42 protein-coding genes, 1 tRNA gene and 1 pseudogene (1 of these 44 running past the window's edge) are annotated in these 57,671 nt (G+C 35.5%); 31 read left to right on the forward strand and 13 right to left on the reverse strand.

The genetic code is table 11. The features are described 5' to 3' along the window. Nucleotides 1-166: 166 nt before the first annotated feature. The 5 genes and pseudogenes from MYP_RS26945 to MYP_RS16350 form a co-directional block, all read left to right on the forward strand. Nucleotides 167-394, forward strand: a pseudogene (locus tag MYP_RS26945) (BatA domain-containing protein); the annotation flags it as partial. A gap of 279 nt (nt 395-673) precedes the next feature. Continuing rightward, nucleotides 674-2,203 (forward strand): hypothetical protein, encoded by a 1,530-nt coding sequence (locus tag MYP_RS16335; RefSeq protein ID WP_231570062.1) that lies wholly within the window; start codon nt 674-676, stop codon nt 2,201-2,203. 1 nt (nt 2,204) lies between these two features. Continuing rightward, on the forward strand, nt 2,205-3,467 hold the full coding sequence (locus MYP_RS16340) for a dihydroorotase (protein WP_045465642.1): 1,263 nt from the start codon (nt 2,205-2,207) through the stop codon (nt 3,465-3,467). A gap of 1 nt (nt 3,468) precedes the next feature. Further along, on the forward strand, nt 3,469-4,443 hold the full coding sequence (locus MYP_RS16345) for a glycosyltransferase family 2 protein (RefSeq protein ID WP_045465645.1): 975 nt from the start codon (nt 3,469-3,471) through the stop codon (nt 4,441-4,443). Then, nucleotides 4,440-5,411: a glycosyltransferase gene (locus MYP_RS16350; RefSeq protein WP_045465648.1), complete on the forward strand. Its 972-nt coding sequence runs from the start codon at nt 4,440-4,442 to the stop codon at nt 5,409-5,411. Before MYP_RS16345 ends, MYP_RS16350 begins: the two co-directional genes overlap by 4 nt. A gap of 2 nt (nt 5,412-5,413) precedes the next feature. Here the strand turns inward: MYP_RS16350 and MYP_RS16355 are convergent, their stop codons facing one another. Next, nucleotides 5,414-6,175, reverse strand: coding sequence for a class I SAM-dependent methyltransferase (locus MYP_RS16355; RefSeq protein WP_045465651.1), 762 nt, complete (start codon nt 6,173-6,175; stop codon nt 5,414-5,416). Nucleotides 6,176-6,298: 123 nt separating this feature from the next. On the opposite strand from MYP_RS16355, the gene MYP_RS16360 reads away from it, so the two are divergent. Together MYP_RS16360 and MYP_RS16365 are read left to right on the forward strand one after the other, a co-directional pair. Then, nucleotides 6,299-7,363 (forward strand): glycosyltransferase family 4 protein, encoded by a 1,065-nt coding sequence (locus MYP_RS16360; RefSeq protein WP_045465654.1) that lies wholly within the window; start codon nt 6,299-6,301, stop codon nt 7,361-7,363. Between the two features lie 2 nt (nt 7,364-7,365). Further along, complete coding sequence (locus tag MYP_RS16365; RefSeq protein WP_081990553.1) at nt 7,366-9,621, forward strand: amylo-alpha-1,6-glucosidase; 2,256 nt, start codon at nt 7,366-7,368, stop codon at nt 9,619-9,621. Here MYP_RS16365 and purB read toward each other — a convergent pair. Together purB and MYP_RS16375 are read right to left on the reverse strand one after the other, a co-directional pair. Next, nucleotides 9,605-10,960 carry an adenylosuccinate lyase gene (gene purB, locus MYP_RS16370; RefSeq protein WP_045465657.1) on the reverse strand — a complete coding sequence of 452 codons (1,356 nt, stop codon included), beginning with the start codon at nt 10,958-10,960 and terminating at the stop codon, nt 9,605-9,607. The genes MYP_RS16365 and purB overlap by 17 nt on opposite strands. Before the next feature lie 440 nt (nt 10,961-11,400). Continuing rightward, nucleotides 11,401-12,285: a cation diffusion facilitator family transporter gene (locus MYP_RS16375; protein WP_045465660.1), complete on the reverse strand. Its 885-nt coding sequence runs from the start codon at nt 12,283-12,285 to the stop codon at nt 11,401-11,403. Nucleotides 12,286-12,433: 148 nt separating this feature from the next. On the opposite strand from MYP_RS16375, the gene MYP_RS16380 reads away from it, so the two are divergent. The 3 genes from MYP_RS16380 (at nt 12,434) to MYP_RS16390 (ending at nt 14,446) form a co-directional block, all read left to right on the forward strand. Next, nucleotides 12,434-12,847: a response regulator gene (locus MYP_RS16380; protein WP_045465663.1), complete on the forward strand. Its 414-nt coding sequence runs from the start codon at nt 12,434-12,436 to the stop codon at nt 12,845-12,847. Between the two features lie 107 nt (nt 12,848-12,954). Then, complete coding sequence (locus MYP_RS16385) at nt 12,955-13,440, forward strand: hypothetical protein (RefSeq protein ID WP_045466183.1); 486 nt, start codon at nt 12,955-12,957, stop codon at nt 13,438-13,440. Nucleotides 13,441-13,525: 85 nt separating this feature from the next. Further along, complete coding sequence (locus MYP_RS16390) at nt 13,526-14,446, forward strand: YihY/virulence factor BrkB family protein (protein WP_045465666.1); 921 nt, start codon at nt 13,526-13,528, stop codon at nt 14,444-14,446. Here the strand turns inward: MYP_RS16390 and MYP_RS16395 are convergent. Further along, complete coding sequence (locus tag MYP_RS16395; RefSeq protein WP_052430281.1) at nt 14,443-15,213, reverse strand: phosphatase PAP2 family protein; 771 nt, start codon at nt 15,211-15,213, stop codon at nt 14,443-14,445. The genes MYP_RS16390 and MYP_RS16395 overlap by 4 nt on opposite strands. A gap of 120 nt (nt 15,214-15,333) precedes the next feature. Then, entirely contained in the window at nt 15,334-15,780 is a 447-nt protein-coding gene (locus tag MYP_RS16400; RefSeq protein WP_045465669.1) for a DUF2383 domain-containing protein, read from the reverse strand. Between the two features lie 162 nt (nt 15,781-15,942). Between MYP_RS16400 and MYP_RS16405 the strand changes: the two genes are divergently transcribed. From MYP_RS16405 to MYP_RS16420, 4 genes are all read left to right on the forward strand, one after another. After that, nucleotides 15,943-16,344 carry an Hsp20/alpha crystallin family protein gene (locus tag MYP_RS16405; RefSeq protein WP_045465671.1) on the forward strand — a complete coding sequence of 134 codons (402 nt, stop codon included), beginning with the start codon at nt 15,943-15,945 and terminating at the stop codon, nt 16,342-16,344. Between the two features lie 155 nt (nt 16,345-16,499). Beyond that, nucleotides 16,500-17,018: an O-acetyl-ADP-ribose deacetylase gene (locus MYP_RS16410; RefSeq protein WP_045465674.1), complete on the forward strand. Its 519-nt coding sequence runs from the start codon at nt 16,500-16,502 to the stop codon at nt 17,016-17,018. Continuing rightward, on the forward strand, nt 17,015-17,284 hold the full coding sequence (locus tag MYP_RS16415; RefSeq protein WP_045465677.1) for an acylphosphatase: 270 nt from the start codon (nt 17,015-17,017) through the stop codon (nt 17,282-17,284). Before MYP_RS16410 ends, MYP_RS16415 begins: the two co-directional genes overlap by 4 nt. A 24-nt stretch (nt 17,285-17,308) precedes the next feature. Beyond that, the gene (locus MYP_RS16420; protein ID WP_045465679.1) at nt 17,309-18,703 is read left to right on the forward strand and encodes a deoxyribodipyrimidine photo-lyase; all 1,395 of its coding nucleotides are present in this window, start codon (nt 17,309-17,311) and stop codon (nt 18,701-18,703) included. Nucleotides 18,704-18,706: 3 nt separating this feature from the next. Here the strand turns inward: MYP_RS16420 and MYP_RS16425 are convergent, their stop codons facing one another. Continuing rightward, nucleotides 18,707-19,237, reverse strand: coding sequence for a DUF4468 domain-containing protein (locus MYP_RS16425; protein WP_052430282.1), 531 nt, complete (start codon nt 19,235-19,237; stop codon nt 18,707-18,709). A 198-nt stretch (nt 19,238-19,435) separates the two neighbouring features. Between MYP_RS16425 and MYP_RS16430 the strand changes: the two genes are divergently transcribed. The 3 genes from MYP_RS16430 to MYP_RS16440 are packed head-to-tail and all read left to right on the forward strand — an operon-like array spanning nt 19,436 to nt 21,905. Beyond that, complete coding sequence (locus tag MYP_RS16430) at nt 19,436-20,233, forward strand: M48 family metallopeptidase (RefSeq protein WP_045465683.1); 798 nt, start codon at nt 19,436-19,438, stop codon at nt 20,231-20,233. A gap of 38 nt (nt 20,234-20,271) precedes the next feature. Further along, nucleotides 20,272-21,141 (forward strand): outer membrane beta-barrel protein, encoded by an 870-nt coding sequence (locus MYP_RS16435; protein ID WP_045465686.1) that lies wholly within the window; start codon nt 20,272-20,274, stop codon nt 21,139-21,141. A 20-nt stretch (nt 21,142-21,161) separates the two neighbouring features. Beyond that, nucleotides 21,162-21,905, forward strand: a complete 744-nt coding sequence (locus MYP_RS16440; protein WP_045465688.1) for an MBL fold metallo-hydrolase — start codon at nt 21,162-21,164, stop codon at nt 21,903-21,905. Between the two features lie 9 nt (nt 21,906-21,914). Here the strand turns inward: MYP_RS16440 and MYP_RS16445 are convergent, their stop codons facing one another. Together MYP_RS16445 and MYP_RS16450 are read right to left on the reverse strand one after the other, a co-directional pair. Further along, nucleotides 21,915-22,826 (reverse strand): cation diffusion facilitator family transporter, encoded by a 912-nt coding sequence (locus MYP_RS16445; protein ID WP_045465689.1) that lies wholly within the window; start codon nt 22,824-22,826, stop codon nt 21,915-21,917. 71 nt (nt 22,827-22,897) lie between these two features. Then, a complete protein-coding gene (locus tag MYP_RS16450) occupies nt 22,898-25,300 on the reverse strand; it encodes an efflux RND transporter permease subunit (RefSeq protein ID WP_045465691.1) in 2,403 nt (800 codons plus the stop codon). Nucleotides 25,301-25,796: 496 nt separating this feature from the next. On the opposite strand from MYP_RS16450, the gene MYP_RS16455 reads away from it, so the two are divergent. Then, entirely contained in the window at nt 25,797-26,084 is a 288-nt protein-coding gene (locus tag MYP_RS16455) for an HU family DNA-binding protein (RefSeq protein WP_045466192.1), read from the forward strand. Between the two features lie 118 nt (nt 26,085-26,202). Here MYP_RS16455 and MYP_RS16460 read toward each other — a convergent pair whose 3' ends face one another. Then, a complete protein-coding gene (locus MYP_RS16460) occupies nt 26,203-26,787 on the reverse strand; it encodes a hypothetical protein (protein WP_156140684.1) in 585 nt (194 codons plus the stop codon). Nucleotides 26,788-26,933: 146 nt separating this feature from the next. Here MYP_RS16460 and MYP_RS16465 point away from each other — a divergent pair, with 146 nt between their 5' ends. Next, nucleotides 26,934-28,376 (forward strand): hypothetical protein, encoded by a 1,443-nt coding sequence (locus MYP_RS16465; RefSeq protein ID WP_045465696.1) that lies wholly within the window; start codon nt 26,934-26,936, stop codon nt 28,374-28,376. Between the two features lie 127 nt (nt 28,377-28,503). Here MYP_RS16465 and MYP_RS16470 read toward each other — a convergent pair whose 3' ends face one another. Next, nucleotides 28,504-28,899, reverse strand: a complete 396-nt coding sequence (locus MYP_RS16470; protein ID WP_045465699.1) for an START-like domain-containing protein — start codon at nt 28,897-28,899, stop codon at nt 28,504-28,506. Between the two features lie 115 nt (nt 28,900-29,014). Here MYP_RS16470 and MYP_RS16475 point away from each other — a divergent pair. The 3 genes from MYP_RS16475 (at nt 29,015) to MYP_RS16485 (ending at nt 37,629) form a co-directional block, all read left to right on the forward strand. Continuing rightward, nucleotides 29,015-29,088, forward strand: a tRNA-Met gene (locus MYP_RS16475). A 1,147-nt stretch (nt 29,089-30,235) separates the two neighbouring features. Then, entirely contained in the window at nt 30,236-36,448 is a 6,213-nt protein-coding gene (locus MYP_RS16480) for a T9SS C-terminal target domain-containing protein (RefSeq protein ID WP_045465702.1), read from the forward strand. A gap of 221 nt (nt 36,449-36,669) precedes the next feature. Next, nucleotides 36,670-37,629, forward strand: a complete 960-nt coding sequence (locus MYP_RS16485) for a PorP/SprF family type IX secretion system membrane protein (protein WP_045465705.1) — start codon at nt 36,670-36,672, stop codon at nt 37,627-37,629. Between the two features lie 323 nt (nt 37,630-37,952). Here MYP_RS16485 and MYP_RS26950 read toward each other — a convergent pair whose 3' ends face one another. Further along, nucleotides 37,953-38,153, reverse strand: a complete 201-nt coding sequence (locus MYP_RS26950; RefSeq protein WP_081990567.1) for an integrase core domain-containing protein — start codon at nt 38,151-38,153, stop codon at nt 37,953-37,955. Between the two features lie 269 nt (nt 38,154-38,422). On the opposite strand from MYP_RS26950, the gene MYP_RS16490 reads away from it, so the two are divergent. Both MYP_RS16490 and MYP_RS16495 read left to right on the forward strand, forming a co-directional pair. Beyond that, nucleotides 38,423-42,394: a fibronectin type III domain-containing protein gene (locus MYP_RS16490; RefSeq protein WP_045465708.1), complete on the forward strand. Its 3,972-nt coding sequence runs from the start codon at nt 38,423-38,425 to the stop codon at nt 42,392-42,394. Further along, nucleotides 42,394-43,125: a hypothetical protein gene (locus MYP_RS16495; protein ID WP_045465711.1), complete on the forward strand. Its 732-nt coding sequence runs from the start codon at nt 42,394-42,396 to the stop codon at nt 43,123-43,125. The genes MYP_RS16490 and MYP_RS16495 overlap by 1 nt, the downstream gene beginning before the upstream one ends. A gap of 192 nt (nt 43,126-43,317) precedes the next feature. Here the strand turns inward: MYP_RS16495 and MYP_RS16500 are convergent, their stop codons facing one another. Beyond that, on the reverse strand, nt 43,318-44,541 hold the full coding sequence (locus MYP_RS16500; RefSeq protein WP_045465714.1) for an IS256 family transposase: 1,224 nt from the start codon (nt 44,539-44,541) through the stop codon (nt 43,318-43,320). Between the two features lie 228 nt (nt 44,542-44,769). On the opposite strand from MYP_RS16500, the gene MYP_RS25265 reads away from it, so the two are divergent. The 5 genes from MYP_RS25265 to MYP_RS16525 all read left to right on the forward strand — a co-directional run bounded on the left by MYP_RS25265 (nt 44,770) and on the right by MYP_RS16525 (nt 52,800). Further along, a complete protein-coding gene (locus MYP_RS25265) occupies nt 44,770-48,102 on the forward strand; it encodes an esterase-like activity of phytase family protein (protein ID WP_052430283.1) in 3,333 nt (1,110 codons plus the stop codon). 74 nt (nt 48,103-48,176) lie between these two features. After that, the gene (locus MYP_RS16510) at nt 48,177-50,105 is read left to right on the forward strand and encodes a cytochrome-c peroxidase (protein WP_045465717.1); all 1,929 of its coding nucleotides are present in this window, start codon (nt 48,177-48,179) and stop codon (nt 50,103-50,105) included. A gap of 11 nt (nt 50,106-50,116) precedes the next feature. Next, nucleotides 50,117-50,479: a c-type cytochrome gene (locus MYP_RS16515; protein WP_045465720.1), complete on the forward strand. Its 363-nt coding sequence runs from the start codon at nt 50,117-50,119 to the stop codon at nt 50,477-50,479. Nucleotides 50,480-50,710: 231 nt separating this feature from the next. Then, nucleotides 50,711-52,591: a penicillin-binding protein 2 gene (gene mrdA, locus MYP_RS16520; RefSeq protein WP_081990568.1), complete on the forward strand. Its 1,881-nt coding sequence runs from the start codon at nt 50,711-50,713 to the stop codon at nt 52,589-52,591. Between the two features lie 11 nt (nt 52,592-52,602). Continuing rightward, nucleotides 52,603-52,800, forward strand: coding sequence for a hypothetical protein (locus MYP_RS16525; RefSeq protein WP_045465723.1), 198 nt, complete (start codon nt 52,603-52,605; stop codon nt 52,798-52,800). Between the two features lie 56 nt (nt 52,801-52,856). On the opposite strand, the gene MYP_RS16530 is transcribed toward MYP_RS16525, so the two are convergent. Beyond that, a complete protein-coding gene (locus tag MYP_RS16530) occupies nt 52,857-54,839 on the reverse strand; it encodes a T9SS type A sorting domain-containing protein (RefSeq protein WP_081990556.1) in 1,983 nt (660 codons plus the stop codon). Between the two features lie 155 nt (nt 54,840-54,994). Here MYP_RS16530 and MYP_RS16535 point away from each other — a divergent pair, with 155 nt between their 5' ends. Both MYP_RS16535 and MYP_RS16540 read left to right on the forward strand, forming a co-directional pair. Then, nucleotides 54,995-55,363 (forward strand): SH3 domain-containing protein, encoded by a 369-nt coding sequence (locus MYP_RS16535; RefSeq protein ID WP_045465729.1) that lies wholly within the window; start codon nt 54,995-54,997, stop codon nt 55,361-55,363. 212 nt (nt 55,364-55,575) lie between these two features. Then, nucleotides 55,576-57,671, forward strand: the 5' portion of a protein-coding gene (locus tag MYP_RS16540; RefSeq protein ID WP_052430284.1) for a glycoside hydrolase family 9 protein. It continues 421 nt past the right edge of the window; 2,096 of the gene's 2,517 nt are visible here — the first part of the coding sequence; its start codon is at nt 55,576-55,578; its stop codon lies off the right edge, out of view.

The following is a 57,671-nucleotide window of genomic DNA, read 5'->3' on the forward strand; positions in this document are numbered from 1 at the left end:
ATTTGTTTTGATTGGAAATATTTTAATCAATACCTCTGATTATTATATTTATTTTTTTAGTGTTATCGTTTTAGATTTAATTCATATTTGAACCTATTCATTTAGTCAAATTGAAAATTTAATTTTTATATTACAGCCTTGAAACCCGATTTCTTGTTTTGAATAAATGAATTTTCTATATCCTTCTTTTTTGTTTGCATTATCGGCAATATTAATCCCGATAATTATACACCTGTTTAATTTTCAACGCCCAGTTAAGGTATTATTTACCAATGTTTCTTTTCTGGAAGTAGTTAAAGAGTCAACATCTACGCGGTTTAAATTAAAGCAAATACTTATATTGTTAAGTAGGATATTATTTATCCTTTTTCTTGTATTAGCTTTTGCCCAACCTATAATTCAGGGAAGTGGCATTGGGATTAAGTCTAAAAATAATGTTGGCGTATACCTTGATAATTCTTATAGCATGGAAAATGAGTTAGTAGATGGTAAAGCTTTGGAAGTGGTAACAAAATCATTATCCTCTTTAGTGGAGATTAATCCTGCATCTACAAATTATGTTCTTCTGACAAATAATTTTGAAGGAAAAGACCTATTTAAAAGAACTAGGGATCGGTTCAGTGAAAGGTTGTCTGAGTTAAAGTTTTCTAATCAATATAGGACAGCAGAGGAGGTGAATAATAGGTTTAAAAATTTAGGTGATATAGATAGTAAATCAATTAATCATTACTATTGGTTTTCTGATTTCCAAAAATCAACCATGGGGCCACTGGAAAATTTAGAATTAGATTCTTTATCTGAATATTATTGGATTCCAGTACAAAATAAAGATGTATCTAATGTTTTCATTGATTCAGTTTGGTTGGGTACACCTTATGTGAAAGTTAATCAGAATAATGAAATTAACGTAAAGCTTAAATATGAAGGAAGGGAAGGAAATAAAGAGGTTAATTTGAAACTTAGTATTGATGGGATTCAGGTTAGCTCAGCGGTAGCTGAGGTGAATAATGGCGTTGCGAAAGTTGTAAAAATACCTTTTAATATCAATGGTAACTCAGAGAAAAAATGTATTCTTTCTATTGATGATAGTCCTATTTCTTTTGACAATCAATATTATTTTACAATCAATCCAAGTCCTAAGGTTAAAGTTTTATTAGTGGATGATGGGAATAATTCCTATTTGAAAAATTTATTTAGTAATGAGGATATTTTTGTAGTTACATCAACTTCATCTGGTAGTCTTGATTATTCCACCATTCCTGTTTCTAACTTAATAGTAATTAATGCTGTAAAAAATATTCCAGCTTCTCTTTCTGAATCCATTGCTGAATTTGTTAAGAAAGGTGGTGAGCTTATATATGTACCTGCCAGTACTACGGATATAAATAACTTAAATGATTTATTTAAAAAAATGAATATTTCTCAAGTTGAGGCTTATTCCTCAGATACTTTAGGGGATAAGGGTTTATATACTTTAGTGCCCCCTGACTTTAATAATCCATTCTTTAAAAATATATTTGAGAAAAAGGATCAGAATATTTCTATGCCCTATGCTTTTCCTATTTTGTATTCTAAAAATCAATCAAATAGTTTATTGAAATTTAAGAATGGAAGGTCTTTCTTGTCAGAATTTACTTCAGGTAAAGGCAAATTATTTTTATTCTCAGCACCTTTTAGTTCTGGCTATACAAATTTTCCGAGACATGCACTTTTCGTTCCTGTTTTATACAAAGTCGGATTTGATAGTTTTTCATCATATGAAAAGTTAGGATATAGTTTTCAGGACAAAAATTTTACTATTGAATTAACAGATCCACGTAGCGAAAATATTTTTACTCTGGAGGGTAATGGAATAAAATTCATTCCAGATCAAAGAGTTTCGGGCAAACAACTAATGATAGAAATACCAGAAAGAGAGATGGGGCCTGGATTTTATTCTCTTATAAATAAGCAAGGACAAACAGAGAGGATTGTTGCTTTAAATTTTGGCAAGAAAGAATCAATTATGGATTTTTATACATTAGATGAATTAAAGAAATTTCAGGGGACACATCCGAATGTTAAAATTCTACCTTTAGAGAACACGGATTCTTTCCTCAAAGATTTTAAAAATGAAGATCAGGGAAGGCCTCTTTGGAAATATTGTTTAATTTTGTGTCTGTTGTTTTTACTTACGGAAATTTTATTGATTCGCTTCTTTTAAAATGAAAATTCTCTTAAAATCTGCTGAAATAATAGATAAAAATTCACCTTATCATTTTCAGAAAAAGAATATAGTTATTGTCGATGGTATAATTGAGAAGATTGGAGATTTTGAAGAGACTGCAGATATTGTACTTGAAAGCCCTAATTTAAAAGTTTCACCTGGATGGTTTGATTTGAGAGCCTCTATAAAAGATCCGGGAAGCGAACATAAAGAAGATATTCATTCGGCTACTAGAGCTGCAGCATCCGGTGGATTCACAGGTATTGTTTGTATGCCAAATACCAAGCCAGTTTTACAAACAAAAGATTTAGTTGAGTATATTTCTAATAGATCTGCTAATAAAATTACCTCAGTTTATCCTGTTGCAGCTGTTACAGTGGACAATAAGGGTGAAGAAATCACCGAGATGATTGATTTGCATAAAGCAGGAGCAATTGCTTTTTCTGATGGAAATAAACCAATCTGGCATTCGGATGTGTTACTGAAAACACTTCAATATCTTCAGGCATTTGATGGACTTTTGCTTGTTCATGCAGAGGATAAATACGTTTCTATGTATGGTCAGATGAACGAAGGTTTAACCAGTACACTTCTGGGGTTGAAAGGTCTTCCCAAGTTGGCTGAAGAAATAATTGTTGAAAGAGATCTTAGAATATTAAGGTATACAGGAGGGAAAATTCATTTTTCTCATGTTAGTAGTCCACGTTCTTTCGAACTTATTAAAGAAGCTAAAGCTGAAGGTCTGAATGTAACTTCTGATATTACTGCATACAATCTTGCCCTTGATGATACATTACTCACTTCCTTTGATACAAATTTAAAGGTAAACCCTCCCTTAAGATCCAGGGAAGATGTTGATGCGTTCTGGAATTATTTAAAAGATGGAGTTATTGATGCTATTGTATCAGACCATAACCCTCAGGATGAAGAAAGCAAGAATCTGGAATTTGACCTGGCTGAATTTGGAATGATTGGATTAGAATCGGTGTTTTCCATTGTAAATACAATTAAAAGAGATATTTCTCTTGAAACTCTTCTTGATAAAATATCCTATGCGCCCCGCAAAATTCTGGGCTTATCTCAGCCTGTTATAAAGGAAGGGGCACTTGCTGAAATCACCATTTTTGATTCAGAAAGAGAATGGGAGTTTACCAAAAATGATATTAGATCAAAATCTAAAAATACTCCATTTGTTGGTTGGAAGTTCAAAGGAAAACCTTTGGCAGTAATTAACAAAGGAATGTATTTTATAAATAATTAAGATGGCCTCTTTAAGACCAGACATTTCTGTAGTAGTGCCTTTGCTGAATGAGGCAGAATCGTTACCCGAACTTACACAATGGATAAGCAGAGTAATGGATAAGAATCACTTTAAGTATGAAGTTATTCTTGTAGATGATGGCAGTACAGATGAATCATGGGATGTCATTGAAAAACTAAATAATAAGAATCCTTATATTAAGGGGATTAGATTTAGTCGTAACTATGGTAAAAGTGCAGCTTTGAATCAGGGCTTCCATAATGCCCAAGGCGAAGTTGTGATTACTATGGATGCAGATTTACAGGATAGTCCTGATGAAATTCCTGAACTATATGATATGATCAAAAATCAGGGATATGATCTGGTTTCTGGTTGGAAAAAGAAACGATTTGATCCGATTTCAAAAACTATACCTACCAAATTGTTTAATGGAGTTACCAGTAGTATTTCAGGAATTAAACTTCATGATTTTAACTGTGGTTTGAAAGCCTACAAATACCAGGTGATAAAAAATGTTGAAATTTATGGAGAGATGCATCGATATATCCCTGTAATAGCTAAAAGAAATGGTTTTGGGAAAATAGGGGAAAAAGTTGTTCAGCATCAGGCTAGAAAGTATGGAACTACAAAATTTGGTTTAGAACGCTTCTTATATGGTTTTCTTGATTTATTATCCATAACCTTTGTAACAAAATTCAAAAAAAGACCGATGCACTTTTTCGGCTCTTTAGGTACTTTATCTTTTATTTTCGGATTTTTTACTACTTTTTATCTTCTTGCAGATAAAATCTATAACCTTTCAATGGGAATCAGAGGTAGAGATGTAGTTAACAATACCTGGTTTTATTTAGCTTTAGTTGCTATAATTATTGGTGTTCAATTGTTCTTAGCAGGCTTTATCGGAGAAATTCTCACCATGAACTCTCATAAAAGGTCTGATTATATTATTCTAGACAAAGTCGGAGATATTGCATGAGAAGGTATTCTGTAGTTATTCCCATCTACAACCGTCCCGATGAAATTAAAGAACTACTGGAAAGTCTGACCAAACAGACTTACAGGAATTTTGATGTTGTAGTTGTGGAAGACGGTTCTTCCATAAAATGTGAAGAGATAGTCAATTCATTCAAAGAACAACTAGATATATCTTATTACTTTAAAGAAAATACAGGTCAGGGGTTTTCCAGAAATTATGGATACGAAAGATCAAAAGGTGATTACTTTATAGTTTTTGATTCTGACTGTATAATCCCACCTAACTATTTTGAAGAGCTAGAGAAAGCTTTAAATGAAAAATTTCTGGATGCATACGGAGGTCCTGATAAAAGTCATCCATCCTTTACAGATGTGCAGAAGGCCATTAGTTATTCCATGACTTCACTGTTTACGACGGGGGGAATAAGAGGGAATAAGAAAAGTGTTGGAGTCTTTCATCCAAGAAGTTTTAATATGGGAATATCCAGAAGAGTTTTTGAGAAAACCAGTGGATATATCATTACCAGAATGGGAGAAGATATAGAATTTAGTATCAGAATAATAAATAGCGGATTTAAATCTGGGCTTGTAGAAAACGCTTTTGTATATCATAAAAGAAGGACAAACTTTGGTCATTTCTTTAAGCAGCTTCATTTTTTCGGAAGGGCAAGAATAAACATTTACAGATTTTTTCCTTCGGAATTAAAACCTATTCATTTTATGCCTGCAGCATTCACCTTGTTCTGCGCATTCACGATTCTTTCAGCAATTTTTAGCAGTTCAGTATTCTTTATATGTTCTGGATTTTTGTTGTTGTATTCGTTGCTGATCCTGATCGATTCAACAGTTAAAAATAAAAGTTTAAAAATAGGCTTTCTCAGTATTGCTGCTGTATTCACACAGCTTACGGGCTATGGGATAGGCTTTTTAACTGAACTTAAAAGAGAATTGTTTAAAGAAAAGAAATAATCTTATTTTTTACACAAGTAAATAATTTCTTCCTGGGGCAAAGCATACCGCTCTACAATTTTAGGGTCAAGCTGCATCACATAGTCATCCTCAACAACTGTAAATCCACCTTGCTCAAGACGTTTTTTATAATCTCTTCCATAAACTCTTACATGATCATTTTGTCCGAAAATTTTTTCTCTGTCAGCAGGATCAGTTATGGAGAAGTCTTCAAATGTAGTTTCTCTACCGAGATCAAGAGGTGATTGAATGATTGCCCAACCTCCTGGCTTTAATACTCTGTAAATTTCATTCATAGCTTTAATGTCACTATCAACATGTTCCATTACGTGATTGCAGAAAGCTACATCAAATGTATTAGCTTCAAATGGAATTTGATGTATATCCATTTTTACCTTTGCCAATGGAGATTCAAGATCCGCTGTGATATAATCAAGATTTTTAAGTGCTTCAAATCTATGAATAAAACAATGTTCCGGAGCTATGTGTAAGACCTTTAGATTCGCTGTAAAGAAATTTGTCTTATTCTTCAGATATAACCACATTAAACGATGTCTTTCAAGAGAAAGGCTATCAGGAGCGAGAGCGTTAGGTCTTGGAATTCTCCCATAAGGAAGGAATTTTCTATACGTTTTTCCTGAAATTGGGCATTCTACTTTATTCCCCGCATAGAAAAGAGCAATAACTTTTAGCGCCAGCGGACTTATTATCTGTAAATATTTTCTGGGAATTTTTCTGATGACCAGACTTATTAACTTTTTCATTTAAAACTAATGCAAAATTAGCTCCAAAGATAGCTGATATTTTGCCCTTTATCCTAAGAAATATGAAAAGAAAAACTTTCGATATGGACCATGGTTAATCTTATAGTATTATGATAAAAAACTATGAGGATAGCACAAGTGAGTCCGCTTTTTGAAAGCGTACCACCTAAATTATATGGAGGGACTGAAAGGATTGTTTCTTATCTGACAGAGGAATTGGTAAAGCAGGGGCATGAAGTAACTTTATTTGCTTCTGGAGATTCTGAAACCAAAGCTAAACTAATTGCTCCTTGTAACAAAGCTTTAAGACTGGATAGCGAGAGTATGGATCCACTTGCACATCACTTCACACTTATGGAAATGGTGCAGAGGGAAGTTGATAATTTTGATATAATACATTTTCACATTGATTACCTGCATTTTCCACTTTCAAGGAGAATGCTTATACCTCATGTTAGTACATTGCACGGTAGGCTTGATATGCCTGATCTTATTCCATTATACAAAGAGTATAAAGAAATACCAGTGGTTTCAATTTCCGATTTTCAAAGAAAACCACTTTCTGAAGCAAATTGGATAGAAACTGTATATCATGGGCTTCCTTCAAACCTTTATAAAGGAAGTTATGGAGAAGGTAAATATCTGGCATTTTTAGGAAGATTTTCTCCGGAAAAGAGACCGGAAAGAGCTATACAACTTGCCATTGATGCAGGTATTCCAATCAAACTAGCTGCAAAAGTTGATACCAAAGATCATGAATATTTTGAAACAGTTATAAAACCAATGCTTAATCACCCTTTGGTAGAGTATGTTGGAGAGGTGAGTGAAAAAGAAAAGCAGGAATTTCTGGAGAATGCGATCGCTCTTGTTTTTCTAATAGATTGGCCTGAACCATTTGGTTTGGTTATGATAGAATCAATAGCTTGTGGAACTCCTGTAATTGCCTGGAGAAACGGGAGTGTTCCGGAGGTTATAGAAGATGGCGTGTCCGGAAGAATAGTAGAAAGTATGGAAGAAGCGCTTTGTAGTATTGAGGATGTGAAAAAACTTGACAGGGCTAAAGTTCGAGCTTGCTTCGATAAGAGATTTTCAGCAGAAAGAATGGCTATAGATTATTTAGAGGTTTATGACCAGTTGATCAAAACTAAAAGTATGTCCAATATTAATTTTGTATATAAAAATGTTTAGGCATGGGAAGTTATATCAAGTATAAAAATCAATATTTTATTCTTGCATCTTCATCTCTGGCCGATGACCGGATAATTGTGCTCAAGCATGAGGATATGTTTGGGGTCTTTGATAGATATGGTGATGTGTTTCCAATAGGGCATGGTGCACAGGGATTATTTTGTGAAGGAACAAGATTTTTAAGTAAGCTGGAACTGCTCGTTGAAGGACACAGACCTTTACTTCTGAGTTCAAGTTTGAAGGAAGAAAATGAGTTGATGACAGTAGACTTAACCAATTCTGATTATTTAAATAAAAATGGTTCCATAGCTGAAAAAGGTTCTCTTCATATTCACAGAGCAAAATTTGTATACAATAATGTTTGCTATGAGAAAATAAGACTGTGCAATTTTGGAATGGAGCCTCTGGTGTTTAATCTGTCACTGAGTTTTGAATCGGATTTTAAAGATATCTTTGAAGTAAGAGGTTTATCAAGAAAGAAAGCAGGAAGAAAAGCTTCTCCTAAGTACCAGGAAGATCAGATTATACTTGGCTATAAAGGGTTGGATAATGTGTCCAGAAAAACAAGGATAAAATTTGAAAAAGCTCCTGATTCTATTGAAACTAAAAAAGCATTCTATAAAATTCAATTACCACCTAAGGCATGTGATTATATATCTTTTGCAGTAGCCTGTGAAATTGGAAAAAAGGAAACACAGATCCTGAAATATGAAGATGCATATAATCAGGTTATAAAAACACTCGAAAAAGTTAAAGAGGAATCTTGCGAATTATTGAGCTCTAATGAACAGTTCAACGAATGGCTGCACAGATCAAAATCTGATCTGATCACTATGATTTCTAATACAGAATATGGCATATATCCATATGCCGGTATTCCATGGTATAGTACACCTTTTGGTAGGGACGGTATTATTACGGCCTGGCAATGCTTATGGCTAAATCCAGATATAACCAAAGGAGTATTAAAATATCTTGCAGCCACTCAAGCAGATTCTGAGAACAGTTTTCAGGATGCAGAACCTGGTAAAATTTTTCATGAGAAAAGAGGCGGAGAAATGGCAGAGCTTGGTGAAATTCCATTTAAATTGTACTATGGGACTATAGATGCTACTCCACTTTTTGTTGCACTGGCAGGAGCCTACCTTCAAAGGACAAATGATCTTGAGACTCTAAGGCATATCTGGCCTAATATTGAAGCAGCATTGAAATGGATCGATCACTTCGGAGATCTTGACGGAGACGGATTTATAGAATATCAGAAAAAATCTGAAAGCGGACTTAATAATCAGGGATGGAAAGATTCTCATGATTCTATCTTTTATTCAAACGGGAAACTTGCTAAAGGTCCAATAGCTTTATGTGAGGTACAAGGCTACGTATACGATGCCAAGTTAAGTGCGAGTAAGATAGCAAGAGAACTTGGAATGGAAGAAAGAGCTGAAGAACTAAGTCATCAGGCTAATGAACTAAAGGAGAAGTTTGCAAAATCCTTTTGGTCTGAAGAGAAAAAGTGCTATTACATTGCTTTAGATGGGCAAAAGAACCCATGTGATGTTGTATCAAGCAATGCAGGTCACTGCCTCTTTTCTGGCATAGCCAAAAAAGAACATGCAGAACAACTAGCTTGTACACTTCTAAATGATAATATGTTTTCAGGCTGGGGTATAAGAACAATTGCTTCAGATGAGTTCAGATACAATCCTATGTCTTATCATAATGGATCAATCTGGCCTCATGATAATTCATTGATTGCTTATGGGCTCTATAAATATGGTTTTTATGAAGAAGTCCACAAAGTTCTAAAGGGGATGTTTGATGTAACTACATTTGTTGAATTGCAAAGATTACCGGAGTTATTTTGTGGCTTTGAAAAAAGAAAGAATGAAGGTCCTACTGCATATCCTGTTGCTTGCTCACCCCAGGCTTGGGCTGTTACTTCAGTTTATTTTCTTTTACAAGCATCTTTGGGAATTGAAATCAATGCAAAAGAAAACAGTATTAACTTTGTGAGCCCAACTTTGCCTTCCTTTATTAATGAGCTCACGATCACTAATCTAAAGGTGAACAATACGAGAGTTGTGATTCAGATTAGACGAAATTTAAATAATGAAATTGATGTTTATCTATTGCACAAAGACGGTGATGTAAAGGTGAAAAAAGTAGAGAATGAAAATATACTTAAGAAAAATTCACTGGTAGATGCAGGTAAGTATTCTGCTTCTACCAGTGAATCTAATATTAATATTCAAATTTAACACCAGTATAGGTGTAAGGCGTAAGCGTTTTTAATTCCGCCTTCACTGAAGGAGAAACATTTAGCGTTTCAATAAATGCTTCAAAAATTTCCCGGGTTATTTTCTTGTTTTGTCTGGTCAGGTCTTTTAATGCTTCGTAAGGTTGGGGATATCCTACTCTTCTTAAAATTGTTTGAATCCCTTCTGCGATAACGACCCAGTTGTTTTCAAGATCTTTATCTATTGCGGCTTTATTTAACTCAATTTTTTCAAGTCCTTTTAATAACGATTTAATAGCAATATACATATGAGCAATAGGTACTCCTATATTTCTGAGGACAGTTGAATCAGTCAAATCTCTTTGCAATCTTGATATTGGAAGTTTAGACGAAAGATGCTCAAATATGGCATTAGCAATACCAAGGTTACCTTCAGAATTTTCAAAATCTATAGGGTTGACTTTATGAGGCATAGCAGAAGAACCAATTTCACCTTCCTTTATTTTCTGCTTAAAGTATTCCATAGAAATGTATTGCCACATATCTCTGTCAAGATCTATCAGAATTGTATTGATTCTTTTCAAATTGTCAAACAGTGCAGCAAGATTATCATAGTGTTCTATCTGTGTAGTAAACTGACTTCTGTGTAAGCCTAACTGAGTGTTCAGAAATTCATTTGCAAATTCTATCCAGTCAATTTCCGGATAGGCAGAAAAATGAGCATTAAAGTTTCCTGTTGCTCCTCCAAATTTTGCGGAATAAGGGACGTTTTTTAAGAGCTCAAGTTGATTGTTTATTCTTTCAACAAAAACCATTAACTCTTTCCCAAGTGTGGTTGGTGAAGCAGGCTGACCGTGCGTTTTGGCAAGCATTGCTATCCCTTTCCATTCTTTTGCAATTCCAATTAAGGCATTCTGAAGCAAGTAAACCAAAGGTAAAATCTCTTCCTGAACAGAATCTTTTAGCAACATTGGAATTGCTGTGTTATTGATATCCTGAGAAGTTAATCCGAAGTGAATGAATTCGCTGTATTGAGCAATATTTAAATTATCAAATGCAGCTTTTATAAAATATTCAACAGCTTTGACATCATGGTTGGTTTTCTTTTCTATTTCCTTGATTTCCTGTGCCTGCTTTTCAGTAAAGTTTAAATAAATATTCCTTAAAGATGGGTATAAGCTTTTACTAAAGGATTCAAGTCCTGGAAGGGGTAATTCTGCCAGCGCAATAAAATATTCAATTTCAACTTGAATCCTGTATTTGATTAGGCCAAATTCTGAATAATAAGGAGCTAGATTTTTAACCTGATTCCTGTATCTGCCGTCAATAGGCGAGATCGCTGTCAATGCGTTTAATTCCATTTTTTCAAAATAAACAGCAAAGATAAAAATAATAACCTTTTATCCCGAAAAAAAATATTTTTTGTCTTAATGTTTTGATTAACAGGTTTTATGCATTGGCTGAGAAGTTCAGAATTGCTTCAGAATTTTTAAGTTACTTTGAAATACAATAAGCCAGTGGCTTATCCCACCAATACCCTCTATAAAGCCGGCATCCCTCTATGCCGGCTTTTTTAAAGTTGTAAGTATTAAGTTAAAAGTTGTAAGTTTTCAAAAAAAGCTTTACCACTGACCATCATTAGGCCAGGAAGTTATATTCTTCCTATTTACTCTAAAGTTGAATATTATAAACAACCCTGAAGACCTGAAGCCCAGTTTGTATTTTCCTGACAGTTGATGTTAATGCACAAACTTTCAACTTTCAACTTTCAACTTTTAACTTAATACTTACGACTTACTACTTATTCCGCTGGTTCGATATGAATAAGCACGTCTTTAATTTTAGGAAGGTCTTTTAATAGTTGATTTTTAACATCGTGGGCAAGTTTGTGGCCTTCTTTTACAGAAATGTCTGCATTAACCATTACATGTAGATCTACATAAAAGTCAAATCCCATTTTTCTTACAAGACATTTATCTAGCTGAACTACCCCGGGTACTTTTCTTGCAATGTCCTTTACTTGCTGAGCTATGGAAGGGTCAGGGGCAACATCCATCAATTCATTCATAGCAGATCTCATAATTGTCCAGGCATTATAAATAACTAAAGCAGAAGCAGCAAGAGCAGCCCAGTCATCAGCACTTTCATATCCTTCTCCCCCAATGATAGCGATTGCAATACCAAAGAAAGCAGCCAAGGAAGATAAAGCATCACTTCTATGATGCCATGCCTCTGCTTTCATAGCTGAGCTTTGGTGTGTTTCTCCCGCTTTACTGACAAATCGAAATAAAATTTCTTTTATGAATATAATAGCACCCAGTAAAATCAATGTAAATGGAGCAGGAGGTTTATGAGGAGTACGAATATTCTGGATACTTTCTGTGATTATAAATATTGCTGCTGCATAAAGTAAAAATGTAAGAGCAATTGAGGCAATTGGTTCAGCCTTTCCATGTCCGTAAGGGTGATTTTCATCCCGTTCTTTAACTGAAACTTTTAATCCTATGAAAAGAATTACAGAGCTGATCACATCAGAAAAAGATTCAATAGAATCGGCAATCAATGCGAAAGAATTTCCAAATATACCCGTTAAAAGTTTAAGAAGACCCAAAAAAAGGTTAGAAAAGAGACTTCCAATAATGATTTTTTGACCAGGTACAGAAGTTTTTTTTGAGACTTCGATCATTCTATGTATTTTTCTTTAAAATTAGGAAATGAATGTAAAGGTAATTATTAACTGTTCTTGCCGCAGAACTTTTATTTGCCACTTTCAATAAAATCTTTCAAACCTTTTAACCACAAAACAATTATTTATACTACTTTTTTAAAATTGTATGAAAAAAATTAATTGCATATTGCTAATTGATGACGATGAGATTAGCAATTTTATCAATGAAACTTTATTGAAAAGAATGGGAGTAGCGAGCGAAATTAAAGTGGTAAAAAACGGTATAGATGGATTAAAATTTATTACCATCTATGATGAAAATGGCATTTGTCCGGAACTTATTTTATTAGATCTTAATATGCCTGTAATTGATGGATATGAGTTTCTGGAATCTTTTGATAAGTTAATTTTTGAGAATAAAAATAATGTTAAAATAGTTGTTCTTTCTTCATCGAACAACCCGAGGGACGAAGAGCGATTAAAAAAAGAGTTTGGTATAACCAATTATTTCGTTAAGCCCCTTACAGAAGAGAAAGTGCTGAGTATATTAAACTTAAAACCAGCAACTTCATACAACTAATTTCTTTCCGCATATATTCTCAAATAAAGGTTTGCCTTAACTGAAACATAATGATGAAAAAAATGCTTATTTATATAATCAGATGTTCCATTAAAAACATTAAAGTTATGGCTAGACCTAGTTTAAGATTAATCGAAGCCCTTAGGACTGCAGCAAAACAGATTGGAAATAAAACCAACTATAACTGGAAAGATATTGGATCATGCAACTGTGGTAATTTAGCTCAGGTTCTCACAGGCTTAGATAAAAAGCAAATCACGAAGTTTGGCATAAAGAAGCACGGTGACTGGGACATGCTATCTCGTTTATTCAGAAAAGAAAGTGGTTATGAAATTGATGAAGTCATAGCCGTAATGCTAGATGCTGGTCTTATTCTGGATGATTTTGCAAATCTGGAAAATCTTACAGACAGAAGGATATTGATGAGAATGGGAGAGAATGTTTATCTTAAAAGAGACAAAAGAGAAGATGTAATTTTATATCTGAACACCTGGGCTTCTATATTGGAAGAAGAGCTTCTAAAAGAGATTAATATTCATGACGCAGAAAGCGTTTTATCCGAAGGGGAGAAGGAGAAAGAATTAACAGAGTAGGAAATGCTTCCTACTCTTTTTCTTCTAATATAAGTCATTTTTGTGGTAGAATTTTTTTAATTTTCTTGCCTTTAAAAAATCCCTGATGAAGTTAAAAAAAGTTGCCAAAGATATTGTATATCTTCTTTCGCAAACCTATAAAGAATGGATAAAAGATGATCCTTTTGAAATGAGTGCATCCGTTGCTTATTATGCTATTCTCTCATTACCAGCTTTATTACTTATTGTTATTAATACTGCTGGAGTTATTTTTGGTAAAGATGCAGTTGAAGGTAAAATTGCTTTTGAACTCGGTAAAATACTTGGATATGAGGCCGGAAGCATCATTCAGGGAATAGTTGCAAATGCAAGCTTGAAAACAAGTTCGAGATTTACAGCTTTTGTAGGCTTGGGTACTTTGATTTTTGGAGCTACAGGAGTATTTATCGCACTTCAGAAATCGATTAATAAGGTGTGGGAAGTAAGGGTTAATCCTAAAAGTGGAATATTAAAATATATCATGAGCAGGATTACTTCTTTTGCCATCATAATTTTTATTGGTGTGCTGATGTTTGCTTTTATATTGATTACCACAGCACTCAATGCTCTTAGTACCTGGCTTAATCAGCATTTACCTGATTATATAGTTTCCTGGTTTTTTATAATAAATTTCCTGGTATCATTCGGGATCATTACTTTATTGTTTGCTATTATTTACAAATATTTGCCAGATGTAAAAATAGCCTGGGGAAGTGTATGGTTTGGAGCTGCGCTAACATCTTTCCTCTTTGTTATTGGAAAGCTTGCCATGGGCTTTTATTTTGTTCATATGAACCCTGCTTCAGCCTATGGTGCTGCAGGATCTTTAATATTAATTATGATCTGGGTTTCTTATTCTTCACTCATCTTATTTTTTGGTGCTGAGTTTACTCATGTTTATGCAAAAAAATATGGATATTCTATTAAGTATTCCAAATATGCGATGAAGATGGAAGATTTCTACAGAGAAAAATACAGTAAATCCTAAAATGTAAGCTGATAAGATACTCCCATGGCACCATTATAATAAGTAGGTATAAGGCATTGCGTTTTTCTACCCCACCTGTTTTGATGGGTAAGGTATGCTATTTGAGCTGAAAGAATTCCAAATCCTGCGCCAGCAAGGACATCGGACAACCAATGTTTATTGTTTGCCATTCGAAAAAAGCCAACAGCTGTTGCTATCGTATAAGCACCAACTCCATACCATTGACTTTTGTATCTGAATTCTTTATGAACAATAGTTGCTGCTGCGAAAGCCTGTGCTGTATGTCCGGAAGGAAATGATTTGAAATCAGAACTGTCAGGGCGCTGAATATGAGTTATATATTTTACGGAAAAAGTTAAGGCATTTACTATTATCTCTGTCTTTACAATAAGTAAAGCTGTATTTATGAAATCGTTCTGACATTTAACCTTTAAAAGATTCAATGCTACGAGTTGAGCATATGGTGCAAAAATCAGATAATCATCAACTCTTGTCCGAAATGAGGGGAATAACTTTTGCATGTCATTCCTTGCATCGTAACTGCTATAAATTCCATGATTCTGAATTGTAGAAACTCCAAGACCTATAAGAATTGTAGGAGCTATAGCTGCTTTAAATACTCTTGATTTGTACCACTTTTTATTTTGATGGTCTTTGATTTCATTTATTTTGGTAATTTCTGGGTTTATGCTGTCATTTGTCTGACAAATTCCCGTTTGTAATTGAATTGTGAAAATAAAAATCAACAAAAAGTTCAATTGTTTCATCGACAGGTCCTCCAAATTTTGTTGGCTAATTACTTTAAAGAACCTTTATATCAAAAAAATGTTAAAGCGATATTTTTAAAAATCTTTTAAAGATCAAAAAAATCAACAGTTTAATTTTAGCTAAGCATCTGAATATTCTTGCTCAAGTAAAGTCAACTCTTTGTAGTTTTTTTCAATTAAAAAATATTGTCCGGATATTAGGTTTTTCAGGTCTGATGGAAGGTTTAAGCCAAGTATTTCCTGATATGCTTTTAAAGTATTTTTTTCAACTTTTATAGCTTCCTGAAAAATAGTATTTAAACTAGTGCCTGTTATATTATCTTTCAACTTTATCCAGAACCTTTTGGAATCACTTGAAAAGCTGGTGCCCGCTTCTTCCGCAGTTTCATCTGAATATTTTAAAAGTTCTTTCTGAAGAACCTTGCTTTGGCTACAGTTTGTGCTCGAAATGTTTTGGAAAGCATTATTTTCAGTCATTCCAATTAGTTCCTTAAAAAAGGAAAAGCGATCATTTAAAGTTCTTATTAAAGAATTGACTCCTGAAACCAGCTCAAATGTTTCTTTCATTGTTGTATCAACATTACATATAATTTATAAGAAACAGTTTAGAAATCATCTTTGTTCTATTTTTGCCACTTCTTAAATTCTGATATGGTAGCAAAGGAATAATAGTAGTAAGTGATATTAATTTATAATAATTATTGTTCTATTAAAAAGAGAGGACAGACTATGAATCTTTTGGAAAACAGAGAACTACTAAGGGGGTTGTTAAAGCAGACAGATTACCTTAATACTGCAAATGGAGGAACTAGCATGACATCTTTTGAATTCAGCAGGACTGATTTTAATTTTGTTATTACCATAAAGGCTCCTTCTATGTCTGCAGAAGCATTTCATATTATGCTTGATTTTAATCAGTTAACAGTATACACAGTGCTACAAGGGTTCGATGATTTTGAAGATGATGACCTGGTTAAGATGCCTTTATTTATAAGGACTTTTGAGGTACCCTCATTTATAGACATCGAAAATATTGAAGCTGTTTATGAAAATGAAGAATTAAATATTCTTCTTCCTTTCAAATCACCCCAGGAAAATGCGCATAGAATGATTGACATTAAGTTCAGATAAAATGAGGCTGGAAGTACACCAGCCTCATTTTTATTATCTAATTATTCCTCTTTAATGAACTTTTTGATTAATAATTTGGAAGTTTTTTTTAATATGGAACAAACTGGCCCTCCAATTCTTAAATTTCTTAAATATATTTACTTGACTCTAAGTGTATGATAAAAGAAAAGATTGAAATTGTAAAAGGAGATATAACAAAAATAGAAGTCGATGCTATTGTAAATGCCGCCAATTCATCACTACTTGGTGGTGGAGGTGTAGATGGTGCAATCCATAGGGCCGCCGGAAAAGAACTGCTGCATGAATGCAGGTTGCTACATGGTTGTAAAACAGGTGAGGCTAAAATTACTAAAGGATATAATCTGCCTGCAAAGTTTGTCATTCATACAGTAGGACCGGTTTGGAATGGAGGTACTCATAATGAATCAGTATTGCTTGAAAAATGTTTTTCAAATTCTTTAACTTTAGCCGTTAAGAATAATTGTAGGTCAGTAGCTTTTCCTGCTATAAGTACCGGTATTTACCGGTATCCTTTTGAACAAGCAACTGAAATAGCAATTAAGACAACAGTTGAATTTCTGAAACAAAACAATTTTCCCGAAAAAGTTATTTTTATATGTTTCAGTGAGGAAATGTTTAATATATACAAGAAAACTCTTGACGAACTCTTATGAAAAACTTAAGGATATTAGTATCTGGGAAAGTTCAGGGTGTTTTTTTCAGAGCTTCTGCTCGGTCGGAAGCTAAAGCTCAAAATCTGGTGGGATTTGCTAAAAATCTTCCGGATGGAGATGTATTAATAGAAGCAATGGGAGAGGAAGAAAGTCTTGAAAAGTTTTTGAAATGGTGTAGTCGCGGGCCAATAATGGCACAGGTAAACTCAGTTAAAACAGAAGAAATTCCACTTAGTGATTTTACCTCTTTTGATATTAATTACTAATTAAAGTGTTTATAAGCGTATTCAGTGAAGAAGATTAAAGTAGAAAAGGAACGAGTAAGACTTTTAAATGACAGACCAGTATTGGAGAAAGGAAAGTACGTTCTTTACTGGATGCAACAATCTCAAAGGGTTAATTATAATCATGCTTTGGAATATGCAGCTTTAAAGGCAAACGAATTAGAACTTCCGCTGCTAGTGGTTTTTGGTTTAATGGACAATTATCCAGAAGCCAACCTTCGTCATTATCATTTTATGCTTGAAGGACTTAAAGATACTGCTGATCAATTATCAAATAGAAATATCAGCTTTATCCTGAAAAAGGGCTTTCCACCAGATATTGCAAAAGAATTTGCTGCTGATGCAGCTATTGTCTTTTGTGATATGGGATACCTGAGGCATCAAAGAATATGGAGAAAGCAAGTGTCAGATGGTGTTTCCTGCAGAGTGGTGCAGGTGGAATCAGATGCAGTTGTGCCTGTGGAAATAGCAAGTTCTAAAGCTGAATATGCTGCCAGGACTATTCGGAGAAAAATATGGCTGCATGCCAATCTTTTTATAGTGCCTCTGGATAAAGTAAAATTGAATCATTCATCTCTGGATTTAAAATTCAAAAATACTTTATCATTAAATGATATTGAAGCATTGTTGGGTTCATTAAAGCTTGATACAAGTGTAGGGAAAGTAGATTCATTTTTTAAAGGAGGACCTACAGAGGCTAAAAAAAGACTGGAATATTTTATTGCAAAGAAACTTGACTTGTATGTAGAAAACAGGAATCATCCTTATAAGGACGATATCTCTTATATGAGTATGTACCTCCATTTTGGTCAGATCAGTCCTGTCGAAATACTGCTTGAAATTCAAAAGCATCAAAAAGAAAATGTAGACTCCTATGTAGAAGAACTTTTAATAAGACGGGAGCTATCCATTAATTTTGTTTATTATACATCCGACTATGATTGCTTCAGTTTTCTTCCTGAATGGGCTAAAAACACTTTGGAAAAGCATAAAGCAGACGAGCGACCTCACAGATACAGTTTGAAGCAGCTTGAGATGTCAAAAACACATGATCCATACTGGAATGCTGCAATGGATGAAATGAAGTATACTGGTTTCATGCATAATTATATGAGAATGTACTGGGGAAAAAAGATATTGGAATGGTCCGATACACCGGATAAAGCATATAAAAATTTAGTTTACCTTAATAATAAATATTTTCTTGATGGACGAGATCCGGTTTCTTATGCAAATATAGGCTGGATATTTGGATTACATGACAGACCATGGGGTGAAAGACCTATTTATGGAACAGTCAGAACCATGGTTGCTTCAGGATTAGAAAGAAAAACGAATCCCAAGGCTTACATTGAGAAAGTGAATATCTTAAAAGAAAAAGCATTAAAAAAAGAGGACTGATTTCTACCAGTCCTCTTCGTTTTTCTTTTGTCCTGTTATCATATAGGACTTTAAATTTTCTATCGTTTTGTTAACTTCAGCATTTACCTTATTTACAAAATCGCCTTTGCTCTGAGATCTCATTTTTGCATAAAACGCCTCGAGACTTTGAGCAGTTTTAGCTCCGTTTTTGCTGTCATAGATCATGAAATCAGTAATAGTATATTTATACTTTCCAGGTTTCTGAAAGATGCTGATGTTGTAGGTTAGTACGTAGTCTGTTTTGTATTTAAAGTCATACGTGATTAACACATTGAAAGTACCTTCTTTACTGATTTTTCCTGTTTCCTTATTGTCAAAATCAAGACTTGTACTGTTGTAAAATTTTCCCATCCATTCTTTGGATCTTTCGTAGATCAGGTCTTTTGATAAACTGTCTACATTAACTGTCTCCTGAAACGTGAATTTTTTTGTCTCTGGATCTGTAGGAAAAGATTGGGCAAAAGTAACTGCCGGAAATAACGCCAGTAGGAATAATAAAATTTTTGTCCTCATGCTTAATCGTTTTGGTTAAAGATTAATTCTTCTACAAAAGTATAAGAATTAGTGTAAGTTAAAAACGATCTTGGAAAAATGCAATACAGTATTTGAGGTAACGATGTAAAATTTATTGGAAAAGAGAGTTTAAATCCTTCTTTACTATTGGTAAATTTGTTGACACATTACAAAGAGCCCCTTTATAAATAATTATTTATGAAAACGAAAATAATTCTAAGCTCACTATTGACTCTTTCTTTGCTTCAATGTCAGAAAGTGCCGGTAACAGGAAGAAGACAGCTTGATTTTATACCTGCAACGGAAATGCAGTCAATGAGTTATACCAGTTATAAAGAGTTTTTAGGTACCAATCAATTGTCTTCTAATGCAGAAAAGACTGCTATGGTAAAAAGGGTTGGTGAAAATATTCAGAGAGCTGTGGAGCAGTATATGTCTCAGAACAATCTTAGTTCAAAGCTTAAAGGTTTTCAGTGGGAGTTTAATCTTGTTGAGGATCCCACTGTAAATGCCTGGTGTATGCCTGGAGGTAAGGTAGTGGTTTATACAGGAATCCTTCCTGTCACCCAAGATGAAACCGGATTGGCAGTGGTTCTTGGGCATGAAATTGCACATGCAATAGCGGAACACGGTTCGGAAAGGATGAGTCAGGAGCTGATTACCCAGATGGGGGGAACAGCCTTGAATATTGCTTTGACCAGCAAGCCGGCTGAAACTAAAGCACTTTTTAATACAGTTTATAATACAGGTAGCCAGGTAGCGGTCCTGTTACCATATAGCCGTTTGCATGAAACAGAAGCTGATCATTTGGGATTGATTTTTATGGCAATTGCCGGTTATGATCCGTCTAAGGCGGTAGACTTCTGGCAGAGAATGAAAGCCCAGGGAGGGACTAAACCTCCGCAGATTCTTTCTACACACCCTTCAGACGAGCAAAGGATTCAGAAGATACAGAAAGAGTTGCCTGAAGCAATGAAGTATTATAAGAAGGGCTAATCCTGAAAACACAAAAGAGTATTTTTTAAAATTATTTTATGAAAGTTTATTTATTGGTAGGGGTTTTATTTTTTAATCTGAGTGTATTCGGACAGGATAGTGAAGGCACGAAGATTAACAACAATAAGGACAAGAAGAGTACATATGTAAGTTTTTCAGCTGGATATGGATTTGGAATAGGAATTGGGAGCAATAGACAAATTCAACAATCTCCATATTCCAGCAAAGTTTCTTATAATTTACATTCCTATGGTAAAGGATTTAATATCTCGGCAGCTTTAGGGATGATGTTTTCAAAAAATATTGGAGGAGAGGTAAATCTTGGTTACCATTTTGGTGGACCTAACAGGGTTAATAATATTTGGTCATTTGATACTTCAACAGTACAAAGGATTGATGAAAACGCCACATTCAGAGCTAATTATTTAATAGTAAATCCGAATCTTGTAATTTCAGCCAGCAGCTCAAAAATTGTGGAACCATATGTAAAGTTAGGCCCTTCAGTCGTATTCGCTAAAGCTAAATCTTCTTACGAAAATAAATTTAGGTTTACCGATGGAATAAGAGGAACTCAACTTATAGAATGGGAATGGACAGGAGGATTTGGGATTGGTTTTAGCACTTCTGCCGGAATTAAAATTAAAACACCAACCGAAAGAGTCGTATTTGTCATGGAAGTGGCTTATAACTCTTTAAGCTTTGATTTTAAAAAAGGAAAAATGGTTGATATTTCTTATTATAATATGTACAGTAATCAAATAAGAACAGTTTCTGATAATGAAGTGATAATGGTAAGTGAAGTGGATGAAAAAGCAGTTCAGAACCCTAATAAACCTAGTCAAGTTTTAAATTACAAATCTAATGCTGATAATATCAGCTTTAATTTAGGCTGGTATATCAAACTATAATTTCAATTTTATTTTTAAAAATGACGAATGGAAAGCTAACTGTCATTGGCAGTGGAGACGCATTTTGCAGCGATGGCAGATTTAATTCCTGTTATTATGTGGAATGGGGTGATAAAAATATACTGCTCGATTGTGGCCCTACATCACTGGCAGCAATAAGAAAATGCTATCTTGATCCTATGGCGGTTGATATCATTGTTATCTCGCACCTTCACGGTGACCATATAGCAGGAATTCCTTTTCTAGTGCTGGAAGCGGATAAAGCAGATAAAAGAAAAAAGCCATTAACGATCATTACACCTCCTGATGGAGAAAGAAGGATTAAAGAGGTTTCTGCACTTTTATATCCTGATGCAATCTCAATGTTTCAGAATCTTGATATTCGTTTTGTTCAATATAACAAAAATGAAGCATTAGAGATTGAAGGCTTTAGGATGAAATTTTTTGAGGTAAGCCATAATCCTTTGGTAAATCCTCATGGATTCAGGATTGAAAAGGATTCTAAAATCCTCGGGTACTCCGGTGATACAGGATGGACAGATAACCTATATCAGATAGCAGACAATGCAGATCTCTTTATCTGTGAATGCAATTTTTATGAAAAAGAGACTTTAACCCATCTTAATTACAAAAAGATAATAGCTGAGCAGCAGAATTTAAAAGCAAAACGCATGCTTTTAACTCACTTTGGAAAAGAAAGTCTGGCTCATTATTCAAAGATTGAGGGAGAAAAAGCAGAAGATGGAAAGTGTATAGCATTCTAGCTTTTAACCTCAGCAGTTCTCGAGATTACATTTTTCATCAGCTGTTTCAAATTCTATGGTAGCATGTTCAATTCCATAGTTTGATAACCTCAGTTTTATAGATTCTTTTATGTGGGCCAGTTCTGAAATCGTTTTTTCAGGAGCTACAATAAGATGGACGGTCAATATGGTGTAAGTTTCATTTAGCCCCCATACATGAAGGTCATGAACATTGTTAATTTCTTTAAAACTTAGCAGGATTTCATTAATCTCATCCATCTTTTTGTCATCAGGAACTGCCTGAAGCAATATTTTAAGGGTTCCTTTAAGATTTCTGAAAGCATTGAATAAAATATATCCTGAAATTCCAATAGATAAAATCGGGTCAAGAACAGGAATAGTCCAGAACTGTAAAACAATACTACCAATCAAGACAGCAACCCATCCGAGAATGTCTTCGATGAAGTGGAGCCTGATTACACGCTCATTCATGCTGTCTCCTTTGCTGAGTCTTAAAAAGGCTATACCGTTGAAAACTACACCAAGAATTGCCAGGATTAGCATGCCTTCCGCATTTACTTCTTCCGGATTAAATAGACGTTCGGTGGCTTTATAGATTATAAAAGCAGAACCCACCAGCAGAATAGTCGCATTTATTAAGGCTGCTAATATTGAAAATCTCTTGTATCCAAAAGAATATGAAGGTGTCCTTTTTTTCTTTGAAAGTTTTTCAAAGTACCATGATAAGCCCAGCGAAAATGAATCTCCGAAGTCATGCACTGCATCGGATATAATTGCAATACTGTTAGTATAAATACCGCCTGCCAGCTCAATAACTGTAAACAGCAGATTGATGAAAAAAGCCATCTTCAGACCACCTTCGGAATCGTGGTGGTGGTGATCATGACCGTGATGATGGTGGCTATGTGAATGTTTGTGCATGGAGAAAAAAGATGGTTCTCTGTATAATTAAAAAGAGCCGGAAAAAATTCCGGCTCCTGTATTCTTATTTTTTAAACCGCTTGTTTTGTTTCTTCATCGTTTTCAGCCTTATCTGCCTTTTTCTGAAGACGCTTAGCTCTTAGGTTTTTTATGATCTTGAAGCCTTTCATTTCTTTCTTCTGATTCGGACTTACAAAGGTGATAAGTAATGCTGGAAGCAAAATTAGATTGGTGAGCATTGCAAAGAACAAGGTTAAAGAAGTAAGCACACCAAGGGCAATTGTTCCTCCAAACTGAGAGAATGAGAAAATTACAAATCCGCCGAAAAGCACCATGGAAGTATAGATCATACTTACACCTGTTTCTTCAAGACTTTTAATTACAGCAGCATAAACATTCCCTTTTAAATTTTTTAATTCTTGTTTAAACTTGCTCAGATAGTGAATGGTACTGTCAATGGATATACCGAAAGCAATACTGAATATCAAAGCCGTACTAGGTTTCAGAGTTATATCGAAGATACCCATAATGCCCGCAGTAATGATCATAGGAACAATATTAGGGATCAATGAAATTATGATCATTCTGATATCGGTGAAGATAAAGGCCATCATCAGAGAGATCAGAATAAAAGCCATAATCAAACTATCTTTCAGGTCATTGATAAGGTATTCATTTCCTTTTAGGAAAAGAAGAGTAGTACCTGTGATATGAGTTTCAAAGTGTTTATCGGCAAATATTTCATCAGCTTTCTTCTGAATTTTATCTTTAATCAGAATATTCATATTGGTTGTACCGATATCTGCCACTTTACAGGTAAAACGTACAAATTGTCCGGTAGAATCTACAAATGACTTTAATGTATTTTCCTCAGATTTTTTACCGAGATATTTTGTGATAAATGGAGCTTCCCTGTTTGTCGGTAATCTGTATTGTTCGGGGTCTCCATTATAGAATGCCTGAACTGCACCTTTTACTACATTTAGAACAGAAAGGGGAGGAGATACATATTCCTGTTCTTTGAGGAAAGTTTCCAACTCTTCCAGTTTTTGCAGATTTGAGATACTCTTAATCCCATTTTTCTTGCCCAGGTCTACTACAATTTCCAAAGGCATTACACCTTTAAAGTTTTGCTCAAAAAATCCGAGGTCAGATTTTACATGACTGTCTTCGGGAAGGTCGTCAACCATGTATGAAACAGCATTTATTTTATTTATCCCCCAGACAGAAACAGCAAGCACTGCGACAGTTCCGATGTAGACCCATTTCCTTTTGTTCATTACCAATCCTTCAAGGAACTGGTTGATCTGTCTGAATAATTTGAAATCAAGATGTTTAAGTTGCTTTTTGCTTGGTTCCGGAAGGAAAAGCAGTAAAGAAGGTATTACGATCAAGGTGATTATAAATGTAGCGACACTGACAATCCCTGCAACCATACCAAATTCTCTGATAATGGATATATCTGTGAAAAGTAGCACGAAGAAACCAACAGCAGTATTGATATTGGTCATAAAAGTCAGAAAGCCGACTTTTTCAATGATCCTGCTGATTGCTTTAATTTTATTGCCATGTTTACGGAATTCCTGATGGTATTTATTAAACATATAAATACAATTGGGAATACTGATAATAATAATCAGAGCTGGCAACATACCCGTGAGCAGAGTAATTTTATATCCCAGGACGACAATAAACCCAAGAGTCCAGAGGACAGTAATCAAGATTACCAGGAATGTAAAGAATACCGCGAAGAATGAGCGGAAGAAAATAAAGAGGAATATACACGTTACCAGTACAGCAAGGCCCAGGAACAGGTTTAATTCATCTTTAACCTTACTAACCATAATTGCCCTTACATAGGGAAGGCCGGCATAATGCATTTTTATACTGGACTCCTCAGAAAATTTCTCAGTCAGGTTGAGAATATTATTTGCGACAACAGTTCTTTTGGCCGAATTAAGAAAGTCTTTATCAATAGTTACAGCAAGAAGGGTTGCACCGGTTTTCTTATTGAAGAGCAGATTTTCATAAACTTTAACACCTTCTGCAGTTTTCAGCAAAGAGTCAAGTTCAGCCTGGCTATTTACAGTTTTAGTGAAAACAGGAGAAATGGCAAATTTTTTATTTACAGTATCCTTTTGAAAATTCATCAGCTCAGGCAAAGCAATGACTCCTGTAACTCCTTCTACTTTTGAAAGATCTTTGGCCAGTTGCTGGTATTTGGCAAAAGTTTCATATTCATAAAGCTTATCGTTTTTTAATCCGATAGCCAGAATGTTTCCATCTTCTCCGAATGTCTTTTGAAATTCCTTAAAGTAAATAAGATCCGGATCGTCGTCTGGAACTACTTTAATAAAATCGTAGGTGATTTCAATCTTTTTTGCCTGGTATCCCATAAACGCAGTGAATAACACTGTAATAAGGAGAAGCCAAACCCTACTTTTAATAATAATAGATGAAAGTTTAGACCACATAAAGTTTACAAAGCTATTTAAGCTTGGTTAATAAAATGAAATATGACTGAAAAAGATTCAGTCTAAAGTTTTTAAATCAATTCAGAATTTAATGAGGCTGAATATGGAGTTTTGCACAAATACCAAAATTTAATCCATCGATTAACATTCGCGCGCCAAAATTAAATCCATTAAATGAAAAAAATAAGGAGAAAATAAAAATAATACCTGAAAGAAAGTAATATTGTTGATTATCAGTGTTGAAAGAGTAATTTTATTTTTTAAAACTGTTGAAAATATTTGTTTGAACATTTATTTTAATATTTATTGAATTGATATGTAACAGTTTATATATTATGCCGTTTTATAATAAACTGACAAAAAAGTGTGATTGAAATAGTCAGAGTTTTTAGTACCATATTCAGTAAATATGGCAAAAAACTTACTTCTGTTTCCTTATTTGCACTATATTTTATTGTTTTACGTAATAGTTCAAGCAGAAAAATTCAATATTAATATGACTAAAGCAGAAATTATTTCAGGAATTGCTGACAAAACAGGACAGGATAAAGCAGAGGTAACTCAGGTTGTAGAGACTTTATTCACTGTTATCAAAGATTCAATGGCAAAAGGTAACGAGATCTCTTTTAGAGGATTTGGTAATTTTATCATCAAGAAAAAGGCTAAGAAAATCGGTAGAAATATATCTAAAAACACCGCAGTTATAATTGATGAGCATTATGCTCCAAAATTTAAGCCTTCAGCTGAGTTTATAGATCTTATTAAATCAAGCAAAAAAGCTTAATTCAGATTTAAAAAATAATTTCAAAATCAGAGTGAATTTTAAATTTGCTCTGATTTTTTTTTAGTTAAAATCGTAAAGGAGTTTTAAGTAAGAACATTTCAGGCAAGCTTCTAACTGTCTATTTTAAAAAATCTATCCTGCCCAGAAATAAGATTTCGTAAATAGACTGAGCTACAGCAGAAAGAGGTTTTTCCATCAGTTCAAGTTTAAAGTTTTCAACAGATTTACCTTCCCAGTACGCATAGTGCATTTCATTTTTGACATGGTTGTCTACCAAAAGTGGTGATTTAAGAAAATCTATCCAGGAAAGATCATGTCTTGAATAAGTATACGCACCAACAGTAACCCCTTTTTTCAATTCTCTTTGGCTAACATGGAAATCATGAGAGTCTTTATAAAGCATTGCATCGTCTTCATTTTCAAATAAAAAAGTCGCAACCAGGCGTGATGGGTATTCATTAAATTTTCTTTTTCGCACGAGCTCCAGATTATGTTCTGTCTGATAACCTCTTAAAAGATTACTCTGAAAAGGACTTATATAGCCGGAGAAATTCTGATTGGGTAAAAACATCAGATTATCTTCCCGATTACTTACAGAAACAAAAGATCCCATCATTAATGCATTGTAATAAGCATAAACATCTTTGGGATTAATCCATACATAAAAATGTTTCGGGTCTTCAGAAGAAAAAAGATTTTCCATAGATTCAATACTAAGAGCTATTATTTTTTCATAAATCATGAAAGTTGATTTCATATGCATTATGAAAAACTCCCTATCTATAAGGCAACTGAATTTTTTCTATTTATGTTTGTGTTTCATTAATTCAAACTTGTCTTCATATTACCATGGTCTCAAAAAACTTTCATTGGATTTTTGTATTGGCTCTGTTATTCATATTTGGGTGTGAAAAGAAGAAACCAAATATTGAGGATAAGGATATATTGCTGGACAGAGCAAATAATGACACCACTGGCGAAAATAAGCTTGAGCTATCTCGTTTAATACCAGGAAAAATTCAAACAGTTAAAACATCAAAGGATTCCCTGCTTAGTTATAGTCTTTACATTCCCAAAAACTATTCAGAATCAAAAGTATATCCCATTGTATACTTTTTCGATCCTCAGGGAAATGGAAATTTACCTGTCGAAAAATATCATCAGCTTGCAGACCAATTCGAGACAATTCTTGCAGGTTCTTACAATTCCAAAAATGGAATAAGCTGGGATAAGATTCAACCTCAGATTATGACAATGATGGAAGATTGTAAGTTTAAATTGTCTATCGACAAAAATAGAATTTACACTTCAGGGTTTTCGGGTGGAGCAAGAGTAGCCAGTGGAATGGCTATTTCAGGAGATGAAATCAAAGGAGTCATCGGATGTGGAGGTGGGTTCCCTGGAAAATCCAATAATATAGGTTATCCATTTGATTATTATGGAATAGTAGGGGAAGAGGATTTTAATCTGGGCGAAATGAGACAATTGGATATGTCTATGAATAATTCCGGAATGACTCATTATATGAGTGAGGTAAAAGGTGGCCATCACTGGCCGGAAGCTGGAGATATGCTATATGCTTTTTTATGGCTAAAAATGAATGCGATGAGGAAAAATGTAATTCCGAAAAATCAATTACTCATTGATTCATTAGCAGATGCGGGAATTTCTGAAATTAACCGGAAGAAGAAAAAGAATGAGCATTACGAGGCTTTATTGGCTTGTAAGAAATGGATAAGTTTCCTGAAAGACCTTAAGTCGGTTGAAGCTTTTAAATCAGAGGGAAATTCTTTGTTTCAATCAGAATCTGTTAAAGCCACATTGGCTGAGATCACCATAATAGAAGAGAAAGAGATGGAGTTGACAAGAAAGTTCTGGTTGGCCTTTGAAAAAGAAGGTATGCAATGGTGGAAAGCCAACTATTCTAAGATTATTACTATGGTACAGAATAACTCGCTTCCAAAAGAAGAGAGAATTATGTACAAGAGAATAAAAGGATTTTTGGGACTTGCGGCTTTCAGCTTTTCCAACTCTGCTATTCAGCAGACTGATTACCCAAAAGCATTGAAGTTTTTACAAATTTACGAACTCGTTGAACCTGAAAACTCTGAACATGCCTATCTTCAAGCTAAAGTATATGCTGCAAAAGGTAATTGGAAGCTGGCTCATTCGAGTTTGAAAAAAGCAATAAGCCTTGGTTTTACAGATGCTTTAAGGGTAGAAGTAGATAAGATTTTTAAAGATGCTCCGGATCAACAGGAGTATAAGTTATTACTTTCCCGCATCAAGTAAAAAGTTTAAAGCTTAAAGTAAAAAGTTGACACTTCCTATAAATTTAGAAGCAGTAAAACGAAGATTTTAATTGTTCTGTTTACTGCTTCTGTCCACTGTTACTGTTCACTGTTCACTGTTTCTAATATTATGCTCCTACCTTTTCTCTGAGGTTTTCAATAAGGCCTTTCCACATATTTTGAAGGTCATTGCTATCAGTGTCTGAATAATCAACGACTTTAAGAAAAGAGGTCTGTGTTATTTCATTTTCCTGAAGAGAGAATTCCAGATAGGAATTATTTTTCTGTGTTTCTGTTTCTTCAGGAGCAAATTCAAATTTTACATATTGGTTGTTTTTCTGGGCTACTTTTTTCGCTTTCTGTAACCTGCCATCCCAGATAAAGTCATAGCGTTTTTCATCTTCAGAAATCACTTTATCAGCAAACCAGGTTTTTAAGCCTAGGGCAGTGCTCAGATAAGGGAAGATCATTTTTGAGGAGGCATTGATTTCAAACTCCGCCGTGTATTTGAATTTGTTTTCCATAATAAAAAGATTCTCAAGGGTTATTGCCCATAATTTGGAGCAAGATAAAAAAGATTTGGTAAAAACTTGCTTTTTGACAAAGGAGTTTGTTACATTTGCACTCCGATTTTGAAACGGCGAGGTAGCTCAGGTGGTTAGAGCGTTGGATTCATAACCCAAAGGTCGGGGGTTCAACTCCCCCCCTCGCTACATAAACTGCAAGAGTAGAGAGCAAGAGAACTTTTAATAAAGAGTCTCTTGCTCTTGCTTATTTTTTTATCCTATAAAAGGAAATTTAATGTTCCCAATCAAAATTATCTCATCACTTAACATTTATATAAGGAGTCAATCAGCACCAACCATTACTTATTGAGTTAAGATGAGCGGAATTTAATTGCAGCAGGACATCTTTATAACGGACAATAATTCTACCTTCCGGAAGCCTAATTTTGAAAAAATATATGATAAAATATATGATAAAATATATGATAAAATATATGATAAAATATACCCTTTTACGGTATTGATATTGGGTTCTTGTTATCAGACCTTTGTTTTGTCTTTCAACCAGTTATTGTACAAGTCTCCATTTTTTTAAAGGTTTAGTTGAACAAAACACAAAGGCTTCTTTTGTAAGAGAAGCCTTAACTTTTTGATGCAAAATGAAATGATTATCTTCTTAAAGTTTCTTTATAACTACTCACCTTACTAACTAGAATCATTTATAATATCAATACTGAGTCATACTTCATTATAGATTCATACTTTTCAAAAGAAGAGCTTCGCTTATTTTAGATGGATAAAGCCCCCATATAATCGAATAAGGTATTCCCTCGCTCATTATTTGTTAATCAATGATATATATAAATATTATAAATACTTAACAGAGTCTTAACAAAATCGGATAAAACCTGTTGGTAACAATCTGAAAATAATTGTAGGATTTTACTCTCAGTAAGTCGGTTGTTTTTCAATTGTTTAATTAGGAGATGAAAAATGGTTGGGAATTTTGTAGTAAATTTTTTTACTCTACTGGTTACTTTTCGCGTGCTTATGGGTATCTACAAAAGATTAAAGAGGACTTAATTTAGATATAATGTAAGGAAATGGATGTATGTTAATCAACAGCATTTCCTTAGAGTAAAATTAAGGTAACCCTATTGAGAGTTGTTCTTTGCTGCTTGTAAAATCCTCAATCCCTAATTGACTTGAAAGTCAATGAAATAATTAGTAGTAGGATAATTACTATAAAGAAATAAATAATTGAAGTAAAAAAATTGTACAATTCAATTGTATGATTTTACTAAATGAAGAAATTAAGAAATGTGTATTGAAAACAATATATAGTTTTAACAGTATGGTCAAATTTGTAAGGTTTTTTATTGTTTTGTCAATTTTATTTTCTTCAGGACTAAAGGCTCAGGACTTATTGGTTTCTGGAGGAAATACAGTGTCAACCATTATTTGTGCTAATGGCTTTGTGTTTACCTGGGGGAATAATGCTGGTGGATCCAACAATGCTCCAATTTTAGGAATCTTAGGTGTAGGATCAACCAATACAATAGAATCCTTTCCTAAAAAGGTAATATTCCCAACCAATGATCCTTATTTTACATCCATTAACTCAGGTATAACTGTAAAGGCAGTTGATGCCGGATCAGGTGCTCACTTTATTGCAGTGGATTGTTATGGTGGTGCCTGGTCATGGGGGAACAATGGAGGAGCTATGGGAATAACAGGAACGGGAAGCACTGCTGCCGGGACTACAGCTCCAGCCCGTGTACTCAGAGGGCAAGCACCTGCATCTTCTAATCCTCTATTGGCAAATTATCTGGTTGATGTGAAATATGTTTCGGGGGGAAATGACAATAGTTACGTGATCTTAAATAATGGTACTGCACTTGGCTGGGGTAGAAATGACAAAGGCCAATTGGCTAATGGAAATTTTACAAATAGTGCGACACCGGTTTATGTCAGAACACCAAATGGTAATCCTTTAACCAATGTAATACAGATAGAAGCAGGTGATGAAACTGCTTATGCTCTTGTTGATCCTGATGGAGATGGTTTGGGTACAGTGTATTCTTGGGGTGCTGGCACAGGTACATATGGAGGTTCCGGAATGTTGGGAAGGAATGCTTTAGGAACAGCTAATAATGGAACCGAAGGTGCAAACGATAACTATGCTCGTCCTGTTCTGAAAAGAGATGGTACCCCTTTAGACGGAATCGTTTCAATTTCTGCAGCTGACGTTATGTGTCTTGCTCTTGATGCTACTGGCTACGTATGGGCATGGGGAAATGATGGATGGGGCTCTATGACTGGACAAGGGGCTACAGTGGGTAACTTCTCTGATCCAAGAAGAGTTGTCGCGGGAGAATGGGGTACAACGGCAGGAGCAGGACTTGGTGAGACTTTTCTTAAAGCAAAAGCTATTTCCGGAGGTCAGGGATATGGCATGGCTGTTACTATTGATGGAAAACCTGTAGCATGGGGGAATAATGGAGCCTGTACAGCAAATTCTGGTGGACATCTGGGAAATGGAGCTACTTCTACCGGCCAGTCTGCGTTTCCAGTGTTTATAAGGAGAAATGCCACTACGGTTGACAACAATGTAGTAAGTATTTCAGATGGAGATACCTGGGGGTTTTATACAACCAGTGATAACAAGATATATACATGGGGAAATAACATGTTTGGACAGTTAGGTTTAAATAATACTAACTGTCAAAGTTATGCAACACAATTTACACTTCCTCCATGCGACTTCCCGGCGCCTAAACCCAAAGCCACTATCACTCCAAGAGATTTTTCCGTATGTCTTTCCAAATGGTCAGGAACTACTTTAAATTCCGGGTTCGTCATTAGTGCTTCACTTGCATCGAGTTATAAAATTACCTGGTACCGAAACGGAACGCAGGTTGCTACAGGAAACGGATCTGCTGTAACTTATAATGCTACTTTGGATGGTACATATCGGGTAAAAGTTGAATATGTAGGATCTGATGCACCTTGTACTCCTTACGAGCCTGCTATTGATGAAATCACGATATCTAAATATCCATTAGATTTTAGTGTGCCAAATGGTTTGACATTCTGTGGAAGCACTGTGTATCTAAAAACTAAAACCGGTAATGGTTTATATGATTGGTATACAGCAGCAACAGGTGGTACTAAATTGGGAACGAGTTATCGCCAGGATAGCGTTGGTGTTCCTAAATCTGCAATTACTGAAAAAGTCGGTACAGATTATTTTGCCTATGTAGAGCAAAAGGGGTATGCAAGTGGGAATACTGGGGAAATTAAACCTTCTACCTGTACATCTGGAAATCAAAGCACAATGAATCCTACAAGTTCTAACACCATGATCAGAGTTTTTTCTGAATCTGTTACAATTGACACAGTAACAATTTATCAGAATTCAGAATACCAAGGATCTGCCAAGAATTATACATGGCAAGTCTGTGTTTATGGAACGAAATTAGTTAACGGAAAACCAATTGCTGATAAAACAAATGTAATTGCTTGCGGAACTGCAGTAACCCGTCCTGGAGTTGATCAGCCTGGAATAGGTCAACTTAAGCTGCCTGTGGGAATAACTCTTCCAGGTTCTAAAACAGGAACAGATTATTGGTTGGGATTTAGTGCAACAACTACTGGAACTGGTATTTATTTCAAATGCAACCCTAACTGGCCAGTATTAGACGATGTTCCTAACGAGGAGTTTCTGAATATGATTAATGTTGACAATTATGGTAACCCTGCAAACTCTCCTGAATGGGGATTATTTGCCAACATCAAATTCCATTCTGAACAAAGATATTGCGACAGGCTACAGGTAAAACTTACTGAAAACTGCCCATGCTCTCAACCTAAAACTGTTGTTGTCAACAAGACCTTTGATAACGATACTACAATGTGTGCTGGTAGCAACCTGGTTATCACTGGGGAATATATTCTAGATGCTGCCAAACCCGTTCAAAATAAGCACAGATATTCCTGGTACAAGAAAGAGGGATCTCTAATTAAAGTTATAACGGCTCCTACTGTTGTGACAACATCTCCGGTTACATTAACATTGAACAATGTTACAGCTGCAGATGAAGGTACCTATTTCTTCAAAGTAGAGGATAGCGATGGAGTTACAAGCATTAGTTCTTGTTTTCTACAGGATTCATTAAAGCTTACTGTAAACGTTCCAAATACACCAGTAACTCCAACTACAAGTCAAATCATCTGTAGCGGTACAAAACCAGTTGCATTTGTAACTCCGGTAGCTGCTGGAGGAGTACCTGGTGCCGGTAAATATCAGTGGTTTGTAAACGGTAAGAAGATTGCAGGGGCGACAGGAAACGGACAAAATTATACATTTGCTTCTCCAGCTGATACAGTATTTAATAATACTTCTGCTGCAAATCTGGTATATACTTATATAAGAAGAGATAGTTCCGGGGTTTGTCCTGCTGTAAACAGCAACCCGGTAACTATTACTGTTATGCCAGAATTAAATCCTGGTACTATTAGTGCAGATCAGGTCATTTGTAAAGGCACTGCACCTGCTGCATTAACTCAGACACCTGCTACCGGAGGCTCAGCTACATACGCATATCAGTGGCAGTCATCAACAACGCCAACCGGTCCATTTACAGATGTGTCAGGTGCAACAAATGCACTTTTTGTACCTCCGGTACTAAATGACTCAATTTATTATACAAGAAAAGTCACAACTACGGCTGGTACTGCCATTTGTACAGCTTATTCTGATACGATAAAAATAGCAATGGTGCCTGATCTTAAAAAGCCAGACATTTCAGCTAATCAGACTATTTGTTATAATACAACTCCGGTTGATCTAAATATCTCTAATCCTCCTAAAGGTGGATTAAAGTCCGGAGATTCTTACTCATATAGATGGGAGTCCAAAACAGATGTTGCAGGCAGTACATGGACCGGACCAATTTCTAATACTCCGGGATATTCATTCACAGGAGTCCTGACTGATACGATGCAGTACAGACTTATAGTAACTGGTAGCTGCGGAACAGTGTCAGTAACTTCAGATCCAGTAACTATAATCGTGCTTCCTGAACTAAAAGGTGGAACCATAGCCGGAGGAGGTACAGTATGTAGCGGAGAAGATCCTGCTGATATTACTAATCTGACTTCTCCAACCGGTGCAAATGGGGCTGGAGATTATAAGTATAGCTGGTCAGTTAACTTAAATGGCACTGGTTTTTCTACACCTGTTGCAGGAGCAGCAAATAGTCCTGTGCCTCCGATTACAAATACAGGAGCTACCGCAATAACTTATTCTGTTAAACGAATTGTAACTTCGGATAAATGCCCTACGCCTACAGCAGAAAGTAATGTGGTTACTTATACTGTAAATCCATCGGTTAAGCCGGGAACTATTGGTGATGATCAGACATTGTGTAGCGGCAACACAATTGATGAATTAATTGAGAAAACGGCTCCAACTGGTGGAGATGGTACGACTTACACCTATCAATGGCAATATTCTCCAACAGGTACGGCCGGATCATTTGTAAATGTATCCGGAGCAGCAACAGGTAGCAGCTTTACACCAGATCCCCAGGCTTCAACCATTTACTTTGCACGTCTGGATAATTCTCCTGGATGTCAGGCTGTACTGACAAACTCAGTTAAAATAACTATTCTTCCAGGAATACTTGCAGGAGAAATAGATTCTGATCAGGATATTTGCAGTGGATCGACACCTGCTTTAATATCTACTGATCCAGCTAATCCTCCATCGAATGTTTCTGCTTCAGCTGTATATACATGGGAAATTTCAAATACTGGTCTTGCTGGTTCATGGGCATCTGCTCCTTCTCAATCAAATGGGTTGACTTACCAATATCCGGGAACTCTGACAGCAGGAACATTATATGTTAGAAAATCAGTATATGACCCGAATGGACCTGCGCTATGTAATACAGCTCAAACAGCTGCAGTTAAGATTACAATAAGGGATATCTTAAAAGCTGGTCAGATTGGATCTAATCAAACCATATGTGAGAATGGTGACCCTGTTGCCTTTACTGAAACTGTAGCTGTAACAGGAGGAAAAGATGATGCTGCATACAAGTATTCCTGGCAGTATTCAACTAATGGAATTAGCTGGACTACTATTAATAATTCAGATAATCCTGTTTATGATCCTGGTGCTTTGAATATCACAACCAGATACAGAAGAGTCGTTAACGATGCTATAGGTTGCGGTCCAGTGAATAGCAATGAAGTGATTGTCACTGTAAATCCAAACCTTACCCCATATGTAAAAATCAGTGACCCACTGGAATCTTGTCAGGGAGAATTGGTTAAGTTTGATTTGATTGATAGTACTAACCTTGGTCTGAATCCGACTTATGAGTGGTCAGTAGGTGGTTCAGTGCAAGGTACTAATAGTCCATCTTTCTCGACTACTTCATTAGCGAATGGAGAAATGGTTTATCTGAGAGTCAAATCATCTGAAAAATGTATTAAACCAGGAACTGATCCAGCCATTTCAAATGCAGTAACTGTTAAAATTTTAAGTAACATTACTCCAAAGATTGTTTTAGCTGACCCTGGTAAAATCTGTGCAGGAACAAGCTATACAGTAATACCTGAAACAGCAAGTGGTGGTGGTGCTAATCCAACTTATCAATGGTTTAAAAATGGTCAACCTGTGGGAGGCGGATTGCTATCCTATAGTGGAGTATTTAATGATGGTGATCAAATCAGTGTTATCATGACTTCAGTTCTTGGATGTGTGGAGCCGGGAACAAATCCTGCGACATCTAACACCATTACAATGCAAGTACTTCCTATTCCTCAACCAAATATTGCCGAGTCTGATGCAACATTCTGTTCAGGTGAGGATACAACCTATACAGCTATTGTAGGTGCCGGAACAACATTAATGTGGTACAAAGATGGTTTCCCAATAAATATCACTACTCCAACATTAACAGTAAATCAGTCAGGTTTGTACTACTTTAAAGAGGATAATGGTGTTTGTCCAAGGTTCTCGGATACTGTAATGGTAAATGTTATTCCTACTCCAGTCGCGAATGCAGGAAATGATATTTATACACTTGAAGGAACCGTGGTAACGCTTAATGGAAGCGGGGGAGCGCTTTATACCTGGACGCCTCCAACAGGACTTAGCGCAATTAATATTGCTAATCCTACACTTACAGCTGCAGATAATATAACGTATATTCTAACTGTTGCAGATGCAACAAATACTTGCCGTTCTTTTGATGAAGTAAGTATATTTGTGGAGAGACCTGTAAGAATTCCGAATGCTTTCACTCCGAACAAAGACGGTAATAACGATACCTGGGAAATTGAAAATATTAACGGATTCCCAAATGTAACATTTGAAGTGTATAACCGTTGGGGAACACTCGTATGGAAGTCAACAGGAAACCTTAAACAATGGGATGGAACAAACTTCCGAAATGGGGAATTACTTCCTGATGGAACATACTTCTATGTGATAGATTTACATAGTGTGATCTTTAAAGATCCGTATTCGGGATATGTTCAGATTTTAAAATAAGTTGAAGGCTTAAAGCGGAAAGCATAAAGCATAAAGCATAAAGCTTAAAGTATAAAGTTGAAAGTATAAAAGTTATGAACCCAAAATGATAAAGAATATCAATCTAAATCCTTCTCTCAAAGGAGAAGGATTTAGATTGATATTCTTTAAAGGATCAAGTGTCCTGTTTCTAATAGGGTTGAGGACTAACAAAAGATTTAAGTAAGAGTTAAATAGCAACTATGAAAAAATATTACTTATCGGCCTTACTGGTATTGGTTTGTTCGGTATTTGCTTTGGGGCAACAGAAACCGCAATACACGTTGTATATGGTTAATCCGTTTATGCTGAATCCTGCTGTATCCGGTACTGAAGATTATACAGATATCAGATTAGGTTTCAGGAAACAATGGGTCAACTTTGAAGGTGCTCCTCGTACAATGTACCTGAGCGCACACACGGCTCTTGGAAAATCCAGGGTAACCAATAACAGGTCAAAGAATAAGAAAAATGGTTTCCATGGTGTCGGAGCTATAATATCTAATGATGTTATAGGCCCAACAAAAAACACTACCATAGATCTAGCTTATTCTTACCATTTACAGTTTGCTAAAAATCTATATGCATCTTTAGGTATAATGGGTGGGCTTCAGCAATACTCTTTAAATGCCAATATGCTGCATACTGCTAACCCAGACGATGCTCTGCTGGTAAGTTCAACGAATACTTCCCTAGCAGATATAAATACCGGATTCTGGATATATTCTGATAAATTTTTTGTCGGCGGATCAATGGTTCAGGTTATGCCTCAAAAACTTTATAATGCAAGGGAGGGTGCTATTTCTTCGGGTAAGCTGTCTCAGCATTATTTTATTACTGCAGGTTATAGATTCCCAATTGGGTATGACTTTGCTCTTATTCCATCTTTCTGTGTAAAAGCAGTTGCTCCGGCACCTATCTCTTATGATATCAATGCAAAACTTCGATATAAAGACTTCTTATGGGCTGGTGTATCCTACCGTAATACGGATGCAATCGCTTTTCTTGCTGGTGTTATCATAAACAATACATGGGATATAAGTTATGGATATGATTATACCACAAGTGATATAAGACTTTACAGTGCCGGTTCTCATGAAATTGTTGTCGGATATAGACTAAAACCAAAGAACAGAATTATTTGTCCATCTCACTTCTGGTAGGAAGTGGGATGGATATTTGTCTAAATTGCGATCCATGTGCCTCGTCCTTAAATAGGTTTACAGTTTTTAGTTTAAATACTGAATAGAGATTACAAATATAAAATAATCCTAGGATAAGTTTACGTTTATAGTTTGGAATCAGAAGCGGAAACGAGCTCTGCTGAGGAGCAACTCGCTAGGGATATGATTCCGGGTGACGAAGTCATATTAATAGCCTGTCTGTATTTTCAGTCAGGCTTTTTTGTGACTTTGGATTCCTTAATGCCTTTAAAAACCTATTTGGTGGACATAATACCTCCTTTCTCTTTACGATCATATGTATTTCATCTTCGCTTAAATTCTCCCTTCATAGTATGAGCCTGTTCTGGTGTTAACATCTCAATATTATAATGTAATCTTATATTATTATATATCGATATCGCTTTCGATATAAAATTTTGAGCTGTTTTAAAATCAGAGAAATATTCCTCTAATAGTTCATCTTTAAGAATACCATTAACCCTTTCAGCTATTGCACTTTCAATGGATCTGCCTGGCCCAAGCTAGACCTTCATGAGTCATTTAAATTGACTTATTGGCATAAAGATTCACCAACCGGCAAGCATACACAAACCTTATTAACACCTGAAGCCTTAGTTAATGGAATAAAAATAATGAGTTCTATAATTATACCATTGAGTTTATCTGTAAAGGAGGCAAGACAGTAACAACCCCACAAGGCGGCTTCAGACTGGAAGGAGGAAAATCGGAGATTCCTCTTGATCCACCTACTGCCGACTGTTTTCCACCTGCTGTGCACAGCGCAGAACCTAAAAATGAAACGACAGCCCGAATAGACTGGAAAAGTATTTCCGGAGCAGAAGAATATGTTGTTGTATATTCACCTAAAGACGGAGGTGGCCAGGAGAAAATATTTACCACCACTGCCGCCAATGCAAAGCTTACCGGCCTTACTCCTGGTGCGATCTATCAATATAAGATCCGATGTAAATGTAGCGGTAAGTTCAGCATAGACTCAGAACTGGGAGAGTTTGATTTGTCAAAATCAGAGAAGGGTAATAAAGATTGTGATTCCATAAGCAATCTGAAAATAAAACAGATTACAGAGACAGAGATCCAGCTCAGCTGGCCCTACCCACAGCCGGTTAAGCCAGGTTCTAAGACTCAGACTTCTTATAAGATCAGGTACAAGGAAAACGGTCAGGTCTGGAGCCAATCCTATCCAATAGATCTGGTAGTTACTTCAGAGCTTCAGGCGGATTATACGGCTCAGGGCGAAGTAAAGAAAACAATCGATAAGCTTTCTTCCGGAGTTCGTTATGACATAGAAGTAAAAGCCTATTGTGGAACAGAAGATGCCATTGCCAATGAGCCGTTTAGCGGAACAACAAAAGAGGTGAAGGAAGCTGACTGTTCTCAAGGAGGCAGTTGTGATCGTACCTCTAAGAGGCCATTAGAGGGTTTAAAAGTTGGTGATACCATTGGTGTCTCAGATTACAAGATGAAGATTATTACCCTTTCCCCGGACACGAGAGGAGCCTACCTCTGGAAAGGTACAGGAGTGGCAGCAACCCCATTAATAGGAAAAACTGATAATGTGCGGTTTAATATTGATTTTGATTCCCTGTATGTCAATGATAAAGTTTGTGTGACAGCCGGAAATCTGAAGGCAGGAATAGGAGCTCAGCTCTTTGATAATGAAACTACAGCAAAGATACGAGGGTTGGTCGATGATTTCGGTACAGCATTGAATGATGCTCAAAAGGCTTCAAAGGATGCAGCTAAACTTATTGATGATGCCCAGAAAGCAGGAGAAGATGCCTTAAACTATTTCCAGGGTGGAGATGATGTAGGTTTCGTTAAAACAGGAGGTCTTGGCGGTATCAGTACAGAAGCTGAGAATTTCAATGACCTGGAAGTAGAAGGGAACTCCATTAAGGTAGGAGGAAAGAGCTATCCTGTAGAACGATTCCCTACGCTAGTAAAGGATAGTAATGGTAATGTAATTTCAGTAAGCAGTAATGGGACCAAAACAGAAGTAGGACATTACGATGAAAGTCTCAAAGGTCTTCAGGATGCCCCTACCTCTTCAAAAGCAAAAGTAATCTTCAAGGCAAATAGCAATGCCACCTATTCGTTTGATGCCTGGCAGGATGGATATGGTAAGTCTGTAGCTATGGCACCTCACTACCTGAATATTGATGGTAAATATTATTCAGCCAAAGCGATTACACCCGGAGCAGTTGATAAAGTGGATTTTGACTTTTCAGGAGGAGATAAGAGCAAGCTGGTGTTTGTAAACAGAGAAGGCTTTGTATTTAAGACCTTGTCAAACTCCACACTACAATTAGCCGGAGGTCCAGCCAAAGACGGTCAGGAGATATTGGCTATTTATGACAATGGATCAAAGAAAGAAATAGCCGGAGCATTGTTATTGGCTTCCTATCATATAGTGGAGAAGAAGGTGAAGCTAGTAACCCTGGCTATGGGTAATAACTTCAATAAAGATATCAATGCTATTCAGGCGCAGCTGAATAAAGCTTATAACCCAATAGGTATCAATTACACAGTAGAGGTGGATAATAGCTTTGATAGCAACAGAGACTGGTGTGATAAAGGTAACTGTGACTTTAATACGGGAGGATCAGGTTTATTAAACAATGACTATACAGGAGTAGAAGCAAGAGTAATAGATGCCTACATCAATTTCAAAGGTGAAGATAAATTAGAAGCGACAACAGCCTACATGTTTGTGATTGGCATGAGCAAAGCCGAGCAGGGGGATGAGGCATTGCAAGGTAAGATGAATTTCTCCAAGCAGTTTGGTTTTCTTTATTCTGCCGCAAGCCAGAATCCTAAAACCCTGGGCCGCACCCTTGCACACGAGTTAGGCCATGGTAACTATAAGTTATATCACATCTTTGATCCAATGTATCTGGGAGATGCCGCAAGAAACTCAGACAACCTTATGAGCTATAATACCAATGTAAATGCACTGGCTCTGAATAAGCTTCAGTGGGATGTTGCACACGATCCAGGAGTGACGTGGGGGGTGTTTAAGAGGGATAATGATCAGAAGTTTTCCTTGCCTTGTTTGGGGATAATGGATGATTGTGACGATGTTATAAAAATATTAGAAGCAATTAGAGCAGCTAGAATAGCTCATCAACCTTTTAAAATCCCAAATAATGCGGGGACATCTGTGTCTTCAAAAGCAGGTACCTCATTGGAAATAAATGGAACTTCATTTGATAAAATTATAGTGAAAGTAGAATCTAAACTTGATGTTAATGTAAGTGTATCATCATTTCAAAATATAACTATCGAATACTTAAATGCATTGGGTAAAATAGAAAATGAGTATGGCATTGCTTTTAGAGATGAAAATGGCTCAACAGTTATAAAAATTTTGATTGAGGACAAGAGTTCAGATATATCTGGAAAAAGGGAGAGGTTAAGAAAATATTTATGTGAAGATAATAATCTAGTAGCCGTTTTGATGGATATTAGAAATACTAGTATTAATAAGTTAGGAAGCACAAATATGTTACCACTTAAAGATATTAGTATGGTTGAAAGAAATGTTAAACTAGGGACAACAACATTTAATTATCTTAAAGGATATTTTTCAAGCGAGAAAAATCAGGAAACATATCTTTTAGTAAATCCAGTTAGTTACTATGAAAAATCTTATGGTTTCGAGATTATTTTAAATAAAACAGATAGATTTATTCTTGAGCTGTCTTCTGAAGCTTCTCCAGAAAATTTTTCTAAAGAGAAACAATATTTAAAAGATTGGTTATTCAACCCGAAAATAGTTCCTGAGGCATCTTACCCTAAATATCCAATTACTAAAGAACAGTTAAAAGAAATTTTTAAGGATGAGAAAACTGATGATGAAAGATTAGAAGAAGTAGTGGTGGCTATAAACAAGTATAGTAATAAATTTAATTTAGATACTAAAATTGAAATGTGTCATTTTATTGGTCAAATTGGTGCAGAAACAGGAGGATTGCAGAAGCTGGATGAGTCTGTAAGTTATACTCCCAAAAGAGTTGTTGAAGTTTTTGGGCTGAAGAAATATGCTCATTTATTTCAAGGATATAATTCAGATGGGACATGCACGGGAGTTACTTATTTACAAGATGGATTAACAAATGGAAATGGAAAGGCTGCTAATATTTCACCTGTATTTCCTTATTCGACGAAGGAAAATATTATAGCTGCCTATGCAAGTCCAACTGTTCCAGAGATGAAGGATGGAAAAATAAATAATGTTAATTCAAATTATAACAGTGGAATTATAAGGGTTAAAAATGATTATCATGGTTCGGATGCTAAATTATTTAATGTAACTTATGCTTGCAGATTAGGAAATAGAGGTGTAAATTCAGAAGATGGAATGAAATTTAAAGGAAAAGGCTTTGTTCACTTGACTGGAAGATATAATTATAAACTGATTTCTGATACATGGAACGCTGATCCTGAAAATGCTTTAAATAAGAAAAGTTTCCATATTTCATCTTCTGATGGAGGAAATTTAGAGGAATTAGAATCAAACGTAGATGTTGCTATTAAGGCAAGTTTGTATTATTGGGAATTAAATAATGTCAATGATTGGACTGGTGCCTCCATTTCCGATGAAAAAATTAGGCAAGTAAGTAGTTTAGTTAACACGGGTAATACGACTACGGCTTGGAATGATATTAATGGTATAGCCACAAGAAAAAAATTTACAGATAAAGCAAATCAAATTTTTCCCTAATGAAGATTATAAAAGTATTTTGTTTGTTATTATTAATAATAATTCATAATGTATCATCCCAATATGTGGAGAACTATGAGAGTGCTTTAAAATGTATTAAAGGAACATGGCAGGGGGAGAATCAAATTAAAGAACCTTTCGCAGACCTGAGTTCTGAATTTCTTATTTTTAATAATAATCTAATTCTGAGGATTAAATTAGAAGAATCTTTTTATAGTGTGTCAAGATGTTATTTTCAGAACATATCTAATAAACCTAATGAACTCACGAGAATAAATCTTGATTCAATAAATAAGAATAAATACAATAACAGAAACTTCTATTTTACCCAGTCCACATATATTGATGATTATTTTAAGTTGAAAAAAAATGAAAACAAAGAATACCTTTACAATATAGCTCCTGATTTTTCATGTCAGGATGATCAATTGGTATATTTTTATGGAGAATATGCCAGAGTAAATAATGTTCCAGATGAAGTAATAAAATTTATAATAGAAACCGTCAATAGAAACAAGAATGATAACCTTTTGATTTTTATCAATAAAAAATTAATGAAAGTTAAAAGTGATAAAGCTTATTTATATTCATCTATGAAGGAAAGAACTAATAGTTATATAATCAAAGGGGATATTGTATCTGTTGAAGAAGAATCTGATGAATGGCTAAAGATTAAATTTTTTGGAAAGAAAATCATAGAAGCTTGGATAAATAGAAAAGATGTTGAATAATACAAAACTATTTACATTACAGGGCTCTAGAAAGAATTTATAAATTAAATTTTGATTGATACTAATGGGGAGTGTAAATTAAACTGTGTCAGTTTACATTTATAAGATATAATTAAAGTTACTATTATTATTAATTAGAAGTTGGTATGTGGGTAAATCTTTTTCAGATTTATCCATATATCAACTTCTTTTTTAAAGGATGGCTAGTTTCAATCTGCCCTCAAAATGAATAGCAAGCTGTGCTACAGTCTGACTCCATCCGCGTATGCTACTCCATTTCCTGGAAGCATTTTCCATAGCTAGAAAAATAAGCTTTAACAGAGCTATGTCGGATGTAAAGGCGCCCTTGGTCTTTGTCGCTTTTCTTATTTGTCTATGAAAGCCTTCTATGGTATTAGTGGTGTAAATTAATTTTCGGATAGCTTCTGTGTATTTAAAATAGGTTGTGAGCTTTTCCCAGTTATTCTTCCAGGAGGCTATAACCAAAGGATACTTCTTAACCCATTTCTCTTCCAGCAATTGTAAATGGTCTGCTGCCTGATCCTTATTTACTGCCTGGTATACCTTCTTGAGATCTTTCATAAACTCCTTCTGGTCCTTACTTGCTATATACTTGAGACTATTGCGAATCTGGTGAATTATACAGCTTTGTACTTCTGTCTTAGGATAAATAGTTGAGATGGCTTCAGAGAATCCTTTCAGATTATCTATGCAGGCAATAAGGATATCTTTAACACCTCGGTTATTAAGATCAGTCAGCACGGAAAGCCAAAAGTTGGCTCCCTCACTTTCAGAAATATACATCCCCAATAGTTCCTTGCGCCCTTCGGCATTTACTCCCAATACATTATAAACACAACGGGTGCTTATTTTACCTTCATCTTTGACTTTATAAAACATTGCATCCAACCAGACGATGCAATATACTTCCTCCAGTGGACGGGATTGCCATTCTTTGAACCTGGGGATAACTCGGTCCGTAATGGCGCTTAATGTCGCTGCAGATATCTCTGTGCCATACATTTCTTTAATATGACTCGATATATCTCTTACGCTCATTCCTAAACCATAAAGACCAATAATTTTTGATTCAAGTTGGTCTGATAAAATAGTTTCTCGTTTGCGGATAATTTCTGGTTCAAAACTACTGTTCCGGTCACGCGGGGTTTCCAGGGTTACATGACCATCGGTTGTTTTAACTGTTTTGCTGCTATAACCGTTTTTACGGTTGCCCTTGACATTGCTTTCTTCAAGATGACCTTCTAATTCTGATTTTAAGGCATCTTCAAGAAACTCTTTTATAAGAGGAGCAAATGCTCCATCTTTTCCATAGGGAGATTTCCCTTGCTTGAACTGTTCTAAAAACTTAGCCTTGATCGCTTGATACTCCGGAGATTGTTTTTCTTGGTTTGTCATAATCTGTGTCTTTTTTAACCTTTTTGGTTGTGACACAGTTCATTTTACAGCCTCGAAATTAAGATCGCTTTTTAGAGCTGCAGCGCAGAAAGATTAGCATTTTCGTTTTGTGTATCTTTATCCTTTCTTAACAATCTCTCTCTCTTTCTTAATCAACTCTTAATAAACCTCAGACGATAAGTTAACCTAAGGCAAGTAGTTTTACCGCATCAAAACTTAACCAAAACGATGAAACTAAGATTAAGTACTGCATTTTTAAGTATTGCTGCGGGTTTGCTTACACCATCTTTAAGCAAAGCACAGGTTACATTGCTGCATGATTATGTAAATAACAAATCTGCAGCTATCGGGACCTTTCAGGGTATTGATTTTCGCGAAGCTGGATTCTCAGGTTTATATCCGATCGCAAATACTAATGGAAAAGAATTCTGGACTGTTTCAGACAGAGGGGTAAATATTGATTGCGCTAATGCCAATTCAGCAGAATGCCGTCCTACTTATGATAAGATGTATGCTTTCCCATCCTATGCTCCAAAAATTCATAGAATAAGAGTGAATGGTGATTCTATTCAAATCTTACAGTCAATATCAATAAAGCGACCTAATGGAACTACAGCGACAGGTCTGCTCAATCCTGCGGGGTTTGGAAGTACAGAATCTGAATTGAACAGTACGGATACTGTTCTTAGCTGTACAAACTTTGCAGCTAAAACAGTTGCGAAAGATATCTGGGGTATCGATTCTGAAGGTTTAGTGGTAGATAATGAAGGTAACTTCTGGATTTGTGAAGAAGGAGGACCTTCTATCTGGAAACTAAACAGAAATGGTGTTGTAGTGAAGAGATTTACCCCTTATGCAAACCTTCCTGGTGCTCAACCTGAAGATGTAGCCATCGATACTGTATTTAAGTATCGTAAGAATAACCGCGGATTCGAAGGTATCTCTATTACACCAAACGGAAAGATATATGCAATTATACAAAGTCCGATTTTATATCCGACGCCTGCAGCAGGTGATGCATCCAGAATCCATAGGATTTTGGAAATTGATCCGGCAACGAATGCTACCAGAATGTTTGCATATGTAAACGAAGGTGTTATTGGTTCAGGATTAAATCAGGTGAGATTAAAAGATTGGAAGATAGGTGATATGGCTGCTATTAACAACAATGAATTCTTAATCATTGAGGTTGGTATAAGAGGAACTACTGATAGCAAAAAAGTTTATAAGATTGATATTAGCGAAGCAACTCCTGTGACTTCTGAGTTATACAATGGAAAATCTTTAGAAGAATTAGCTGATGGTGATGGCTTAACAGCTAATGGAATAGTACCTGTTGGAAGAACTATGTTCCTTGATTTAGTAGCTAACGGATGGCCTGCATCTTTGGATAAGGCGGAAGGTTTAGCTATTGTTAATGATAGTACTGTTGTTCTTTGCAATGATAATGACTATGGTCAAACTTCTCCAAATGCAGATGGTCTTGCTACAGCAACTGGAAATCTTAGTCATATGTTTGTTTTTGGTTTGAAAGGCTCTGATAAAATATCTAACTATGTACCATTTGCCTCTGCTTTGGCTGAAGGTACAACAGGTATCAGTACTTCAACGACACCTTATCTGGTCCCTGTTACTCCTGGTGTTAAATTAACTTCCATTCTTACCACAAATGATGTAATTAATGGTTATAAAATGTGTGGTATTCCTGATGGATTAGGAGCTTTTGATAATAATGATGGGACATTTACACTGTTAATGAATCATGAGTTTGGTAATACAGCAGGTGTTACAAGAGCCCACGGGTCAAAAGGAGCTTTTGTTTCTAAGTGGATTATTCAAAAAGCAGACTTGTCTGTAATAAGTGGTAGTGATCTGATCCAGAATGTGAACCTGTGGAATGGAACAGGCTATACGACTTATAGCAGTTCAAGCCCTTCATCGTCTGCAGCATTCGCTCGGTTCTGCTCCGCAGATCTTCCTGCGATTTCTGCTTTTTATAATATAAAAACAGGTATGGGAACACAAGCACGTATATTTCTGAATGGAGAAGAAAGCGGTAATGAAGGTCGAGTGTTTGCTCACATTGCTTCTGGCTCTGCTGCAGGAACATCTTATGAACTTCCTGCTTTAGGTAAAGCTTCCTGGGAAAACTTAACCGCAAGACCTCTTGAAAGTGATAAGACTGTAGTTGTAGGTATGGATGATTCTTCTCCTGGACAGGTATACGTTTATATCGGAAGTAAAACTGATTCAGGATCTGATGTTGAGAAGGCTGGATTGACTAATGGAAAACTGTATGGCATTTCGGTAACAGGTATGCTGAATGAAGCCAATACAAATATACCTGTTGCAGGCACAGAATTTACCTTAGTTGATCTTGGAGATATTAAAAATTCGACCGGGTCAGAGATCAATACGAATAGCAATAACCTTGGAGTGACCAACTTCTTACGTCCGGAAGATGGAGCATGGGACCCGTCTAGTCTTAATGATTTTTATTTCGTAACAACAAATGCTTTCACAAGCCCAAGCCGTCTTTGGAGACTTCGTTTTTCTGATATCAACAATCCTGAAGCTGGTGGAACCATTGAAGCTGTGCTTGATGGAACAGAAGGTCAGAAGATGTTGGATAACCTGGCTATAGACCATTATGGACATATTCTGCTTGTTGAGGATGTTGGAGGTAATGCCCATATCGGAAGAGTTTTGCAGTATGATATAGACACAGATGTATTAACGACAGTTGCAGAACATGATCGTACTCGTTTCCTTAACGGAGGTGCTAATTTTCTTACACAAGACGAAGAAGCTACAGGTATTCTGGATATGCAGGAAATACTTGGTCCAGGTATGTTCCTAACCGCTGATCAGGCTCATTATGCAATACCAGGTGAAGTAGTAGAAGGTGGACAATTGCTGGCATTGTTTAATCCTGATTCTTACAATGCAAACCCTGAAATTTCTATAACGGCCAATAATAACTTTGGTACGGTTGCTACCGGAAAAACAATTAATCAGGATGTTATAATATCTAACACAGGCCCTGGTGCTTTGAAAATTAAAGCAATCAATTTTTCCGGAACTGATTATGCGCTTGAGGAATCATTGATCTTCCCAATTAGCATTGCTGCAGGTGAATCTCAGACTCTTGCAGTTACATTTGCTCCTCTTGTTGACGGTCTTCACAATGCAATCATGACAATTGAGAACAATGACTTTGATGAATCAAGAGTTGAAGTTGCCTTAACAGGTCTCTCTACATCTCCAGGAGATGTAACAAGTATCCCTTCTGGTTATCACTCTGTTACTGGAATTCAGATATTCCCTAATCCAGCTGGTGATCTTGCTACTATTGCATTAACAATGGAAAAAGCAGAGCATGTAACCATCTCTGTCTTCAATTCAAAAGGTAGTCTAGCCACTGCTGTTATAGAGAAGGAATTAGCTGCAGGAATGAATGAAATAGCACTTTCTACATCAGCGTTACAAAATGGAATTTATGTTGTTAAGTTGTCTTCTGAAAGTGGTTCAAAAAGCGTAAAAGTAGTTGTGGCTCACTAATACAAACTAGTTGAATGGAGATCCCTCGAGGATCTCCATTTATATTTTTTGTATGAATATAATTGTAGTGAAAAATGAATATAAAATACCTGTTCCTGCTTTCCTTATCCTTTATTGCTTTTATCAGCATCTCTTTTAAAACCTGTCTGTTGAATGAGTCAGATTATAATTCAGGATACCATCACAGACTGCTTGAATTTAACCGGGAACAATCAGAACTATTGGACTTAATACAACATTCTGATTTTAACTCACCGACCAGTCTTGATAAAATAAAACATAAGATTAACTCCTGCCGGATTTATTTAAAGAAGGTGGATTTCTGGCTTCGTTATCTAGAGCCAATTTCATATAAAAAGATTAACGGACCTCTTCCTGTAGAATGGGAAACAGAAGTATTTGAAAAATTTGAAAAACCATATAAAAGAGAAGGTGCTGGCTTAACTCTGGCAGCTATGTATTTAGATGAACCCAATTCTGAAAAGGATTCGTTGTTAAATTTAATTCTGCAATCTCAAAGAGCTTCTTCAGTTTATTCTGCTGATTCAATCACTAAAGCTTTAAAATCTTATCATCATTTCTTTCTTTGTAACAGACTATTTCTATTAAATCTTTCCACGATTTATACAACAGGATTTGAGTGCCCTGATACTTCTCTGGTAATTCAAGAGCTAAGAACGATGTTGCGGGAAGTGAAAAAGATTAACACATCATTTGTAAAAGGTTTTCCGGAAACTCCACTTGATGAAACGTATCTCAACCTGTTTGACAGAATGATAGAGTTTTCGGATAGGCAATCATCCAATTATAGTGAGTTCGATCATTTTACCTTTTTGAAGGTATATGTTAATCCTTTGTTTGCAATGAATCAGGGCTATATTAGAAATTATAAGGTAATTTCTAAAAGTTATATGGATTATTCTCTGAATAAAAATTGCAATTCTATATTCAGTAAATCGCTTTATATCGGACAAAATCCTAAAGGAGTTTTTTTGAGAGTTAAAGACGCAGAAGCATTGGCGGAAATTGACAGAGTAGGAAAACTTTTGTTTTATGATCCTATATTATCCGGCAACAATCTCAGAAGCTGTGCTTCCTGTCATAAACCAACAGAATATTTTACAGATACTACAATAAGGACTTCTCTTCAATTTGACAGGCAAACATCATTGAAGAGAAACTCTCCTTCGCTTATCAACGTGGAGTATAATCACCTCATTATGTTGGATGGAAAACATATTTCTCTTCAGAATCAGACCAAAGAAGTTATTGAAAATCCTCATGAGCTTGGAAGCAATGAGAAAGAGGTTATGCTAAAAGTATTGAGTTGCAAGGAATACAAAAAATCCTTTGCTCAACTTTTAAAATATACTCCACAGGAAAAGGAAATAACTTTTGATCATATAATTTCTGCCGTTACTTTCTATTACAGCAAGTTTAGCAGATACTATTCTTTATTTGATGAAGCAATGAATGAAGATAAAGATCTTCCTGAATCTGCCAAACAAGGATTTAATTTGTTTATGAGTAAAGCACAGTGTGCAACATGTCATTTTGTTCCATTGTTTAACGGAGTTAAACCACCATATACTAATTCTGAGTTTGAAGTTCTTGGAGTTCCTGATGTATCTGGAATTACGAATCTTAGTTTAGATAAGGGTAGGTTTGAAGTTCATCCGGCCAGTGAAACGAATAATGCATTCAGAACCGGAACTGTTAGAAATGCAGCTCATACTGGTCCGTATATGCATAACGGAGTCTTTAAGAATTTAAGGGAAGTAATAGATTTCTATGATGCAGGAGGGGGAAGCGGAAGTGGACTAGATGTGCCAAATCAAACTCTTTCATCAGATTCCCTTCATTTAACTGATATTGAAAAAAATAAGCTAATAGAATTTATTTTTTCATTGGATGAAAAGATCCAATTTGAGCAAGCCCCTGAAAATTTGCCTCAATCAAAAGTAAATGAGTTAAATAAAAGAAAGGTAGGAGGAGAATACTAATTTGCACCCTTATGAAGTTTTATTTTATTGGAATGATTGGAATATTGTTCGCTGTTTGTTTTGGACAATGTGTAACTCGCAATAATGTATCCTATAATTTGCCGGAAGCAATGCTGCCTCACGTAAAGCAAGAATACCTTTCCCGCTGTGAAAAAGGTAAAATACTTTACGATATAAATTGTGCAGGTTGTCACAATACAAAAGTCAAAGGAAAAATTGTGATTCCGGATTTTACTCCCGAGCAGTTAAAAGGATATGAGCTTCGTATTACTAATGCAAGACATTCAGAAACATTAACTGATACTACTGTCACTGAAGAAGAACTTGGTATTATTATGACATTTTTAACTTATAAGAAAAAAAGTAATAAGTAATGGTATTGGTGTTTCTATTGTTCTTTTCAATATTCATTCAGGACTTACAAAGTTTATTTTTTGTACTCTATATTTATTAGTAGAGCAAAAGCATTGACCATATCAATGCTTTCTTTTAGTTCAATCAAAAAAGTTCCATTTTTAGAAAGTATATTTTTCTTCAGAAAAAATAGTTGGATATGGATGGAACTAAACCTCGGCAATAGTCCTTTCATTAGGATTATTAGAAATATGGAAAGAAAATTTGTAGTACAAGGGATCTTTATATTTATTGCGGCAATATTTATCATACGCCTTTTTTTACTTCAGGTTGTAAGCTCGGAATATAAGGAAATAGCTCAACGTAATGCCACAAGAAGAATGATAGATTATGCTCCGAGGGGTGTAATTTATGCTAGGGATGGAAAGCCTCTTGTTACCAATACTACAGTATTCGATCTCATGATTGTTCTGAAAGAAACCAAAATACAGGACACTGCAGAGTTTTGTCGAAAGTTACATATAACAAAAGAAGAACTCAACAAGGTTATTAAAGAAATCAGAAAAGACAAGGCTTGGTCACGTCCTACAGCTTTAATTAAACAATTGTCGTTTAATGACCTGGGAAGAATAGAAGATGTTCTGATAGATTATAAAGGACTATATACCCAAACAAGGATCATCAGAAATTATGAACAGCATATTATGGCTAGTGCCCTTGGATATATTGGGGAAATAAGTAAAAAGCAACTGGAGTACCAGAAGGAAAACTATTATTCTAAGGGAGATTATCTTGGTATCAGCGGTCTTGAATCCTTCTATGAGAAAGAATTAAGAGGGAGGAGAGGTGTTAAGTATTTGATGGTAGATGTGAAAGGTGCAGAAAAAGGATCTTTACTTGGTGGCAAGTATGATACAATACCTGTTCCAGGTAATGATCTTTACACTTCAATTGATGGAAATCTGCAGGCGTATGCTGAAAAACTTATTGCCTATAAAAAAGGAGGAATTGTTGCTATAGAACCTTCTTCAGGAGAAATACTTGCATTTGTTTCTGCGCCTACATATGATCCGAATTTACTTGCAGGAAGAAAATTTTCAAAAAATGCTTTTGTTTTGCAGAAGGATACTTTAAAGCCTTTGTTCAACAGACCTTTGATGGCAATGTATCCTCCCGGTTCTATATTTAAAATCGCTCAGGCGCTGATAGGTCTCCAGTTGGGTGTGATTAATGAACATACATTATTCCCATGTAATAAAGATATGGTCAAATGCCATAATCATGCTTCACCTCTTGATCTAAGGGCATCTATACAGCATTCCTGCAACCCTTATTATTATCAGGTATTCAAAAAGATTATAAATCAAGATAAGTTTCCGGATAAATTTAGAGACACTGAATCAGGCTTTGATGAGTGGTATCACCTAATCAGAAACTTCGGATTCGGACAAAAGCTCGGCGTTGATATTCCTAATGAAAAAGCAGGTTCTATTCCTAGCAATGCTTTTTATGATAAAATTTATGGTAACCGTCGATGGAAGTTTTCAACTATTTACTCCCTTGGTATAGGTCAGGGGGAAATCGGTATGGTTCCTCTGCAGATGGCTAATTTTGCAGCATGTCTTGCTAATAAAGGATATTACATTGCTCCACACTTTGTCAAAGGGATAGGAAAAGATCAGGAACTCTCTGAAAAGTATAAAGAGAAGCATTATACAGGAATTGATTCAAAATATTTTGATATAATTGCCGACGGAATGGAGAAGGTTGTCAGTGAGGGAACAGCAGCCGCATCTAAAATTAAGGGAATTTCAATATGCGGAAAAACCGGTACTGCCCAGAATCCACATGGAGAAGATCATTCTGTTTTTATCGCTTTTGCTCCAAAAGAAAATCCGAAGATTGCCATTGCTGTTTTTGTTGAAAATGCAGGCTGGGGAGGTGCCTGGGCAGCTCCGATTGCCAGTCTTATGATAGAGAAGTATCTTACTGATACTATTACAAGGGCACCATTGGAGAAAAAAATTCTGGAAAAGCGTTTTTATGAACCGAAACCTGTTAAAAAGCCGGTAGAGGTTTATGTAAAAGATCATGATAAATCAAAAGATGTCAATAAGGATAAACAGAATTAGTAATCTGAAACATGAAAGAAAAGGAAAGATTAATGGAGATGTTGTTCAAAAAAATAGAAGTATTATCGGAAGAACAACTTAAAGCCTTAGATATATTTATGGATTTCTTGCAAAAGGAAGAGAATTTAAAATCAGGTAACTTAACTGAAGATTCTCTTATCAAAAAGCTGGATGAGAGAAGAAAAAATGACAGAACTAAGTTTCTGTAATTTTGTAATTAAAAACAGCAAAGCTTCCAATAAGGAAACTTTGCTGTTTATTACATTTATTTTGTAAGCACAATTTTTTTGATAATTTGTTTCTTACCTGAAGTATATTTGCATATATAAACACCTTGCAGATATTGAGTTCCATTCCAGCTGAATGTAACAGTTTCTCCTTCATTAACATTTGTTTCAAGTAATTTTTCAACAAGAGTGCCATCTGCTTTATAAATTTCGGCCTTTGCAACTCCAGTTTCATTATTCAGCACAGAGAAAGAAAAATTATCTGAAGAGGGATTCGGATATGCCTCAAAGTGGACACTTTCAGGACTTTCAATATTATTAATATCATTATCAGCCTCTGAACTTTTTAATGTTGATGTAGCGACTACATTAACAAATACATTACTGACAGGTCCGGGAGTTCCTGCTCCGTTTGGTAAGGAATAAGGTCTTGCGCTGATATTGTAATTGCCTGTTGTTACTGGCCATTGATTATAATCGCCACCTGTATCGCCTGCAAGAGAAAATGGAGCAGAATTATCTGTTCTGTATGGTATTGAATTTAAATTAAAGGTAACACTTCCTGGATTAGTTGTGGGATTCCAGCGAACATTGATCTGAAGCGGAGCTTGCTTGAATATATAATCATTGTTATGAAGCCATGCTATATCTTCATTGGTCGTTGCATTTACAAGGGTAAAGTATGGTATATTGGAAGACGGCTTGGTTGGGTTGTAAAACCATAATCTCAGTTTCCTTTCCTCAGGATTAGATGAAAAAGCTAAGCGAGTAGTGAAATATACATTCCCTGCTGCATTTCTGATATTATTTGATCCCGCAAATGAGGTGCCGTATAACTCCCTCAATGACCTTGAGTTTTGAGTTGTCAGGTCAGATTGATATATTTCATCAAAAGATTCAACTCCACTTACAGTTGCATTATCTGTAAAGAAAAAGAGCTTTTCAGTAGGCTCGAGGACAGATCCGGAATAGAAATTAGAGAATGTATAAAAATTAACGGTCCCAGGACTTGTACCATCAGATTTTTTCAATGGTAGTTGAAACAAATTGCTAGCCGTCATGACAAGTGTATTGTTTGTAATAAACATTGGGCTTAAAGCGATATCAATAAATATATTATGTTTTATTTCTATAGTACCTGCTGAAGAACCATTGCTACTCCATAGGGAAACAAAGTCGACACCAGAGTTTTCTATTAAATAGAAATACAGTTTATCCTTATATTTAAGAAGCTGAGTGAAACTAAAGGTAACGAAGTCGTCACTTAAAGATTTAATAATACTTGTCCCTGCTGTTGTGCCATTACTTTTCCAAAGTTCACCATAATTGATAAATCCGGATGTATATTCTCTTGAAAAGAAGATAATTCCGTTTACATCAGTAAGGTTAAGTCCCAATGCTGTAAATGGAAGATCTACCGCCATTACAGTACTTGCAGCCGAACCTGTGCTTTTCCAAATATTAAATCCTCCAGGACCAGCAAAAGCTGGAAAATACAAGGATCCTGAAGATATTATAATATTATTGGCCAGACCGTCTCCTGCGCCAGGATTGATATCTTTTACTATGTTAAGCACATTGGACAGATTTAATTTCCATAATTCATAACCACGGACACCATCATCTATACCTAAATATAAGGCTCCATTATAAACGATCAATGGTTTGATAGTGGGATAGGCAGCAATTTTTGTCGTATTAACACCAGTTCCATTGGTACGCCACAAGGCTGTTTTACCATCTGCCTGAAGGGTGGTAAAGTAGATAAAACTCCCCAATCTTAAGTTGGTAACATTCAGGAATGGTTCTCCTGTTTTTTTAATAAAATAGGTTGAAGCAGCAGTACCATTAGAGGTCCAGAGTGAATCTGCACTTGTAAAAAATAATCTGTCTTCCATTGTGGTAAAGTTTGTACTTCCAGTAGGAATGACTTTCATTAAAACAGGTTGACCATTGGTTTTTCCTAAAACCAATGTAGCAATAACAGTCATTAACGTTAGCGTTCTTTTGAAAATTTTCATTGCTGTTGAGTTGGGTTGAGCTCTAAAAACTATTGCTTTTTGTAATTGTTTGTATATCAATAGATCAGTTGTGATGAACTTTTTGGGAAAATTATGAGTATCCTGTTTTATGTTTTTTTCGTATAAAGTATTATGGATATTTAAATGAGTTTACTATGCGCAAGACTTTACTTTTAATAGGAATTTTTATCCTTCAAATAACCTATACATTAAAGGCTCAGGATAACCTTTATAAAGTGGCGAATATCAGCGGAATTAAATTGAGGGAAGTTCCGGCTGCAAATGGTCAGTATGTTGTGTTCATTGCAGAGAACGAAAGTGTCTTATTGCTTTCTAAATTACAAGGTGATTGGTGTAAGGTGAAATACAATGGAAAAGTTGGCTTTACTCTTTTTGAATATCTAAAAAAGGCTGAAGTCAAGCCAGCTGTTAAAACCGATACTACCAATGTTCCCGCGGTAAATGAGGATCCTAAGAAAGCAAAAGAAGCAAAACATCGTAAGAATAAGAAGAAACAGCAATAACATTGCAAATAAGATTTTTCCATTCCTTAATGAAGGAGTCCTTTGTTAAGGAATGTTTTTAGTTAGGAAATTATATTGCCTCCTTTTATTATTTTTTTACATATCCTTCTGAATATTAATCTTCTAAAGTTATTTTATTGAATTTTATCAATAAAAAATATAACTTTTTTGTACAAAGATGTATTTTTGTGCAAAATCAATGTCTTTTAAGAATGAATTTATTTCGAATACTACCGCTCTTATTTTTTATTTTTCTGAAAATCAATCTTTATGCTCAAAATGGCATATTAACCGATTTCTCTGGAAATACTACTTCCGGATGGGCTGGAACCAATCCTTCACATTTTGTATTAAGTACGGCAAATCAGGAGTTAAAAATACTATGCTCTAGTGTGGGGTATGAAAATCTGGAATTTGAATTTTCTCAGATTTCAATTATATCAAATCCTGTAGTTACACTCAAAGTTAAAGCTGCAAGTAATTTCAATTTAAGGGTTGATCTGCAGGATGCATCTGGTAAATGGACAGCACTAGCTTCTCAGTCAAAAGCAGTTACAGGAAATGGAAATTATCAAAACGTGACATTTGACTTTAAGGATAAGTTTCCTTCAGGGTTTGATGCTGGCAAAATTGTTACTGCTACATTTTTCTTTAATCCTGGAACGAGTTATTCAGGAACTGTATATTTTGATGATGTGACTATCGGAGATCCTATACCTTATCTGCCAGGGAAAATCTTGATTAATCAGATTGGTTATGAACAGGAAGGGCCTAAAGTGGCCATCTATCAAACAAACCTTGCCGCAATCTCTACAGATAGCTTTTATATTGTAGATAATAACAATAAAATAGTATATAGAGGGTTGGGCACCTTTAAAGGACAAGTTACAGGTTGGTCAACAGGGAATTACTGGAAGTTAAACTTTTCAGATTTTGAAGGTACAGGAAATTTTAAAATTAAAATGAAGGCTGGAAATCTATACTCTTACTCATTTAAAATTGATCAGAATCTCTTGTTTAAAGAAACAGCTTCTAAAGTCGTTTCCTTTTTTAATAAAATGAGGCATACCGGTGCATCGGATAAATCTTTATCCTTTTATGGCTCAAGAAGTGGTACTGTAGATGTTCATGGTGGATGGATAGATGCAACCGGAGATCCAGGTAAACACATGTCTCATCTTTCATATGCCAATTACTTTAATCCTCAGCAAATTCCATTTGTAGTCTGGAGTCTCCTTAAATCATATTCGTTAAATCCAGATGCTTATGCGGCTTTTGATGAAGCATTGCTTTCCGAAGCTGCATTTGGAGCAGACTATATTATCAGAAATGTTGACCCTGCCGGTTATCTTTATATATCTGTATTTGATGATTGGGGGAATTCACCAAACAGACAGATAACAGAATGGGGGCAAGCCCCTGGGTGTGACAATTGTCGTTCTGCTAACTATCAGGCTGCAATGCGTGAAGGAGCAGGTGTAGCAATTGCAGCATTAGCAAGAGCTTCTCGTATGAATATTTCTGTCGGTGAATATACTCCGTCTCAATACCTGGCTAAAGCGGAAGTCCTCTACAATCATTTGAAGTCACCTGGAGCAGGTGGATATGCAACAAAAAATTTGGAATACTGTAATGATCATACTGAGAATATAATCGATTTTTACTGTGGCTTGCTTGCTTCTACTGAATTATATCTGACTACTCAGAATGCCTCCTACCTTACCGATGCTTCTGATTATGCTGGTAGACTGATGGCATTGCAAAAAACAGAAGGTTATCTTTCCTCCAATGTTGCAGGAACCAGACCATTTAATCATGCAGCCGATGAGGGTTTGCCTGTAATTTCTTTAATTGAGTATGCAGAGGCTAATCCATTGCAAAAGCCTGTTGTTGCAGGTTTTATTCTAAAATGGGTAGATTGGTATAAATCTTTATCAACAGAGGTAAATAATCCCTTTTCATATGTAAGGGAATATGCAAGACCTTATAAAGATGGTGTTTCGTTACCTGCAGTTAAATCTTTTTTCGTTCCTCATGATAATGAAACAGGTTACTGGTGGCAAGGTGAAAATGCCCGTCTGGCTTCTATGGCAAGTGCTTTATTAGCATCATATCGTTTTCTTGGAAATTATGATTTTTCAGGTGACTTTAATAACGAATTTGCAATCTCTCAAATTGACTGGGTATTAGGAAAAAATCCATTTGATGTATGTATGATGACAGGTGTTGGTACAACTACATATCCTACTTACCTTGGAGGAGCAAAGTATCCTAACTATGTCGGAGGAATTTGTAATGGTATTACTGC

The sequence above is a fragment of the Sporocytophaga myxococcoides genome, from assembly GCF_000775915.1.
GTDB classification, from domain to species: Bacteria; Bacteroidota; Bacteroidia; order Cytophagales; family Cytophagaceae; genus Sporocytophaga; species Sporocytophaga myxococcoides_A.

Coding starts and splice junctions, on each gene's coding strand:
- MYP_RS16340 (WP_045465642.1), top strand. CDS start 2,205: ATGAAAATTCTCTTAAAATCTGCTGAAATAATAGATAAAAATTCACCT.
- MYP_RS16345 (WP_045465645.1), top strand. CDS start 3,469: ATGGCCTCTTTAAGACCAGACATTTCTGTAGTAGTGCCTTTGCTGAAT.
- MYP_RS16350 (WP_045465648.1), top strand. CDS start 4,440: ATGAGAAGGTATTCTGTAGTTATTCCCATCTACAACCGTCCCGATGAA.
- MYP_RS16355 (WP_045465651.1), bottom strand. CDS start 6,175: ATGAAAAAGTTAATAAGTCTGGTCATCAGAAAAATTCCCAGAAAATAT.
- MYP_RS16360 (WP_045465654.1), top strand. CDS start 6,299: ATGAGGATAGCACAAGTGAGTCCGCTTTTTGAAAGCGTACCACCTAAA.
- MYP_RS16365 (WP_081990553.1), top strand. CDS start 7,366: ATGGGAAGTTATATCAAGTATAAAAATCAATATTTTATTCTTGCATCT.
- purB (WP_045465657.1), bottom strand. CDS start 10,960: ATGGAATTAAACGCATTGACAGCGATCTCGCCTATTGACGGCAGATAC.
- MYP_RS16375 (WP_045465660.1), bottom strand. CDS start 12,285: ATGATCGAAGTCTCAAAAAAAACTTCTGTACCTGGTCAAAAAATCATT.
- MYP_RS16380 (WP_045465663.1), top strand. CDS start 12,434: ATGAAAAAAATTAATTGCATATTGCTAATTGATGACGATGAGATTAGC.
- MYP_RS16385 (WP_045466183.1), top strand. CDS start 12,955: ATGGCTAGACCTAGTTTAAGATTAATCGAAGCCCTTAGGACTGCAGCA.
- MYP_RS16390 (WP_045465666.1), top strand. CDS start 13,526: ATGAAGTTAAAAAAAGTTGCCAAAGATATTGTATATCTTCTTTCGCAA.
- MYP_RS16395 (WP_052430281.1), bottom strand. CDS start 15,213: ATGAAACAATTGAACTTTTTGTTGATTTTTATTTTCACAATTCAATTA.
- MYP_RS16400 (WP_045465669.1), bottom strand. CDS start 15,780: ATGAAAGAAACATTTGAGCTGGTTTCAGGAGTCAATTCTTTAATAAGA.
- MYP_RS16405 (WP_045465671.1), top strand. CDS start 15,943: ATGAATCTTTTGGAAAACAGAGAACTACTAAGGGGGTTGTTAAAGCAG.
- MYP_RS16410 (WP_045465674.1), top strand. CDS start 16,500: ATGATAAAAGAAAAGATTGAAATTGTAAAAGGAGATATAACAAAAATA.
- MYP_RS16415 (WP_045465677.1), top strand. CDS start 17,015: ATGAAAAACTTAAGGATATTAGTATCTGGGAAAGTTCAGGGTGTTTTT.
- MYP_RS16425 (WP_052430282.1), bottom strand. CDS start 19,237: ATGAGGACAAAAATTTTATTATTCCTACTGGCGTTATTTCCGGCAGTT.
- MYP_RS16430 (WP_045465683.1), top strand. CDS start 19,436: ATGAAAACGAAAATAATTCTAAGCTCACTATTGACTCTTTCTTTGCTT.
- MYP_RS16435 (WP_045465686.1), top strand. CDS start 20,272: ATGAAAGTTTATTTATTGGTAGGGGTTTTATTTTTTAATCTGAGTGTA.
- MYP_RS16440 (WP_045465688.1), top strand. CDS start 21,162: ATGACGAATGGAAAGCTAACTGTCATTGGCAGTGGAGACGCATTTTGC.
- MYP_RS16445 (WP_045465689.1), bottom strand. CDS start 22,826: ATGCACAAACATTCACATAGCCACCATCATCACGGTCATGATCACCAC.
- MYP_RS16450 (WP_045465691.1), bottom strand. CDS start 25,300: ATGTGGTCTAAACTTTCATCTATTATTATTAAAAGTAGGGTTTGGCTT.
- MYP_RS16455 (WP_045466192.1), top strand. CDS start 25,797: ATGACTAAAGCAGAAATTATTTCAGGAATTGCTGACAAAACAGGACAG.
- MYP_RS16460 (WP_156140684.1), bottom strand. CDS start 26,787: ATGGAAAATCTTTTTTCTTCTGAAGACCCGAAACATTTTTATGTATGG.
- MYP_RS16465 (WP_045465696.1), top strand. CDS start 26,934: ATGGTCTCAAAAAACTTTCATTGGATTTTTGTATTGGCTCTGTTATTC.
- MYP_RS16470 (WP_045465699.1), bottom strand. CDS start 28,899: ATGGAAAACAAATTCAAATACACGGCGGAGTTTGAAATCAATGCCTCC.
- MYP_RS16480 (WP_045465702.1), top strand. CDS start 30,236: ATGGTCAAATTTGTAAGGTTTTTTATTGTTTTGTCAATTTTATTTTCT.
- MYP_RS16485 (WP_045465705.1), top strand. CDS start 36,670: ATGAAAAAATATTACTTATCGGCCTTACTGGTATTGGTTTGTTCGGTA.
- MYP_RS16495 (WP_045465711.1), top strand. CDS start 42,394: ATGAAGATTATAAAAGTATTTTGTTTGTTATTATTAATAATAATTCAT.
- MYP_RS16500 (WP_045465714.1), bottom strand. CDS start 44,541: ATGACAAACCAAGAAAAACAATCTCCGGAGTATCAAGCGATCAAGGCT.
- MYP_RS25265 (WP_052430283.1), top strand. CDS start 44,770: ATGAAACTAAGATTAAGTACTGCATTTTTAAGTATTGCTGCGGGTTTG.
- MYP_RS16510 (WP_045465717.1), top strand. CDS start 48,177: ATGAATATAAAATACCTGTTCCTGCTTTCCTTATCCTTTATTGCTTTT.
- MYP_RS16515 (WP_045465720.1), top strand. CDS start 50,117: ATGAAGTTTTATTTTATTGGAATGATTGGAATATTGTTCGCTGTTTGT.
- mrdA (WP_081990568.1), top strand. CDS start 50,711: ATGGAAAGAAAATTTGTAGTACAAGGGATCTTTATATTTATTGCGGCA.
- MYP_RS16525 (WP_045465723.1), top strand. CDS start 52,603: ATGAAAGAAAAGGAAAGATTAATGGAGATGTTGTTCAAAAAAATAGAA.
- MYP_RS16530 (WP_081990556.1), bottom strand. CDS start 54,839: ATGAAAATTTTCAAAAGAACGCTAACGTTAATGACTGTTATTGCTACA.
- MYP_RS16535 (WP_045465729.1), top strand. CDS start 54,995: ATGCGCAAGACTTTACTTTTAATAGGAATTTTTATCCTTCAAATAACC.